The sequence below is a fragment of the Phaeobacter sp. 11ANDIMAR09 genome (assembly GCF_001294455.1).
Taxonomy (GTDB): domain Bacteria; phylum Pseudomonadota; class Alphaproteobacteria; order Rhodobacterales; family Rhodobacteraceae; genus Pseudophaeobacter.
The window spans coordinates 54,586-108,508 of the sequence record NZ_LIKT01000004.1 but is presented as its reverse complement, the minus strand read 5'-3'; the positions used below and the strand labels follow the sequence as shown (position 1 = coordinate 108,508).

The following is a 53,923-nucleotide window of genomic DNA, read 5'->3' as shown; positions in this document are numbered from 1 at the left end:
AGATGGGCAAAGACCACGTTTTCCATCAGCAAAGGATTGGCAGGGTCCCGCACCAGCGCCCGGGTGTAATAGTCCGCCGCGGCGGAAAAATCGCTCTCAAAAGTGGCAGCTCGTCCAGCCAGATAGGACCCGGCCAGACCGTCGGCCGAAGCCTGCTGAGCGGTTACAAAGCTTCCGGATGCTGAAAAGGCAACCAAGGCCAGCGCCGTTAGGCTGCGAAAATGTGAAATCGGCACCTGGAGTTCTCCTTCTGCGTGGGCGGCCTGCTCAAACCGAATCGTAGTGCGGGACCTGGTGACACGCAATGGGGCGACCCGAAGGCCGCCCCAATTTTACGTGATTTCCTGATGAAACCGTCAACACAGACGCAAGTTTGCCCGTTTTGTTGCGGGCCCTGCCAAGCCTGGGCTTACATGTTCGGATAGTTCGGACCGTCGCCGCCCTGGGGTGTGGTCCAGGTGATGTTCTGGCTTGGGTCTTTGATATCGCAGGTTTTGCAATGTACGCAGTTCTGGAAGTTGACCACAAACTCCGGCTTGCCATCCTTTTCCACCACCTCGTAGACGCCGGCCGGGCAGTAGCGCTGCGCCGGTTCGTTGAACTTGGGCAGGTTGGTCGAGATCGGCAGGTTCGGATCAGCCAGACGTAGGTGGCAGGGCTGGCTTTCCTCGTGGTTGGTCGCCGCAAAGCTGACGTTCGTCAGGCGATCAAAGGAGAGCACCCCGTCTGGCTTGGGATAGTCGATCTCTTTGTGCTTGCTGGCTTCTTCGGTCGACTCGGCGTCGTTTTTGCCGTGCTTCAGAGTGCCAAAGAGCGACAGGCCAAAGAGCGTGTTGGTCCACATATCCAGACCACCCAGGGCCAGCGAGGGCAGCATGCCCCATTTGGACCACATCGGCTTGACGTTGCGCACCTTCTTCAGGTCCTTGCCGATCTCGCCATCGCGCACGGCGGCTTCATATTCGGGCAGCTCATCACCGGAGCGATCCGCCTTGATCGCGGCATAGGCGGCTTCGGCTGCGGATTTACCCGACAGCATGGCGTTGTGGTTGCCTTTGATACGCGGCACGTTGACCATGCCAGCAGAGCAGCCCAACAGCGCCACGCCGGGGGCCACCAGTTTGGGCATCGACTGATAGCCGCCCTCGGTGATGGCACGGGCGCCATAAGCGACGCGTTTGCCGCCCTTCAGCAGATCCGCCACCATCGGGTGGTGCTTGAAGCGCTGGAATTCCATATAGGGGTACAGATGCGGGTTTTTGTAGTTCAGGTGAACCACAAAGCCGACGTAGACCTGATTGTTTTCCAGGTGATAGATAAAGGACCCACCACCAGCATTGGAGTTCAGCGGCCAACCCATGGTGTGGGTGACAGTGCCCTCTTTGTGCTTGGCGGGATCGATCTCCCAGATCTCTTTCATGCCAACGCCGTATTTCTGCACGTCCTTACCGGCCTGCAGGTCGTATTTGGCGATAACCTCTTTTGACAGCGAGCCACGCACGCCTTCGGACAGGAAGACATATTTTCCGTGCAGTTCCATGCCTGGCTCGGTGTTGGGACCGTAAGAGCCATCTTCCTCAAGACCAAAGACACCGGCAACCACGCCTTTGACTTCGCCTTTGTCGCCATAGACCAGCTCGGAACAGGACATGCCAGGGAAGATTTCAACGCCCAGCTCTTCGGCCTGTTCGGCCATCCAGCGGCAGACATTGCCCATCGAGACGATGTAGTTACCGTGGTTGTTCATCAGCGGCGGCATGGGGAAGTTGGGGATGCGAACCTCACCAGCTTCACCCAGCATATAGAAGTTGTCTTCCTTGACTTCCGTGTTCAGCGGCGCGCCTTTTTCCTTCCAATCCGGGATCAGGGCATCCAGGCCACAGGGGTCCAGAACCGCGCCGGACAGGATATGAGCGCCCACTTCAGAGCCTTTTTCCAGAACCACGACCTCAAGGTCGGCATCCAGCTGTTTCAGACGGATCGCGGCAGACAGACCGGCGGGGCCAGCCCCAACGATCACTACGTCATATTCCATCGTTTCGCGTTCGATCTCGGCCATAGAGCTGCTCCTTGGCTAGTGTATTCGCTACCGGTCCCATTGCTGGGGCGCGCTAAGAGTAATTTTCTTTCGCGGTTGCTTAGCGTTTGGCAACATGCAAGGTCAATCCAAACTCTGCGTTAGTTGCGCCAGAACCGCGCTTTGCCGCAGGGAAAGGGCCGTTTTCGCCGTTCAAGCCCCCTTTTCCGGCGTGCCGCTTACCTCTGGGCTGTCGCCCATCAGGTATCGCGGCCCCTTTCCTTTTTGCGCAGCCTGATCCTGAGGGTTGTAGAGGGCGCATTTGGGCAAAGACAGGCAGCCACAGCCGATACAGCCGTCCAGATTTTCGCGCATTTTCTGCAGCGTTTCGATTCGCGCATCCAAATGCTGACGAAACCCGGTCGAGATCCGCTCCCAATCTTCCGGCGTTGGCGTGCGCCCGCCGGGCAGCGTTTTGAGAAAGCCGCGAATCTCGGGCAGGGAAAAGCCGAACTGCTGAGCGATCATGATAAAGCTGAGGCGGCGGATATCGGCCCGGTGAAAGCGGCGCTGACCCCCGGCATTGCGCCAGGGCTCCAGTAGCCCCTGTGTCTCGTAGTAGCGAATGGCCGAGACCGCGAGCCCCGTCCGTTCAGACAGATAGCCAATCGCCACTCCTGCGGATTTTGCCATAATGCGTGCCTTTCAAATTTGGGGTGAAAAAACTCTTGAGCTCAAGTTAGCTTTAGAAATTACCGTAAGGCGACTCACAATCAAATGCCACGCAAAAGGAGCAAGCAGATGAGTGCTATTCTGGAACATGCCAATGTGACCGTCACCAACCCCGAGGCCACCGCAAAATGGATGGCCGATGTTTTTGGTTGGCACAAACGTTGGTCAGGGGCCTCGATCCACAATGGGTTCAGCCTGCATGTGGGCGGGGCCGACAGTTATCTGGCGCTTTATGCGCCGCCCACCACGCCAAAATCACCGGGCAACAGCTACACAACCCGGGGCGGGCTCAACCATCTTGCTGTTACGGTCACGGATATAAAGGCCACCGAAGCCGCGGTTTGGGCCGCCGGGTTCACCCCAACCAACCATGCGGATTACGAACCCGGTCAGCGCTTTTACTTCCGCGACGGGGACGGGATCGAATATGAAGTGGTACAATATGATGATTGATTTTCTCTGGCAGGCCGATCTGCCCAATCTGCCGGACCACGGCATTTTTCCGCGCAAGCCGCCACCAAAAACCGCAAAATTTGCCGATTGAGCCGATTTGCCTGTGGAGAGCGTGCTGCGCCCTCTTGAAATTTCTGCCCAGATTGGGTCAGGTAAATGCCAACACAAAAGACGGGCCCCGCTACAGTGCTGTTGCGGGGCTCTGGCTTTGGTAGACCCGACATCCGAATGACCCAACAGCTATTTGTTTAGCCAAACGACCTGGACCCAAGATATGGAAAAGATCCCAATGACTTCTGCGGGTCACACCGCACTCGAAGCAGAGCTCAAGAACCTGAAATCGGTTGAACGCCCCAATATCATCAAGGCCATCGCCGAAGCCCGCGAGCTCGGCGATCTCTCCGAGAACGCCGAATATCACTCTGCGCGCGAGAAACAGTCCTTTATCGAGGGTCGTATCAAGGAGCTCGAGGGCATTCTGAGCCTCGCGGATGTCATCGACCCCAGCAAGCTTTCCGGCTCGATCAAATTTGGCGCCAAGGTCACTCTGGTTGACGAGGACACCGACGAGGAAAAAACCTGGCAGATCGTGGGCGAGCATGAGGCCAATGTCGAGGCAGGTCTGTTGAACATCAAATCCCCCATTGCGCGCGCTCTGATTGGCAAAGAAGAAGGCGACAGCGTCGAGGTCCGCACGCCGGGTGGTGTGCGTGGCTACGAAATTCTGACCATCCTCTACGCATAGGGCCTGCATCCGGGGGCAGAGCAAGGCATCACAATGGTTCCTCTTGCCTCTGCCCCTGAAACCGCTAGCCTAGTAGTAACCCATTACAAACCTGCTCTAGTTTTCGGATTGCGAACCCGCCTATGACCGCCCAGGATGCCTCCAAACGCCCCTCTCCCCTTGCTGGGCGCGGCACCGATCCCGGACAAGCTGACGCTGGAATGGGCAGTGCCGAAGTCGTAGCCATCCTGCTCTCTGCGCTCTGGCTCTTGGTGGTCTTGGCCCTGTTCCTTCTGGCTCCGGCGGATCAGGGTCTGGCCCAGTGGACCCCAACCGTATTGACCGTTCTGGCCATTGTGATGCCGCTGGTGATGATCTGGGTTGGCACCACCGCATTGCGCTCGGCGCGGGTGATGCGCAGCGAAAGCCAACGACTGCAGGCTGCAATCGACAATCTGCGCCACAGCTATCTGTCCCATGTGCAGCAAACCGTAGCCACGGGCGAACCAACCGTGAGCCAAAAACTGGAAGAGATCGCCGAAACCGCCCGCAAGACGGAAACCGCACTGGCCACTTTCCAGAGCAGTCGCCATGGCCCTACCCGCCCAGCCATTCCGGCCGAAGCCACCAAACTGGCCACCGAGGATCAGGGCAGCCTGGCGCTTGGCACCTCCGCCGAGGACATGGCCCCCCCGCTGCCTGCAGAGCAGTTCATCCGAGCGCTGAACTTTCCCGAAACAGCCGAAGACGAAGACGGGTTTTCCGCCCTGCGCGCGGCGCTCAAAGACCGCAAAGCCGCCAAGGTTGTGCAGGCTGCTCAGGATGTGCTGACGCTGCTGAGCCAGGATGGCATCTATATGGATGATCTGCGCCCTGACATGGCCCGCCCCGAGATCTGGCGGCAATTTGCTCAGGGCACACGCGGCCGCGCCGTAGCCGCCCTTGGCGGGGTGCGCGATCGCACCTCTTTGGCGCTGACCTCGGCCCGGATGAAACAGGACCCCATTTTCCGGGATGCGGCGCATCACTTCCTACGTCGCTTCGACCGGATGTTTGCAGAGTTTGAAACCGAGGCCAGTGATGGTGAGATCTCAGCACTGGGCGACACCCGTACCGCCCGCGCCTTTATGCTGCTGGGGCGAGTTGCGGGAACGTTCGACTAGCGCGCAGATCTTTCTCGGCAGGGGGCTTTGCCCCCTCGCGCCACAGGCGCTCACCCCCAGGATATTTTGGGCCAAATGAAATCAGCCCCTCTTCATTTGGCTTTAAATATCCCGGAGCGCGAGGCAGAGCCTCGCATCTGGCCGTTTTACAGGCGGAAACTGTCGTAGGGGATAAAGCGCACAGGGTCGCCTGGATGGATCGCCAGAGCACCATCACCCAACTCTACCAGGCCTTCGGCCCAGCTGAGACCCGAGATACGGCCAGAGCCTTCGGATTTAAACACCTCGACCTGACCATCGCGCACCCGCGCGCGCAGATATTCGCGTCGTCCCGTTTTTTTGCGTTTGGCAAAATCGGCGGGCAGCTCAAACCCCTGCGGCTGCAGCCAATTGGTGCCCGCCATCTGCCCCATGGCCGGGCGGGCAAAGATCAGCGTACAGACCAGGGCTGCCACTGGGTTTCCCGGCAAACCAAAGACTGGCACGCCGTTCCAGACAGCCAATGCCAGTGGGCGGCCTGGTTTCAGGGCGATGCGCCACTCCTGAAGGGCCCCGCTTTCGCGCAGCAACGCCGAGACATGGTCTTCGTCCCCAGCTGAGGCACCCCCACTGGTGAGGATCACATCCACCTCAGTCGCTGCAGCATTCAGCCGGGCGCGCAGGGCGGCCCGGTCGTCGGACACCCTGCCAAGATCCACTGGCAAAAATCCCATTTGCCGGAGCAGCGCCAGAAGCATCGGCCGGTTGGCATCATAGATCTGACCCGGCGCGGCCACTTCACCGACCTCGCAAAGCTCATCTCCGGTAGACAGCACCCCGACCCGCAGTGGCTTGTAGACCTCCACTTCGGACACACCTGCAGCCGCAGCAAGGGCCAGATCGGCTGGGGTCACCACCCGCCTGGCCGTTAAGACAGCCGCGCCCCGGGAAAAATCCTCCCCTGCTCTGCGGGTATTCGCGCCCTGCTTAAGAGGTCCGCGAAAGGCGATTTCGCCACTTCCCAGGGTCACATCCTCTTCCAGAATAACCGTGTCCACTCCCGCTGGCAGCGCGGCCCCAGTCAAAATGCGGATGGCCTGCCCCGCAGGCACAGCCCCCTCATAGGCCAGCCCAGCTGCGGCGCGCCCGGGCACCAGAGGCAGGACATGAGCGCCCTCTGCCACGGCACCAGCAAAGCCGTAGCCATCTACCGCCGTGTTTGGCAGCGCCGGGTTTGAACGTTTGGCGATGACATCCGCTGCCAGCACCCGACCCAGAGCTTTGGTCAGCGGCAGGCTCTCGCTAGGGACCACCCTCCGCACCCGATCCCGCAGCAGCGCCAGGGCTTCATCCACCGGGGTCCAATCGACACCGGCGGGTAGCGAAAAGCAATCATTGCGCAGAGGTGGTGGTGTCAGGGTCATCGGCATCCTGCCTTTACAAAAAGGAGCTAAAGCGTCAGCTCTGCGGCGATAAAATCCGCAATCGCTGTGGTGTCGTCCAGATCAAAAACCTGCTGTTCGCAGTTCAGCGGCACGTCACTGGCCAGGGCGCGAATGCTGGAATCCTGCGGTGCGATCAAGGGCTGGCCGGCAACAGCGCGGTGAGCCTCGATCTTGGGGTGAGCCTCGCGTTTATATCCCTCGACCAGCACCAGATCCACCGGTGACAGCCGCGCCAGCAGCGCTGCCAGCGGCGGCTCTTGGGCCCCGCGCAGCTCCTGCATGATGGCAATGCGATAGGTCGAGGCCAGCACCACCTCCGAGGCCCCGGCCATGCGGTGTCGGTGACTGTCGGTACCGGGCTGGTCCACATCGGTGCTGTGATGCGCATGTTTGATGGTTGAGACCGTCAGGCCACGTTCGGTGAACTCGGAGACCAAACGTTCCATCAGCCCGGTCTTGCCGCAATTCTTCCAGCCGGTGACACCGTAGATTTTCATCTGAGCAGCTCCTCTGCCCGGCGCAGATCTGCGGGCGTGTTGACGTTGAAGAAGGGATCAAAGGGGGTGGCCTCGAACAGGGCTTCGCACCCGCCGTGCTGATCGGTCCAGAGCACCACCTTACGCAGCCCCCCCTTCAGGGCCACGCGCAGATCATCCCGCAGGGCAACCGGCCAGAGGCCAAAGGTGGGATGGCGATTGACCTTGCTGCGGCCGCCGGATTTCAACTCTTCGCCGGTGCGCGGTGTGGTGGCCAGAACCAGCGGATGTTCCTGCCCTGCAGAGGCGGCACCCAGTCGCGCCACCAAGTCCTGCGGAAAGAAAGGCGTATCCGCAGCGGCAGTGACGATTGCCTCTGCGCCCTGCTCGGCGGCCCAATCGAGCCCAGCCAGCACGCCCGCAAGCGGTCCGGCAAAGCCTTCGATTGTGTCGGCGACCACTGGCAAGCCCAGATCAGAGAACCGCGCAGCATCGCCATTGGCGTTGAGCGCCAGGCCTGCGACTTGCGGCGCCAGCCGGTCGCGGACACGGGTCAGCAGGCTCTGGCCGCCGATCTGTAACAGCCCCTTGTCGCCACCGCCCATGCGGGTGGCGAGACCTCCTGCAAGAATTACACCGAGCGGTTTGGTCATAGAATGTAGCCCTCTTGCTTTGGCCAAGGTGGCGTTTTGAAGACGACGAACAACAGAATGCAGAGCGATATGGGCAAGACCCAAACTGTAGTTTTCAGACCCAAGAGAGCCACAGCAAGGAGCGTAACCCATAGGTTCATTCGAATACGCCGAGCCGCAGACCTGGTGGTTTTTTGCATTCCCCCCAATTTGGGCAACCCCCATAAAAAGAAGCGACGGCCCGCAAGGCGATGTGCTGCCTTGTCCGCAGATGAGCTAGCCGACCACTCTAGCGCATGCAGTGGAACCCATTCCACGGCCTCTCTCTGAGTCTTTGGATAGGTTCCAATGGCAGCGTCCACAATTCTCTTGTCCTCGGGTCCATACCAAAGCCCATAACCAAAACCGGCTACAAACACGAAAGACATCAGCGATTCATCAATATGGCTTTCCAAGAAAAGATAAATCTCACTCAAGATGTCAATCATCTCTCCCCCTTCCGCTTATGCTTCTTGCCCTCCTGCGGCACCGATTTGGGATCCATATCGCGCTCCAACCGTTCATCGCCGGACAAGCAGGTAAACCGCTGCCCCTTCATGCGCCCAATCAGGGTGAGGCCGACCTGCTGCGCGATCTCAACACCCCAGGCGGTAAAGCCCGAGCGCGAGGCCAGCACCGGAATCCCCATCATCGCGGTTTTGATCACCATTTCCGAGGTCATCCGCCCCGTGGTATAGAGGATCTTGTCCGAGGCCGAGACGCCTTCTGAGAGCATCCAGCCGGCGATCTTGTCCACCGCGTTGTGGCGGCCCACGTCCTCCATATAGACCAGCGGGCGATCGTGGTGGCACAGCACCGTGCCATGGATCGCGCCGGCCTCAAGGTAGAGCGAGGGGGTGCGGTTGATCTTATGCGCCAGCGCATAGAGCCAGGAGGTTTTGACCGGGGTGGCGGGCAGCTGCACATTCTCCAGCCCCTCCATCATATCGCCAAAGACCGTGCCTACGGCGCAGCCAGAGGTGCGGGTCTTTTTCTGCAGCTTTTCCTCATGGCTGGTCTCCACTGCGGTGCGCACCACCACGGTTTCCAGCTCTTCATCAAAATCCACCCGCGTAACCACGTCATCGGGCAGCAACATGCCCTGATTGCGCAGAAAGCCCAGCGCCAGATATTCGGGGTAGTCGCCAATGGTCATGGCGGTGACAATTTCCTGCCGGTTCAGATAGATGGTCAGCGGGCGTTCCTCGACCACCGACAGATCCACAAGCCTGCCGTGTTCATCTCGGCCCTGCACCGGACGGGTGAGCCCTGCGCGGCTGGGGTCAGGCGCAATCAGATAGTCGGCCATGATTTCTGTGAGGTCAGATTTTATTACCAATTGCAAAACCTCTGTAAGCTGCCTAGCTATTCGGCAGTCAATCTAGGACGCACGCATGGCAAGCACCACACCGAAATCCCTGTTTTTGAAAGGACTGGTCGATAGCCTGCCCTTTCTGCTAGTGGCCAGTCCTTTTGGCCTGCTTTTTGGCGTCTTATCCGCCGAAGCGGGACTAAATGTCCTTGAGGCTCTGGCTTTTTCCCTCGCAGTCTTCGCCGGCGCGGCCCAGTTCACCGCCCTACAACTGCTGCAAGAGAACACGCCTCTGCTGATCGTGCTCACCTCGGCGCTGGCGGTGAACCTGCGCATGGGAATGTATTCTGCGTCTTTGACGCCCTACCTTGGCGCAGCGCCGATGTGGCAGCGCGCCATTGCGGCCTATCTGACCGTGGATCAATCCTATGCCCTGTCGATCGTAAAGTTCGAAGACGAACCTGAGATGAGCTTGCCCCAGCGCATGGCTTATTTCTTTGGCACCACCTCGGTGATTGCGCCCAGTTGGATGGCCGCCACCGTGGTCGGGGCCTGGGTTGGCGCTCAGATCCCGGCAAGCTGGGGGTTGGACTTTGTCCTGCCGCTGGCTTTTCTGGCGATGATCGGGCCGATGCTGCGCACGCCTGCCCATATGGTTGCCTGTTTTGTGGCCATTGTCGCCTCTTTGCCCGCCACGCTGATGCCGCATAATCTGGGTCTGATCGTCGCCGGTCTGGCCGGCATGATGGCGGGTGCGCAGACTGAACTCTGGCTTGAACAGGCCGCCGCCCGCAGCAAAGCCAAGCAGGAGACTGCGCCATGAGCACATTTGACCAAACCAGCCTCTGGATTGTGATCATTGGCATGGCCGTGGGCAGCTTCGCGCTGCGCTTTGCCTTTATCGGATTTATGGGCGGCCGTCAGATGCCGGACTGGCTGATGCGGCATCTGCGCTACACGGCGGTGGCCATTCTGCCCGCATTGGTTACGCCCCTGGTTGTCTGGCCCTCCCCGACAGGCGGAGAGACCAGCCTGCCGCATCTGGCCGTGGCGGCGCTGACCTTTGCTGTGGGCTACCTCACCCGCAATGTGCTCTGGGCGCTGCTCAGCGGTGTTAGTGGGTTTTTGCTGCTGTTCTTGCTCGGCTAAGCAGAAAACAAAACGGCTGAGCCGGTTTCCCAGGCTCAGCCGCTCCAATCTTTGGTCGCCCCCTACGAGCGTTACTCGCTCTGCGTGGTCTCGTAATTCAGGACAACATTGCCCTCTGCCAGGGCTTTTTGCAGATCCGCATCGTCATCCTCAAAGTATTTTGTGGTGACAACACCCGGCAGCGCGGCGAATTGCTCGGACAGTTTCACCGGATAAAAGGTGGTCTGAACCCCCTCCAGCCCCGGAATTTGTTTCAGGATCGAGGAGGTCGAATTGGCGCAATAGGCCCCTGGCACCCGTCCATTTGAGATCGCCAGCTCATAGGCGCGCTGTGCCTGAGCAGGGGTCACTTCGAGCCGCTGCATCACCACATGATGGGTGCTGCGGGCATGTGCACCGCGATAGGCCAGCACCACGCCGGGGGTGATGCCAAACAGCACGTCATTCCGTTCCGGCACAACATCGGCATAAAAAGAGCCCGCTGGATCAAAAATGATCCGCTCAGAGGCGTTGATCATCAGCGATGTATGGCCGCCAGATCCGGTCCGGTTGTTGACCATGGTAAAGAGCGTTAGCGCCGGAGGCCCACTGTGCACGTATCGCGCCGCCGCAAGAGTCGGCGCATCGGCATTAGGCTTCTTCTGGGCCGCACAGCCCGCCAGCGCAATACAGCTCGCAAAAAGAGCCGCACGCAGAGCAATGCGGCCCGGCGTCCGGCGTCCAAACGCTTTACCAAATGTCATGGGCAAGGAATCAGGTCGCAAATACGGCGAGGAACAGCGCCAGGACCACCAGGAAGATGGTGAAACGCGTGGTGAAGGTGATGAAACCTGCATAGGTGTCTTCTTGAACTTTGCAGTCCATGGTGCCGTGTTTATGTTCAGCCATGACGGATCTTTCTATTCGCGAATGTTTTTTGCTGAATACTGGATTTCAAATTGCCTGTCACCACGTCATTGGCGCGCAGGGGGGCAAAAACCCGGAGCTGCGACCAATCCGCCGCCCCTTTTGCCCTGCGCCCGGCAGGCGCAACAGCCCCTGCCCGTAGGATCTGGTTGGCATATCTGGCTTTGTGCCGAATCAAATCCTGCCTGCCCCGCCCCCGGCCAGGACCAGCCGAGGGGCATCAACGAGCCTGAAGAGAAATCAGCTCTCCAGATCGCTGGCCAGACGGAAGCCGATACGATTGGCGGGCACTTCTTGGCGGGGTTTTGGCAGAGCGCGCAGCATCACGTTCATCTGGCTCACATGCTGTACCAGCTGGGTCTTTCCACCCGTGCCATCGGTGCCATAGAAGGTCACGATATCAGGATCGTAATAGCCCATGCCCTCGATCCGCAGCACCCCGGCGTCGCCGCCAACAAAGCCCATGGCAACCTCGTGCTCGCCATCCAGCTGCTTCTCGAAGTTCTGGATGTAAAGGATCAGACGCTCATAGGCCCAGCGCGCCTGGCTCTTTCGCTCATCCGTCTTTTGCAGGGGCTCTGGCACTTCGGTCAGGCCATTTTTGGCCTCGGGGTCCGCGTGGACCTCGTGCACACAGGGCATTGCCGCGGCCTCAACAGCCTCGGCGCTGGTTGAAATCTTGTTGTCCATGGTCTCTCACTCCCCGCCATATTCTGGCCGGGAGCTGCCCCGGCACCTAGTCTTTGCTCTGATACAGCCAGGCCCCGTTGTCGCCTTTGATCCGGCTGACGCGACCTGTGCGGTACAGATGATTGACATGGGCCACCGCCTCGACCAGTGCAAGCCCATATTCACCCTCGCCAATCTTACGCTTGAACAGAGGCGCAAAACAATCGGCAGCGCTGCGGGGTTGATCCAGATGCCCCATCAGCCGCTCCAGCGCGCCGTGGTGATTGTCAATCAGCTGCCGCATCCGCAGCGGCAGACGGGTAAAGGGCAGCTTATGCCCGCCCAGGGCCAGGTGATCCGGGCGCGCCAGGGGCGCCAAACGTTCGCAGGCCTCCAGCCATTCCCCCAAAGGGTCGGCCATGGGTTCGGTGGCATAGACGCCGATATTGGGACTGATCGAGGCCAGAACCTGATCGCCGGTGATCACGAGATTGTCATCGCGACTCCAAAGCGTGACATGTTCGGGCGCATGGCCATTGCCCATATGCACATCCCAGTCGCGCCCGCCCATTCGAAACACATCATCCTGTTTGACGCGGGTAAAGCCCAGCGGCATCGGATAGACTGTATCGGCAAAATTGAAGGGCCGGTCTGCAACGCGTTTGGCATAGATCTCAGAATCCATCCCCGCAGTGCGGTAATAGGCCAGCGTCTCCTCGGGCCATTGCTCCTGCACATCGAGCGTCAGCATCCGGGCAAACAGCCAGGCGGTGCGGCTGGTCACCAGCTCGGCGCCGTGTTGCGACTGGAACCAGCCCGCAAGGCCGATGTGATCGGGGTGATGGTGGGTGCCAACAACCCGCGACACCGGCTTGCCCTTCAGGGGGCCTGCCATCAGCCCCTCCCAAATTTCGCGGCTCTTGCGGGTATTGAAACCGGTGTCGACCACGGTCCAGCTGTCGCCCTCGTCCAGAGCATAGATATTGACGTGGTCCAGCTTCATCGGCAGCGGTTGACGCATCCAGAGGACACCCTCGGCGACCTCTATCGCTTCACCCAGCGCGGGAGGTTCGGTCCAGGGGGTGCGTGGGCCTACTTCGGGAACACTTGCCATGATCAGCCCACCATTTCGTCAAGAGTAAGCGCCATAGTGCCGGCGGCACCTTCCTGCACATGGGTCAGCAGGCCCGCGTGTTCCGGTAGCATCCGTTTGATGTAGAAGCGCGCCAGTTTCTCGCGCGGGCCACCCTTGTCGGCGATGGCCGCCGAAAGGTGGTAATGCCCGCCCAGAACCCGGGCAAAGGCGCGCAGGTAGGGTGCTGCCCCGGCAAAGCGATCCTGCAGATTGTCCTGCTCCACCAGCCATTCGGTGGTTTCGCGCAAAGATTCGCAGGCCTGCCAGACCGCCTCGCCCATATTGGGGTGGGTCGCCCGCGCCCCCTCGGCCTGGGCTTCGATCTCGTCGATGATACGATGGGCCATATCGCCGCCGTCCATCATCTTACGCGCCACCAGGTCCATGGCCTGAATGCCATTGGTGCCCTCGTAGATCGAGGTCACCCGCACATCGCGCAAGAACTGCGCCGCGCCGGTTTCTTCGATAAAGCCCATGCCGCCATGCACCTGCACGCCGAGGTCCGCAATCCGAATACCGGTATCAGTGCCAAAGGCCTTGGCAATCGGGGTGAGGAAGGCCGCGCGGGTCTTCCAATCCCCCTCATCCGTGGCAGTGCCCATATCGATGGCATGGGCACAGGCCAGCATGATGGCGCGCGCGGCATAGGTATCGGCCTTCATCTCCATCAGCATGCGGCGCACATCAGCGTGATCGGCAATCACCCCCGAGGCGCTCTTGCCCTGTTTGCGCTCCAGCGCATAGGCAAGCGCCTGCTGATAGGCCGCCTCGCCGATACCGACGCCCTGGCCGCCAACGCCCAGACGCGCATTGTTCATCATAGTGAACATCGCCGCCATGCCGCCGTGTTCCGCGCCCACAAGCCAGCCCTTGGCGCCGTCATATTGCATCACGCAGGTGGGGCTACCGTGCAGGCCCAGCTTGTGCTCCAGGCTCACCACTTTCAGATCATTTGCCGCCCCCAGGCTGCCATCCGCATTGGGCAGATATTTGGGCACCAGAAACAGCGAAATCCCCTTGGTTCCCGGCGCACCATCCGGCAGACGTGCCAGCACCAGATGACAGATGTTTTCGGCAAAATCATTGTCACCCCAGGTGATATAGATCTTCTGCCCGGTCACCGCATAGGTGCCATCACCATTGGGCACGGCTTTGGAACTCAACGCCCCGACATCCGAACCGGCCTGTGGCTCGGTCAGGTTCATGGTTCCGGTCCATTCGCCGGAAATCAGCTTGGGCAGGAACATCTCCTTCAGCGCATCACTGGCATGGTGTTCCAGCGCCTCGATCTCGCCATGGCTCATCAACGAGGCCAATTGCAGCGCCAGACAGGCGCCCGCCATCATTTCATTCACTGCAGCGGTCACAGTTTGAGGCAGCCCCATGCCACCGTTTTCGGGGGAAGCGCTGATCCCGACCCAGCCGCCTTCCGCAATGGCCTTCCAGGCCTCCGGAAACCCGGGTGAGGTCCGCAGCACACCGTTTTCCAAAACCGCAGGCTGCAGATCCCCGCCCCGGTTCAGCGGCGCCATAACCTCATCACAGAGCTTGCCCGCCTCCGAAAGGATCGCCGCGACCAGGTCGCTGCTGGCCTCGCTAAAGCGATCGGTTTGAGCGACCTGATCAAAGCCAATCACGGTGCTCAGCAGGAATTCGTATTCGGATAGGGGGGCACGGAAGGTCATGGGCGTCCTCTTGGCGGCCTTGGGGATAATCGCGGACGCAGGCTTGGCATTGCCCAAACCGCCCGGTATGTCTGTGGCGCTAACTTTATAGCTGACCGATTACCTAACCTTCGCCCTCTTGCAATCAACCAAAACGCCGCGTCACCGAGAATGCCCCAGGATACCGCCCAAAATGCAACGCAAGTGCTGGACGCTTCGCCCGACGGGATTGCCCGTGCGGCACAGCTGTTGCGCCAGGGCGATCTGGTCTCCTTTCCGACCGAGACGGTCTATGGGCTGGGTGCCGATGCCCGACGTGGCGAGGCCGTGGCCGCGATCTATGCCGCCAAGGGGCGACCCAGCTTCAATCCGCTGATCGCGCATGTGGCCTCGGTTCAGGCGGCCAGGCGCTACGGTATCTGGAATGACTGGGCCGAGTGCCTGGCGCACGCCTTCTGGCCTGGGCCTCTGACGCTGGTGCTGCCGCTGAAGCCGGGGCATGGCATCTCCGAACTGGTGACGGCGGGGCTTGAGACGCTCGCGCTGCGGGTGCCGGCCCATCCCACTGCGCAGAAACTGCTGGCGGCACTGGACGGGCCGGTGGCCGCGCCCTCGGCCAACCCTTCGGGGCGCATCAGCCCCACCACGGCGGACCATGTTCTGGCGGGACTCTCGGGGCGGATCGCTGCCGTGGTTGCCGATGGCGCCTGCGCGGTTGGCGTGGAATCAACGATTTTAGGCCTGGCAGGGGACGCGCCCGTGCTGCTGCGCCCCGGCGGTCTGGCCGCCGAGGAGATCGAGGCGGTGCTGGGACAGCCCCTGGCGGGCCGAGACCTCCATGACCCCCTGACAGCGCCCGGCCAGCTCTTGTCGCATTATGCGCCACAGGCGCGGGTGCGGCTCAATGCAACCCTGCCCCGCGCGGGCGAATGCTACCTGGGATTTGGCCCCTACCGTGGCGCCCGCGCCAACGATCTCAGCCTCTCTGACAGCGGCGATCTGGCGGAAGCGGCTGCCAATCTCTTTGGCCATCTGCACCACCTGGATGCCCAAGCCATGCCCATTGCCGTGGCCCCCATCCCCGAGACCGGCCTTGGGGTCGCCATCAATGACCGGCTGCGCCGCGCCGCTGCGCCCCGCGATGCGGTGTTACCAGAGCAGCGCTAAGCGGTAGGTCGGCATCACGCCGTGCCGGCACTGGCCGAAAGCGACAGGGGATCAATCCCCAGCGAGCCCAGCGCCGCGCCCCATTTTTCGACATCTGGTGTTTCAAAGATCAAGGCATCTGTGCTCTCAGTCGTCAGCCAGCCATTGGCGATGATCTCCGCTTCCAGCTGCCCCGGCCCCCAACCGGCATAGCCAAGCATGATCAACAGCTTCTCCGGCCCCTTGCCCTGGGCGATATCCTCCAGAATATCCAGCGTCGCCGTCATGCTATAGCCCGGTGGCACCTCTAGTGAATTGATGCTGGATTGATAGTCCTTTGAGTGCAGCACAAAGCCCCGCTGGGTCTCCACTGGCCCACCAAAGCGGATCGCCTCTGCCCCTTTGTCCGGGTCGAGTACCGGAATCTCCAACTGCTCCAGCAGGTTGCCCAGCTGCACCTCTGGCGCGATCTTGTTGATGATCAGCCCCATGGCACCTTCGTCGCTATGCGAGCACAAAAAGATAACCGAATGCTCAAACCGAGGATCACCAATGCCCGGCATTGCGATCAATAGCTTCCCGGTTAGATCCATAATCTGCCCTTTCCTGTGGTCACAGCGATGTCCTGTCACCAGCATGACGCGCCGCTTGCCAAGGTGCAAGAGGCGCGCGGTGATGCGGTCACATCACCGCAGTTCAGCATTTAACCAGATCGTGACTTGGCAATTGCCCTGCAAGAGGCCATTTATATTCCCATGAATGAATGTAGCCCCACTCCCCTCTCGGCCAGCCCTGCCGAAAATCCCTCCACGGGCCTGGGCCGCAACCTGTGCACCGGCCTGGGTGCAGGGGTGGCTGCCAGCCTTGCCGCGCTGGCCTTGGCACTGGTCCCGCAGCTGGCCACAGCCCAAAGCGCCCTGCCAACCAGCATGGATGATTTGGTCCAGGTTGAGATCCTGGATGGCGGTCTTGCCTCGGACGGGAGCTATATCGGGGCTCTGCGCCTGACCCTTCAGCAAGGCTGGAAAACCTATTGGCGCGCCCCCGGCGAGGCCGGCATCCCGCCGCGCTTCACCTGGCGCGGCTCGCGCAATGTGGGTGAAATGTCGATGACCTGGCCCGCACCAGAGGTCTTTTCCACCTCTGGCTATCAAACCATCGGCTATCATGACCAGCTGGTGCTCCCCATTCGGATCACTCCCGAAAAGCCGGGCCGCCCGGTACGCCTGAAAGGGCGGATGGAGCTGGGCATCTGCAAGGATGTCTGCGTGCCCTCGGAGCTCTCCTTTGATCACCAGCTTGATTCTGGCGCCACGCGAAACCCGGCGATTGTAGCGGCCCTGGCCAGCCGCCCCTATTCCGCCCGCGAGGCCGGGGTCTCGGCCAGCACCTGCCGCCTGAAACCAACCCAATACGGCATCGAGGTCGAAGCCCGTATCACCATGCCCAGCGCCGGCGGCAAAGAGGTCGCGGTGATCGAATCCGGGTCCCCGCATGTGTTTGCCGGGGCCACCACAACCGCGCGCAGCGGCAAGACCCTGGTGGCCAAATCGGAATTACTGCCTGCGCGGGCAGGCAGCCTGCCTGCGGTGGATCGCTCGCAATTGCGGATCACCATACTGGGTCAGAACCACGCGGTGGATATCTCCGGCTGCACGGCCGGCTAGCAGCGCAATGATCCCAACATGACTGAAATCCTCCCCGCCCGCCCCGTTCTGGGGGCAATCGCCATTGTCTATCACCAGGACCAGGTCATTCTGGTGCAGCGCAAGACCCAGCCCAATGCGGGCTGGTGGGGGTTTCCAGGCGGACATGTGGAGATGGGCGAAACCGCCCTGCAGGCCGCCACGCGGGAGCTCTATGAGGAAACAGGTGTACAGGCCCGAGCAATTGACTATCTGACCAATATCGACGTGATGCTGCGGGATGGCGAGGGCGCGGTGCAAAAGCAATACCTGCTCACCGCAGTGCTTTGCGCCTATGAAAGCGGCTCCCCCGTCCCGGCTGATGATGCGCTGCAGGCTTGTTGGCTGCCCGTCGAAGGTCTGGAGGACAGCGGGCTGGAGCTGATTGATCAGGTCGCAGAGGTTGCCCGGCTTGCGCGCCACACAATGCGCAAGGCCAGTGACAAGGCCTGAGCCCTAGGCCGCCCGGCGTCGCCGCAGCCCGTAGGCCAGCGCCGCGCCAAGATAGGCCAGAAGCGACAATACCGCGATACCCGCCAGTGCCAGCAAAAGCCCCGCCCGCACCGGTTCCATCCCACCAAGACCCGGCAGTGCCGCGGCGAGTGCCGGGTGCAGGGCTCCGGTTGCCATCGCACAGCCCAGGCTGCCCCCGAGCCAGAGCACCTGCGCCACACCACTGCCGATCACCAGCCAACGCAGCGGGTTTGCCCTCCCGCGCAGCGCCCGACGCAACGCCGTCACCGGCCGCGCCATGTCCCGCTGGATCGCCACCAAAGCCGGCACAACCAACAGAACCAGCAACATGCCAAAGCCCAGGCCATAAACCAGGGTGATCACCGTAGGTTTCAGGAACTGCGCCTGTTGCGAGCTTTCATACATCAAAGGCGCCAGCCCTAAGACCGTGGTCAGGGTCGTCAACATCACCGGCCGCAACCGATCCGCCGCTCCGTCAATGATTGATGGAACCAGTCCTCGGGTTTCGGCATATTCATCGATGGTGGTGACCAAAACAATGGAATCATTGATGATGATCCCCGTCATCCCCAAGAGACCAATCACCGTGAACATGCTCAGCGGCACGCCCCAAAGGTAGTGCCCCCAGATGGTGCCCACCAGCCCAAAGGGAATGATCGCCATGACCACAAGGGGCCTGGTCCAGCTGGCAAAAATCCAGGCCAGCACCAGATAGATCCCCGCCAGGCATAGAATCAGCCCGGTGCGCGCATCATTAAGGAACTTATCTTCCTGCTCGCTAAGGCCTGAAAGACGCCATTCCACCTGACGGCGGCTGGCGATATTGGGCAGGATCTCTTCCTCCAGTGCCTTGCCGATATCGGCGGCACGGGCGGGATCATCCTCTGAGATATCCCCGGTGACGCTGATCAGGCGAATGCCGTTTTCCCGCCGCACGGTGGAAAACCCGGTGCGCTGACTGACCGAGACGATATCAGAGAGCGGCACATAGATGCCGCCGGGGCTGCGCATCAGAGTGCGTTCCAGGAAATCCGCCGTGAGCTCATTGCGGGGCAGTTCCACCCGGATTTCGGCGCTGCGCGGCCCATCGGGATAGGTCGCCGCCTCAATTCCATTCAGTCGTGCGCGCAGCGCCCGCCCCAGGGTGTCGATGGTAAAGTTCAGCGATTGCCCCTGTGGAGTCAGCTCCAGCACCACCTCTTCTTTATCATAGGCGAGGTTATCCTCTACCGCAGAAACCTCGGGGTAACGCAGCAGAGCGGTTTTCAGATCCTCCGAGGCGGCTTTCAGGGTCTGCACATCGGCGCCATAAAATTGCACATCCAGCGCGTCGCCACCGGGCCCCGAACGCCAGCTGCGAAAACTGACGGCTTCGGCCAGCGGGTGGTTTTGCACCTCCTCCTGCAGCTCTGCCACAAAGGCAAAGCTGGAGTACTCAGGCCGCAAATCCGCGTCGATCAGTTCGATCGAGATGCCGCCCAGCAGATCCTTATCCTTGGCATCCACCCCAGACATGCCGCGCCCGGCATTGCCGCCGACCTCGGCGATGACAAAATCCACCGGGTTGATGCCACCATAGCGCCCTGCAAAAGAGGCCCCGGTGGCGGCGGTGGCGCGCTGCATCTCCGCCATCATCGCCAGGGTATCGGCGCGGGTGGCGCCTTCGGCCATGGCAAAGTTACCGGTGACAGAGCCACGTTCCGGCGCGTTGAAAAACCGCCACTTCACGTCGCCGCCAATGAACAGCGCCATCTGGCTGGCCAGAATGGTTACGGCGCCGGCCAGCACCACATAGCGCGCCTGTACCACCAGCGACATCAGCGGGCGGAACAGATGGTCCCGGCACCAGCGAAAGCCGCGGTTGACCATGCGGTTGGGCCAGTCATACCAGTGATCCTTTTGCGCATGGGTCAGCGCATGGGCCATGTGATGCGGCAGGATCAAAAAGCACTCCATCAAAGAGGCCGCCAGCACCGCAATCACCGTAAAGGGGATGTCGCGGATCAAATCGCCAAAGCGCCCGCCAATAGCCGTGAGCCCAAAAAAGGCAATGATGGTGGTCAGCGTGGCGGCAAAGACCGGCATTGCCATGCGCCGAGCGGCATTTTCCGCCGCCTGCATCGGGGTCTCACCTAGGCGGCGCACCCGGAAATCGGCGTGCTCGCCCACCACGATGGCATCATCCACCACAATGCCCAGGGTGATGATCAGGCCAAAGAGGCTGATCATATTGATGGTGATGCCAGCGGCATACATCAGCGCTACGGCGGCAAACATCGCCGCCGGAATACCCGCCGCCACCCAAAAGGCAATACGGCTATTGAGGAATAGGAACAACAGGGCCAGCACCAGCCCAAGCCCCATCAAGCCGTTGTCGATCAGGATATTCAACCGGTCGGAAATGGCTTCAGCGCGGGTGCGGATCAGCTCGGCCTTGACACCCTGCGGCAGGGTGGTTTGCAGGGCTGCAACCACCTCCTGCACCTGGGTCTGAATGGCAATGGCATTGCCCTGATCCGAACGGTCCACCCGGATCGACATGGCCGGGTTCTCCCCGACAAAATAGGATCTGTTCCGGTCCACGCCTTCGCGGGTGACCTGCGCCAGATCGCCAATGGTCAGCACCGAGCCATCCGCCTGGGTAAGCAAGACAATGCCTTCGATCTCTTCCGGGCTGCGCTTTTCGCGTCCCGTGCGCACCCGGGTATTGGCCCCGGTGACATCACCAGCCGGATCTGCGTCCACCTCGGCCGCGATGGCGCTGGCGATATCGCTCATGGTGATGTCATGAGTGATCAGGCTGTAAGAGGGCACCTCGACCAGGGTCTGCGGCGCGGCCAGGCCGCGAATGGTGGTGCGGGTAACACCCACCTCAAAGAGGCGCACCACCAGTTCATCAGCAAAGAGCCCCAGCTGCTCGGGGGCCAGTGGTCCCGAAATCACCACATCCGTCACCCGATCGCGCCAGGCGCCGCGTCGCACTGTGGGGTCATCCGCCTCTTCTGGCAGCGTGGTGATGGTATCCACTGCGGATTGCACGTCATCCGCCGCCAGCGCCATATCCCAACCGGGTTCAAAATCCAGTACAATCGAGGCGGTACCTTCACGCGAGGAGGCGCTGCTTTCCTGCACCCCGTCCACAGCCAGAAGCGTCGGCTCCAGCACCTGCACGATGGCCCCGTCCACATCCTCAGGCCCGGCCCCGTCCCAGGTGACATTCACGGTCACAGACTCAACAATGACATCTGGGAAAAACTGCGCCCGCATCTTTGGGATCGCCGCTGTGCCCAGCAGCAAGAGCACCAGCAACAACAGGTTGGCGGCGGTGCGGTGGCGGGTGAAATAGCTCAGCAAACCGCCAGCTGGACGAGACAGATCACGCATGGATTATCCCCCCATCCGGGCTTCGATCCTATTGACCAGCTTGGCCGGAACCTGCGCCTTGGCCAGGGCCGCCAGCATCCGCTCCTTGGCGGCTTCTGGCAGACGGGCACTGCCTTCGATGGCGGCCACCAGTTTGGCGCGACGCTCCTCCGAAAGCTCAATCATTTCAGGCACGGGTACCGCAGCGGCTTCTGCGCCTCGATGCAGGGGACGCACCCGAATACCAGCCCCCAAGAGCGGCGTACGCCCGGTGACCACCTGACGTCCCGCAAGCCCAGCGCCCCGGATCAGCACATCATCGCCCTGTCGGCGCATCAGCTCGACCGGCAAAGCCTCCAGTCGATCCTCCGCGCTTAGTACCAGAACGGTCCCGTCAGAGCCCAGCGCCGAAGAGGGCACCCGCGCCACGGCCCCAAGCGGTGGCTCACTCACCATGACGGTAACAAAATCGCCCGGTTTGAACCCCGGGGTCAGATCCAGACTGGCATAGAGCAGACGTCCGGTCTGCCCATCGCCCACTGCACCACTGGCGCGCGACAGCTGACCGTTTGCCTCGAGCCCGGCACCGGCCGCATCCAGCGTCACCCGCACGGGTGCCTGGGTCAGATGCCCCTCTGCGCCCAGCAAACGCGCATATTGCAGGGTGGAGACACGAAACACCGCCTCCAACTGATCGGCATCGACCAGTTCCGCCAGTTTTTCATTGGCTGAGACCAGGCGTCCCTCTACCAGAGTCACGGCCTGAAGCGTGCCATCAAAGCGGGCGCGCAGGGTGGTATCGGCCAGGTCGCGGGTGGCGGTATCCAAAGCGATCTGGCTGCGTGCAACGCGGGTTGCGGCCTGATCAACCCGGGCTTCGGCCTGGCTGACCGCCTGACGACGTGAAATCACCGATTGGCGGGCCTGCACCGCTGTCAGCTCAGCGGCCTCAACCGCCGCCGTGGTGCCGACGCCACGCGCCTGCAGATCCAGCTGGCGCTGATGCGCGCGGGCGCGCAGCTGCGCCTGATCCTGGGTTGCTTCCAACTCGTCATTGGCAAGAATGAGATCCCGGCCCGCGTCACGTTCTTCGGCGCGGGAATCCAGCATGTCCGCCTCCGCCTCTTCCAAAGCCGCCTGCGCATCTGATGGATCAATCTGCATCAGAATCTCGCCTGCGCGCACCACGCCGCCTTCTTCAAACCGATCCGACAGCTGGGTGATCCGCCCTCCCTGGGCGCTGCGCAACTCCAGCGTGCGGCGGCTTTCAACCCGGCCAAAAGCGATCAGCTCAGGAGTGATCTCTGCCAGCTCAGCGGTGACAAGGTTCACTGCAAAAATGCGTTCGCGCACTGGGGGCTTGCGGGGCTCGGCATTCATCCGCGTCTGCACAGCCCCAATGACCATCTGCCCCGCATAGAGCATCAGCGCAGCCGTAACCGCAGCCAGAAACAAACCCGTCAAACTATGCCGCAAAAAGCGCATGCTCTGTTCCCTTTGGTGGCCGGGGACCTCCCCGTGCTACCTTATCAATTTAGCTCTTGCACCAAAGACGGCACCGCACCGGGAGCGCTCCCGGGGCAGTAACCATTGGCAGATATCACTGAACATAGTGTTCGTCTTGATGTTTTACACGCGCAGCAGCGTCACTTCCGTCGCTGGGTTTCGGTCAAACGTGGCATTATTTCCACAAAATTGCAGGGGCGGTGGCGATAATCGAGCTGAAAGGCCAGGATTTCATCCCAACCATCCTTGCAGGCCCCAGGGCTGCCCGGCAAGGCAAACAGATAGGTGCCGCCCGCTACGCCGCCCGTAGCACGGGACTGCACCGCCGAGGTGCCGATCTTTTTCATCGATACGATGGTGAAGACAGTGCCAAAGGCCTCGATCTCTTTTTCATAAACGTCGCGATGCGCCTCAACCGAGACATCCCGCCCCGTAAGCCCGGTGCCCCCCGTTGAGATCACCACATCCACCTCTGGATCAGCGACCCAGGTCCGCAGTTGATCTGCGATCTCTGCGCGCTCATCCGGCATGATCTTACGATCCGCCAGGACATGCCCCGCCGCCTGCAGCCGATCCACCAGCACCTGGCCCGAGCGATCCTCCTCGAGGCTGCGGCTGTCAGAAACGGTGAGAATGGCGATACGAACCGGAATGAACTCCATGGTTTCATCGATACGTGACATAGCAGACCTCATGTCTTTTGCAAAAGCGCGAGCCTGAGAGCCAGCCCCGCAAATATTCCCGCCGAGATCCGGCCCAGCCAGATGCCCGCGCGCGTGCCCGGTGCCAGAAGCCGCCCGGCTGCACTGCCAAAGACTCCAACCAGCCCATTGATGACAAAGCCGCCCAGTGCCAGCACCAGCCCAAAGATCAGGAATTGCCCCAGCACCGGCCCGGCCTCCGGCACCACAAACTGCGGCACAAAGGCCAGAACAAACAGGATCACCTTTGGATTGGTGAGATTGACCCAGAACCCAGCGCGAAAGCTATGCGCTGCGGGGGGCTGGGGCATATCCGTTGACGGCAAGGGCGCCTTTAACGCGCTCCAGGCCAGATAGAGCAGATAGGCAACGCCAAGCCAGCGAATAACATCAAACAGCGCGGGCTGGCTGTTCACCACCGCCCCGAGCCCCAGCCCGGCCAGCGCCACATGCACCATGCCCCCGGCAGAGATCCCGGCACTGGCCGCCAGCGCTGATCCGCGCCCGCCCCGTAGCCCCTGGCCGAGACAGAACATCATATCGGCGCCGGGTGTCAGGTTCAGGGCCAGCGCCGCCGGGACAAAGGCGAGCAGGGTAATCGGATCAATCATGGTGTGATCTCAAAGAAGCTAGGCTCCGGGCCCAGGTTTGCCGTCACAGTGCGATCAAGCTGACCGCGAAACCCCCAGCTGTCGTGAATATGGCCAAAGAGCGCCAGCTGCGGCTGCAATCGTTCCACCGCCTGCAGGATCGACTGCGCCCCGACGGAGAGTCCGGTCGAAGTTTCATCTCCCTGACCCTTGGGCGGGGAATGGCAGACCAGGAGATCGGCGCGGGTGCAGCGCGACAAAAGCCGCTCGGCTTCTTTTTCAGACAGGTCAAAGGACCAATCGCCAAAGGGCGTTTCAGGCACCCCTCCGCCCAGGCCAAAGATCTGCAGCCCTTCGATATCCAGCGCCTCACCGTGCAGCACATGCATGCCCGGCAGGGCGGCCGCGCGCAGTTCCTCGGCGCTTTCGGCATTGCCCGGCACGGTGATCAGCGGCTTTGTGATACCCGCCAAAAGCGCCATGGCCCGGTCCAGGCCCTTGCGATGGTTGCAGAAATCCCCAGCGCCAATCACCAGATCCGCCTGCGCGCTGGCTGCAACCAGCTCTGCCGCATGGGAGGCACTGAGGTGCAGATCGGAGAAGGCCATAATTTTCATCTGAGAGTAATCCCTAGTTTGCAGAGCCCAGCCGCGCCTTCAGCTCCAGCAGATCCGCCCAGGCGGCGCGTTTTTGCTCGGGCTGACGCAGCAGATAGGCCGGGTGGAACATTGGCAGCACAGGCTTGCCCCAGGCCTCGGCCCAGGTGCCGCGCAGCCGGGTGATACCGCGTTTGCCCAGCACCGCCTGACAGCTGATATTGCCCATCAGCACCAGGACCTCCGGCTGGGCAAGTTCCACATGGCGCTCCAGAAAGGGCAGCATCATGTCGATTTCCTCAGCACTGGGATCGCGGTTTTGCTGCGGCCGCCAGGGCAGCACATTGGTGATATAGACGTTTTTGTCCCGTCCCAGATCAATGGCGTCAAGCATCCGGTCCAGCAATTGCCCCGCCGCGCCAACAAAAGGTTTGCCCTGCTGGTCTTCTTCGCGCCCCGGCGCCTCGCCGATCACCATCACCCGCGCCCCCGCCTGGCCATCACAAAAGACCAGATTGCGCGCACCCATTTTCAGATCGCAATGGCGGTACGCAGCCATGGCCGCCCGCAGCGAGGGCAGCTCGGCGGCGGCGGCGGCGGCTTTGCGCGCCTCGGCCACGGGATCCACCGGTTTTGGCTTGGGCGCAACTGGCGTCGGCATGCCCGGTTGCTGGCCTGGCTGCGAGCCAGAGCCCTGCCCCGGCTTTTGCGCGCCTTTGGAGGCTGGAGCAGGCAGCTCATAGCGGTTCACCGGCGCTTCACACAGAGCCTCGGTGGCGCCAAGCTCCACCTGCCATTCCAACAGCGCTTTTGCGCTCCAATAATCCAATGCCGATTCCATGGCCTAAGCTACCCTGCCGCGCGACCAAGCGAAACACCCCTCATGCAGGCCCTTTTGACGCCCCTTGCACGCCTTGCCCGCCGGGACCAAGCTGCCTATAAGATGCGCCAAACAGAGCGGAGCCCGCCCCATGTCTTTCGACCACCGTCACCTGCTTGGCATCGAGACCCTCAAGCCGCATGAAATCACTGCAATTCTGGACCTGGCCGACAGTTATGTCGACCTGAACCGCCGTCCGGAAAAGCATGCGGATGCGCTGGCCGGGCTCACCCAGATCAATATGTTCTTTGAAAACTCCACCCGGACCCAGGCAAGTTTCGAGATCGCCGGCAAGCGCCTGGGCGCTGATGTGATGAATATGGCGATGCAGGCCTCTTCGATCAAAAAGGGCGAGACCCTGATTGATACCGCCATGACCCTGAACGCCATGCATCCGGATCTTTTGGTGGTGCGACACCCTCATTCCGGCGCGGTGGATCTCTTGGCACAAAAGGTCAACTGCGCGGTGCTGAATGCAGGCGATGGCAAGCACGAACACCCAACCCAAGCGCTGCTGGACGCGCTGACCATCCGCAGGGCCAAGGGCCGCCTGCACCGGCTCAATATTGCCATTTGTGGCGACGTGGCCCATTCCCGCGTGGCGCGCTCAAACCTGATCTTGCTGGGAAAAATGGAAAACCGCATTCGCCTGATTGGGCCGCCCACCCTGGTGCCCGGCCAGTTCGCCGAATTTGGCGCCGAGATCTATGACGACATGCGCGAAGGCCTGAAAGACGTCGATGTGGTGATGATGTTGAGGCTCCAGAAGGAACGCATGGACGGCGGCTTCATCCCCTCTGAGCGCGAGTATTTCCACCGCTATGGGCTGGATGCCGACAAGCTTTCATACGCCAAACCCGATGCCATAGTCATGCACCCCGGCCCGATGAATCGCGGGGTTGAGATCGACGGCACCCTCGCCGATGACATCAACCGGTCGGTCATTCAGGAGCAGGTGGAAATGGGCGTGGCCGTGCGTATGGCGGCGATGGATCTTTTGGCGCAGAACCTGCGCAAAAGCCGCCTGGCAGAGGCCAGCTGATCGCATGGCAGGCGTCATCAAAATCCCAGCGGGCGAACGCGGCGTGATCCGGATCTTTGATCTGGACATGGCCCCCGAACAGGCCCGGTTTCTGCGCGAACCCGGTGCCCTGGCACAGGTGCTGGGAATTGACGAGATCGATCTGGATCATGTCGAGATCTTTCCGATTTCCGATCTCGAAGAGCTGGGGCTGGCGGGCTATCTCACCCAGGGCTGCGGCCTGGCCGAGGCCGAGATCGCCGCAGATCGCAAAGCACTCACCGCGCTGGAGGGGCATATTCTGCTGCTGCGCTCGCGCGCCTTTGGGGGGAAGGCCACGCACCTGACCCCGGCCAGCCAGATCCGCCCAATTGCCAGCTATGGCGAAACCCCCGTCAACTGGAGCGCCCCGCCCATGTCCACGCCCGAAAGCAGCAAGCCCTATTCAGCGCCCAAAACCTCGCCGCGCGACGCTCGCAATGCCGCACGACGGATCGGCGCGACCCTGTTTGCCATCGTGATGAGCCTCGTTTTTCTCATCCTGTATCTATTGGTGTTCTGAGATGGATGTAATCGAGTTTACCCCCAACCGCAGCGCTTATATCACCGCCCATGCCTGGATGGCCGCGATTGCCATGGTGGCGGGGATGGTTATCCTTTGGGCCCTGGACAATCCACATGTCTGGACTGGTGCCATTGGCGGGCTGGCGGCGATTGTTTTGCGTGGCTGGTACATGATGAGCGAAGAGCTGGCCGTGGTCTGGCGCATTGAGAACGGTGTGCTGACCGGCCCCGCCGAGCGCCGGGTGGCGCTGAACCAGATCGAAGCGGTCAAGACCATGGGCTCCTACGTGCAGGTGATCACCAAGGGCGGCGACAAGCATCTGATCAAGTATCAGGCCAGCCCTGCCTTTACTGCCAGCACCATCGAAGGGGCGCGGTGATGAAAATCAAACCGCCAAAACGATCCGACGTTGAACGTGAAAGAAGAAATCCGCGATGACCCTATTGTTCACCAATGCCCGCCTGATCGACCCGGAAGCCGGCACCGATAGCCTGGGGGTTTTGCTGGTTCAGGACGGCAAGATTGCCGAGATCCTGCCCGCGGGTACGGAGCCTGCGCAACTGTTTCGTGCGCGAAACATTGACGCCAGTACTGCCGAAATCATCGACTGTGAGGGCAAATGCCTGGCGCCCGGCATTGTCGATATCGGCGTCAAGGTCTGCGAGCCGGGCGAGCGCCACAAGGAAAGCTATAAGACCGCAGGTCTGGCAGCAGCGGCCGGGGGCGTCACCACCATCGTCACCCGCCCCGATACCACGCCGAGCATCGACAGTCCGGAAACGCTGGAATTTGTCACCCGCCGCGCCCAAGAGGATGCGCCGGTGCATGTGCTGCCCATGGCGGCGCTGACCAAGGGGCGCGACGGGCGCGAGATGACCGAGATCGGCTTTTTGATGGATGCCGGCGCCGTGGCCTTTTCCGATTGCGATCATGTGGTCAGCAATACCAAGGTGTTTTCCCGGGCGCTGACCTATGCGCGCTCATGCGGGGCATTGGTCATAGCCCACCCGCAGGAGCCGCTCTTGAGTGCTGGGGCTGCGGCGACTTCGGGCAAGTTTGCCGCCCTGCGGGGCCTGCCAGCGGTTTCGCCCATGGCGGAGCGCATGGGGCTGGACCGTGACATTGCCTTGCTCGAGATGACTGGCGCCAAGTATCACGCTGATCAGATCACCACCGCCCGCGCCCTGCCCGCGCTGGAACGCGCCAAGGCCAACGGGTTGGACATCACCGCCGGCACTTCGATCCATCACCTGACCCTGAACGAGCTGGATGTGGCCGACTACCGCACCTTCTTTAAGGTGAAGCCACCGCTGCGCTCAGAAGAGGATCGCCTGGCCGTGGCCGAAGCGGTGCGCTCGGGGCTGATCGACACGATCTCCTCCATGCACACGCCGCAGGATGAGGAAAGCAAGCGTCTGCCCTTTGAGGAAGCAGCGGCAGGCGCCGTAGCGCTGGAAACCCTGCTGCCGGCGGCGATGCGGCTTTATCATGGTGAGCTCATGGATCTGCCAACCCTGTTCCGCGCCATGGCACTGAACCCGGCAAGACGGCTGGGACTGGCTTCGGGTCGGCTCAGCGCCGAAGCACCGGCCGATCTGGTACTGTTTGACCCCGACATGCCCTTTGTGATGGATCGTTTCCAGCTAAAATCAAAATCGCAAAATACGCCCTATGACGGACAGCGTATGCAGGGCAGAGTGCTGGCAACCTATGTCACCGGTACGCCGGTATACCGGAGAGACTGATGCCCCTGATTGAAAGCGCCGCTGCCATCCTGCTGCTTTGGGCCGTGATTGGCTATATGTTGGGTTCGATCCCCTTTGGGCTGGTGCTGACCCGCGCCCTGGGGCTGGGTAACCTGCGCGAAATAGGCTCGGGCAATATCGGCACCACCAATGTGCTGCGCACCGGCAGCAAAGCCGCCGCGGCAGCGACGCTGATCTTGGATGGCGGCAAAGGCGCGGCGGCGGTGCTATTGGCGCGTTCTCTGGCCGGCGAAGACGCCGCGCAGCTGGCTGGACTGGCTGCTTTCCTGGGCCACTGCTTCCCCATCTGGCTGAAGTTCAAGGGCGGCAAGGGCGTTGCCACTTTCCTTGGGTTAATGCTGGCGCTGGCTTGGCCAGTTGGCATTGCCTGCTGCCTGACATGGGTGGCCACCGCCGCCGTCAGCCGGATCTCATCGCTGAGCGCCCTGGTTGCCGCGCTGGCCGCGCCGCTCTGGGCCTATGTGTTGGGCTATCCAGCCGCGATCTTGCTGGCCCTCCTGCTGGCGGCGATTGTGTTCTGGCGCCATGGCGCCAATATCAGCCGCCTGCTGGCAGGCACCGAGCCGCGCATTGGCCAAAAATGAAGACAGGGGGCAGCTCCTGCCCCTTCCCCCCTCATCCGGGCTGCGTCACTAGGGAATGAGTCGCTCCAATCCTCGGCCATTGGCCCAGGTCCCGTGCAGCTCTCCGCTGGGCATGCGCACATAGACAACCGGATAGGTATCGCCCCAATCCACCCAGATCACATCACCACTGCGGGTGCCCTTGCCCGCGTAGCTTTGACTGCCGACCTGCCAGTTGATCTGGACCCCGCCCCCGTTTTCGCGGATCTGCACTGTCCCACTGTAGCTGCTGCCATCCGGATTGCGCCCTTCAGCCCGGTAAAGCCCGGCAACAGTTTGCGCAGCAGCACCAGTGGCAGCCAGCATTGCGGAGGCCACAAGCCCGGCAATCAAGCGTCGTCGGCAAAAACTATTCTGCATAAAAACCCCTCCTGTTTAATGGCTTCATTGTGCCCTGTGGTATCAGATATGTCAGTAAAATAAGGACCTCTTGATATTGTGATCCCCCAGATCTGCGCATCAACGCACATCTATTCTGAGCATTTGCGCAATCAAAAACAGTTTGATTGAACGTGATCGAGCCCCTCTCCACATGGGTTCCATGACAGCCAGACAGGCCATCATACAAATCGCAAATGTGCCGGTCAGCCCGCGAAAGCAGCCCCTGACCGGACAGGAAAAGGAACGATCCGATGAACGCATTTAAATCCCTGCTGAGCGGCGTGGCACTTTCGGTTGCATTGGTAACCTCGGCAATGGCCGCTGGCGTTGAGCTCAACGCATCCTCCACCGGTCTTGCCATGCAGGGCTACGACCCCGTCGCCTATTTCACCGACGGTGCCCCCGCCAAGGGCAGCTATAAAATCACAACTGTTTTTAATGACGCGACCTACCGCTTTGCTTCCGAAGAGCACAAAGCGCAGTTTGAGGCCAACCCTGAAGCATATCTGCCCGCCTACGGCGGCTACTGCGCCTTTGGCACCGCCATGGGATTTAAATTCGACGGCGACCCAGAATACTGGAAGATCGTTGACAACAAACTCTATCTGAACCTGTCCAAGGACATCCAGACCCGCTGGGAAGGTAACATCCCTGGCTTCGTTCAGGACGCCAACGGCCACTGGGAAAACATCGCAGATGTTGAGCCAGCTGCCCTGCAGCAGTAAGCCTACCTCAGCATTTTCCTGAATGGCAAAAACAAAGAACCGGCGGAGCCAACAGGCTTCGCCGGTTTTTTCTGTTGGCTGAGCTAGCGCCGGGCCAATTCCTCGATGGCCTCCGCCGTGCGCTTGGTATTGTGATAGACGCCCAGAAACAAGTACATCATCCCGCCCATTAAAATGGCATAGATCGAGCCGATGACAAAGACTGCCAGAGCTGGCAGCAGACCACCGTTTGGAGCAGGCGCCAAAAAGGCCCCCGCCGTACCGGCCAACACCCCAATGCAGAGCAGGATCACAAAAACACCCACCAACTTATCAAAAAGACCTATAAACAGATCGCGCATTTCAAACTCCCTGACTGTAAATACCAGACACCTTGCAACCCCTGGCAATTCTGGATCAAGGAAAATTCTTGACCGGGTGCAATTTTCGTGTATTTCTGTCTTTACAGAAATTTCAGGATATTCAGATGAGACTGACCCCCGCCATGCAGAATTTCATCCTCCACTGGGGCGAGATGGGCTCCAAATGGGGGGTCAACCGCTCCGTGGCGCAGATCCACGCGCTGCTGCATATCTCCACTGATCCGATGACAGCGGATGAGATCTGCGAGACGCTCAATCTGGCACGGTCCAATGTCTCCAACGGGTTGAAAGAGCTACAATCCCAGGGGCTGGTCAAAGCCTCGCGTCAGCTCGGCGATCGGCGCGATCACTTCACCTCGATCCGCGACATGTTCGACCTGGTGGATGCAGTGATCAAGACCCGGCGCGAGCGGGAGTTTGCCCCCACCCTGCGTGCCTTGGAGGAGGTGATGAAAGAGGCCGAAGGCGATGACACCCCCAAACGCACCAAGGACCGTATGGGCGAGACCCTGCGGGTGATGCGGATGTTTGATGAGTGGTATGTTGATTTCTCTCGCCTGCCCCGCTCGGTACATCTGGCGGTGCTGAAGCTGGGCGCCAAGGTCGCCCGCTTTCTGCCGGGCAAACCAGCCGACTAAACAAGAGACATCTCGTGGGAGCCACTGCTAGGGCTCTCACAAGTAATAGAAAAAATTTTGTGAGGTAATTTCTCAAATGACAGAAAAAACTGCAAACTCAAGAAACCTCCTCTTCCCCGCCGCCAAGGCCAAACGTCACCTGGTTGATCCCGTTGCCTTTGGACTTGCCATGGTTGGCGGCCCCCTGCTCACCGGAATTCTGGGCGCACCCGCTCTTCTCATCCCCACCATAGCTACTGTTTTTGGAGGGCCGATCTATTTGCTGGTTGGAGTTCCGGTCATGCTGGTTGCTTTGCGCCGTCAGCCGTTGGCTCCCGGCGGCTGGGCTCTGCTTGCGCTTGCAACTCACCTCTCTCTTTTCACTCCACTCTTTCTGCCCGCGTGGCTCACTCGTGGAAGCCTAGACGGCCCTGGCCTGTTTCTGGTTTTTGGCAGCGCCTTTGCCCCCCTCTGGGGTGCAGTGAGCGGTCTGATCTACCACCGCCTGGAACGCAGATTTTTCAAACAAACCATCTGAACTGGAAAGGACCTCACCATGCTTTTTTACATCAGCCTCTATGTCGGCCTTGGCTTGGTCATGGTGGGATTGGGGGGTGTCGTCCTGATCGGCGCCGTTATCCCTATACTGGAAGGTGGTCTTCTTTCCCTGCTCCCGGCCCTTGGCCTGGTGGCGATTTGCCTAGGTCTAGGGTTTTCCCATGCTGTAGCGACCCTGCGCGCGGTTGTGCGCGAGGCGGTGCAAGGCGCTCAATCCGCCCGAGCCGCAGAAAAGCCTAAATCTGCGCCCCCCGCAGAAATGGCGCACCCTGCCTGAAACCACTCTGGAAAGGAGCAAAACATGTGCCTGCCCCGCGTCAAGGAAGAGGCTCCCCGCAAGGTGGACTGGCAGGATCTCCTGCCCATCTCCCGCCGCCAACGCTGGGCGGAGCTGACCCTGCCGCTGCCCTGGCTGGTGCTCTCCTGGGCGCTCTATGCCTCACCGTTTTGGCCCGCGGGGGCGCTCGCCAGCTTCATGTTCTTCCTCTGCGCTCTGCGACTGAACCATGAGGCCATCCATGGCAATCTTGGCCTGCCCCGGCGCGCCGACATCGCTCTGTTGCACCTGCTCAGTGCGCTGATGATTGGCTGCAATTCCTCCATCGCCTGGAGCCATATGCAGCACCATCGTCACGCCATGGGGCCCAATGATTTGGAAGGACACTGTGGCCACATGAGCGCGGGGGAGGTTCTGCTCTACGGGCCGCGCTTCCCGCTGGATCTGATCCAGCATTGCTGGCAAGGGGGCGGGCGCAAATGGCGGCGGCGGGTGCTCTGCGATGGTTTGGCCGTGGCAATGGCAATCGGCCTGATCCTGTGCAGCCATCAGGGTTTCCTGGTGCTGCATCTGGCCGCTATGGGCGCCGCGCAATGTCTCACCGCTTTCTTTGCAGTCTGGATCACCCATCAGGGCACCGCGCAGTCCGGCCTGGCCGGGCGCAGCCAGCGCGGGGTTTTGGCGCGGCTCGCCTATCTGATGTTCTATCACCGCGAACACCACCTGTTTCCCAAGGTTCCGGTCAGCCGCTTGCCGGATTTGGCCGCCCGGTTGGACGATCAGGTGCCCGGATATGCCAAAAGCCGCCAGCCCGTGGTGCCCTGGTTTGATCGCACGACCTGAGAAGGGCTGGTTCCGCACCACCCGCGCTACGGCAATGGGCGCCGCCAGAGCATCAGCGCAAGAAAAAGGGGCACCTAAGCGGCGCCCCTTTTCCTGGTGCTAACTGGTGTCAAATCAGTAGCTGTAGTCGGCGTAGATCCGGGTCAGATCGCCCTCCCAATCGCCATGATAGCGCTCCAGCAGTTCATCGGCTGGCACCTTGCCACTGTCCAGACTGTCTTTCAGCGCATTGAGGAAATGGGTTTCATCCGGCACCAGCCCACCTGCCCCGGGGCGGGCCCGGTTTTTCAGGCCAGAATCCGAAATTGCCACCACTTCGCGGGCCAGGTCCTGCATCTTGATGCCATTGACCTGTGCCTGCAAACCATCGCGCGAAGCGGCCACACGCAGCCCTTCGCGGGTCTCGGCGTCCCAGCCCTTGACCAGATCCCAGGCCGCATCCAGCGCGCTTTGATCATAGGTCAGTCCCACCCAGAAGGCCGGCAGCGCACAAAGGCGCCGCCAGGGGCCACCATCGGCGCCGCGCATCTCCATGTATTTCTTGATCCGCGCCTCGGGGAAGGCGGTGGTCAAATGATCCGCCCAGTCCGACATGGTCGGCGTTTCACCGGGCAGGGCTGGCAATTTCCCCTGCAGGAAGTCGCGGAAGGACATGCCCAGCGCATTGATATATTCGCCATTCCGATAGACAAAATACATCGGCACATCGAGCGCATATTGCACATAAGATTCAAAGCCAAAGCCCTCGTCAAAGACAAAGGGCAACATCCCGGTGCGGCTGTCATCCAGATGCCGCCAGATCTTGCTGCGCCAGCTCTTATGGCCGTTGGGCTTGCCCTCAAAGAAGGGCGAATTGGCAAAAAGCGCTGTCGCCACCGGCTGCAGCGCCAGCGCCACACGCAGCTTCTGCACCATGTCGGCCTCGGAGCCAAAGTCGATATTGACCTGAACGGTGGTGGTGCGGCGCATCATGTCGCGGCCCATGGTGCCGACTTTGGTCATGTAGTCGTTCATCAGGCGATACCGCCCCTTGGGCATCAGCGGCATCTCGTCGTGGGACCAGATGGGGGCCGCTCCCAGACCGATAAAACCAACGCCAATCTTGTCAGAGATATCCTTAACCTCGCGCAGGTGATTGTTCACCTCGTCGCAGGTCTCGTGAATGGTCTCCAAAGGCGCCCCAGAGAGTTCCAGCGCACCGCCTGGCTCCAGGCTGACATTGGCACCGTCTTTTTCAAGGCCGATCAGATTGCCGCCTTCGGTGACCGGCGACCAGCCATAGCTGTCGCGCAACCCCTGCAGCACCGCCACGATCGAGCGCTCGCCCTCAAAGGGCAGCGGCTTTAGCGTATCCTTACAATAGCCGAACTTTTCGTGCTCGGTGCCGATGCGCCAGGCATCGCGTGGCTTGCAGCCACTGGCCAGATACTCAGCCAGATCTTCGTGGCGCTCAATGGGTCCGCCGCCGGACTGGGGAATGGACATGCCGGGCACTCCGTCCTGTAGGGTTGTCTTGGGGGGTCAGTGGTGAGCGGAATCGTTCCCAGTGTCAATGCAACCTGTGCAGCGGAGGGCGACTTGGACTGCGTTCCCAAATCACGACCTGGTGAGGTCCCTGGCGTCGTAGCTCGCTCAGCATCCGCTCGGTCTTGAGCCCTGGCAGGGCGGCAAAGACATCAAACAGCGCCTCGTTCCCGGCCGCATTGACCGGAATGGCCAGGGCAGGCTGACCGTCCTGCTCAAGAACCCAGTGCGGCGGCTTGGCAGTGTGATCCAGCCGCAGGCATTGCAACTCAGACGCCGCCACCGCGCCGCCGGTGAGCGGGCCAAAATAGGCAATCTGCCCCTCATCCACCTGTACCACGCCGGGACCACCCGCTCCGAGGCGAAAGCGCAGTCGCTGGGCGCCAATCACGGCGATGACCAGCCCCACCACCACCAGAGCCCAGCCGGTGGCCGCCGTCACGCCAAAAGAGGTAAAAGCCCATTTCAGCCCCACCAGCAGCATGAGCGCCGCAACAATCAGCTCGCGCCAACGCCAGATGGCAACACGGGCCTCGGGACGAATGAAGCTCATGATCTTTCTCCCAGTTCGCTCTTTCCCAGTTTGGCCCCTCCCATTGTTAAGGGCGGGCCAAAATTCAAGGTCGAGCCTTTGTCACGCCCTCATAGGGTGCTTGGATCGGCTCAAACTCCATGTCGGAACAGTCAAGCAACAGTTCAAGGCCCTTGGCCGTTTTACGATAGAGTTTCGCTCCGTCGCAGTGATAGCATTCCAAAAGATCCGGTATTTTGCCGCGTTTGACTTGAACAGAGGCGCGCTGGGAAACTCCGTCTTCATAGGAAATACCCGCTGCTCTATTGTTCATGCTATGCCACCAGTTTTTACGAGCACTGTTCACGCTCAGACCACAGCTCAGTCTGCTGTGCCGCTCTTCATTGATTGTGTGCTTAAATGTTACCGTTCCTTTATCGAGGAAGTACCCGCCAACGGAAGCGATAGTTAGGTCACCGTGAAACTCAAGCGCTGTGAAGTAAGGAACGCGGCTTAGGGCAGTATAGTGAAAAGAAGACCCCCTGAGCTTTGCCCCATAGACAAAAAACTCGCCGTCTGGTGAAAGACCGCAGCTTGTCTCGTATACCCCCGTCTTTAGCCACTGCCCTGGTTCAAAATGATCCCCTATCGTGCGCCAGGAAATCAACCGGTAAAGGCTGGAGTTGGCCCGATACAGGATTACGGCCCTGTCGTTCTCAGCCGCAAAGAACAGGTGTAATTCCCGGCGCGGAGCCTGCATTACCAATCCCCGAGTGTTTGCTGCCAAAGGGTCATGGCCGCCACAGCCGCCGTATCGGCACGCAGAATACGCGGGCCCAGGCTGACCACATGGGCCTGCGCCATGGCGTGCAGGCGTTTGCGCTCCTTGTCGGAAAAACCGCCTTCAGGGCCGATGAGGATTGCCCAAGGCTGCAATGATAGCTTGCCGACCGGTTCGCCTGCGGACCGATCAGCGCCGGTCCCGCCCCCCAGGGCGGGCGTTTCACGCCCTCCCTCGGGACCGGCGCTTCCCTGTGCGATGTCCAGAAATAACCGCTGGCCCACTTCTGCTTCGTCGCAAAACATCAACTGGCGCTCGGCGGGCCAGTGATCCAAGAGCTGCGAGAGTTTTTGCAAATCACAGACCTCGGGCACATAGGTGCCACCGCATTGCTCAGCCGCCTCGACGGCATGGGCCTGCAGCCGGTCCTGCCGGATGCGTTCGGAATTGGTGTACTCGGTGCCGACGGGCAGAATGCGGGCGGCGCCCATCTCGGCGGCTTTCTCCACGATGAAATCCGTGCGGGCCTTTTTGATCGGCGCAAAGATCAGCCACAAATCCGGCGGCATCTGCAAGGGCTTGCTTTGCGTGACACAGGTCAGGGTGCCGCCGCGCTTGCCTGCCTCGGTCACTTCGGCCTGCCATTCGCCGTCGCGCCCGTTGAACAGCGCTACCGCACCGCCCAGACGCTGCCGCATCACCCCAAAGAGGTAATGCGCCTGCTCCTTCTCCAGAGGAATGGATTGCCCTGCACCCAAGGGGTGATCTACATACAGTCTGATTTTTGCACTCATGAGGCCCTACATATGCAAGGTGACGCGCCAAAACCAGATGGGCAGGTCGCAGATGCGGTCAAAGACAACTGGGTTGATCAATATGCACCAGAATGGAGTCGCCCCTATCTGCGCCTCAGCCGGGCGGACCGTCCCATTGGCACCTGGCTGCTGTTGATCCCCTGTTGGTGGGGGCTGGCGCTGGCGGTGCTCTGGGATGGAAGCCCACGCTGGGAAGACGCCTGGATTGCCATTGCCTGCGCCCTGGGCGCCTGGTTGATGCGCGGCGCGGGCTGTACCTGGAACGACATTACCGACCGCAACTTTGATGGCGCCGTTGAGCGCACCCGCTCACGCCCCATTCCATCAGGACAGGTCACAGTCAAAGGCGCGGTCATCTGGATGGTGCTGCAGGCGCTGATTTCCTTTGGCATCCTGCTGACCTTTAACCCCATGGCGATCTCGATGGGGATTCTGGCGCTGTTTCCGGTGGCCATCTACCCCTTTGCCAAGCGGTTCACCTGGTGGCCGCAGGTGTTTCTAGGGCTCGCCTTTAACTGGGGGGCACTGTGGGCCTGGACGGCCCATGCCGGCGCCCTGCACTGGCCTGCGGTGTTCCTGTATTTTGCCGGCATCAGCTGGACGCTGTTTTATGACACCATCTATGCCCACCAGGACACCGAAGATGACGCCCTGATCGGGGTGAAATCCACCGCCCGGCTGTTTGGCAGCAATACCCCGACCTGGCTGCGTCGCTTTATCGTCGGCACTGTCAGCCTGATGGCCTTTGCCATTATTCTGGCGCTCGATCTCAATGACAACTACTGGGCCCTGGGCCTGGCGCTGGTTGGTCCCTGGGCCATGGGATGGCATATGACCTGGCAATTGCGGATTTTTGACGCCGAGAACAATCAGCGCCTGTTGCAGCTGTTTCGACTCAACCGGGATACCGGCTTGATTCCGCTTATTTTCTTCGTTTTGGCCGCCTTCCTTTGATTGAAACACCGCGCCGGGATCTATACACAAGACGCAGTTTTTCCAAGGAATAGCCCCTTTATGCGCCTGTCATCGCTTTTGATCCCTACCCTGACCTTTGCAGCGGCAGCCGGCATCAGCCTGGTTGCGGCCAGCTTTGCTGTGACAGCGGTAGAGCAAAACAGCGAGAGCGCCCTGCGCCGGGCCCTGGACGAGGGCGGCATGGGCTGGGCCGAAGTAACCTCTGACGGGCTGCAAGTGACGCTGGAGGGCACCGCCCCGGATGAGGCCACCCGCTTTGCCGCTCTGTCGCTGGCCGGGGGGGTGGTGGATGCAACCCGGGTGATTGACGCAATGACGGTGCCGCCGTCCAAGGGCATCGCGCCGCCCCGCTTCTCCGCCGAAATCCTGCGCAACCACAGTGGCATCTCGATCATTGGCCTGATCCCGGACAGCTCTTCGCGTGCAGACCTCGTCAAGCAGCTCAACAATATGAGCGAGGCGGGACAGGTGGCTGATCTGCTGGAAACCGCGCGCTATCCAGAGCCACAGGGCTGGTCCACGGCGCTGCGCTATGCCATCTCGGCACTGGAGCTGTTGCCCCGGGCCAAGATTTCGGTGGATGCCGATACCGTCAAGATCACCACGATGGCGGATTCGGCGGTCGCCAAGAGCCAGTTGCAAAGTCAGCTGACCCGCATGGCGCCGCCTGAGCTGCATCTGGTCCTGGACATTACCGCGGCGCGACCGGTGATCAGCCCCTTCACTCTGCGCTTTTTGATTGGCGAAGGCGGAGCCCGATTTGATGCCTGTTCGGCCGAAAGCGCTGAAAGCCGCGCTACGATCCTGGGGGCCGCCCGTGCTGCCGGTCTCGAAGGTCAGGTGGACTGTGTCATCGGCATGGGCGTTCCCTCACCCAATTGGTCGCGGGCCAGCGCGCTCAGCATTGCCAGCCTTGCGGCGCTGGGTCAGGGCACTGTGACCATCGCCAATGCCGATATCACGCTGGTTGCCGCCGAAGACACGCCGCCCGATTTGTTCGACAAGGTTGTGGGTGAGCTGGAAAACGCCCTGCCCGAGGTCTTTGCTCTGCATGCAGTGCTGCCTATGCCCAGCAGTGACAGCGTCGCAGGCCCGCCCGAATTCACCGCCACGCTTAGCCCCGAAGGTCAGGTTCAGCTGCGCGGCCGGATCAATGATGCAATGTCGCGCGATATCGCCAGCAGCTATGCCAAGGCGCGGTTTGGCGCCGATCAGGTGCATACGGCCACTCGCGTGGTCGCAGACCTGCCCGCCGATTGGCCGGTGCGGGTTCTGGCCGGTCTCGAGGCCCTGTCGCATCTGAACCGTGGATCGGTCACCGTGACGCCAGACAACCTGCAACTGCGGGGAATGAGCCACCAGGAAGACACCCTGGCGCAGGTCTCCGGCTTTCTCGCCGCCAAGCTGGGCGAGGCGGAAAGCTATGAGCTGGCTGTAACCTATGAGGAGCCTCCAGCCCCCAAGGATCAGCCGCTGAGCGCTGAGCTCTGTGCCGCCCAATTGGCCAGCGCCCAGGCGAATTCCGGCAAGATCAGCTTTGAGCCCGGCTCTGCCACTGTTGCAGGTGGCAGCCGCGCCGTGCTGGATCACATTGCCGGAATTCTGGAGAAATGCGGCCCCATCCGGCTGGAAATTCAAGGCCATACCGACAGTCAGGGGCGCGAAGGCATGAACCAGGCTCTCAGCCAGTCACGGGCGCAGTCCATCCTGAACGAGCTGCGTGCCCGCCGCATTCGCACCGCCGCCTTTATCGCCATAGGCTATGGTGAAAGCCAGCCGATTGCCTCCAATGACAGCGAAGAAGGCCGCGAGGCCAACAGGCGGATCGAGTTCCGCCTGATCCTGCCCGAAACCACCTCTGAGGGGGAAAGCACCCTTGATGCCGCTGCCACCGCCCCAACCGAGGAGGCGGCGCAGGCAGAGGCCCCCAACAGCACCGAACAGGAGACATCCGGACAATGAACAGAACCGAGTTCATCCTCACCACCGCCATCATCCTGTTTGCGGCCTTTGCCATGGGATGGTTTGCCAACTGGCTGGTGCATCGCTTTACCCGTGTCCGGCAAAGCGATGTGGCCGATCTGGACCGCATGAGCCAAGAGTTGCACGAGGCGGAAGAGACCCGGGATCAGGCCATCACCTATCTTCAGCAACGCGAGGCAGAGCTGAGCAATCAGCTGACCCAGACCGAAGCCGAACTGCGCGCCGCCATGGACGGGCTGCGCGATGCTCGCCGCGAGGCAGAAGAGCTGCGCAGCCATCTTCATCAGGAATAGACCCGCCCCGCCTGGACCCTTGAACGCGATCAAAGGGGGGCTCCCGCGCCCTCAGTATGGCAGAGCCATCCCGACAGGCCTTGGGCCCGGCAGCGCGCTGCGCGCGCTGCTGCACCGCCTTACAGCCACGTTGCAGTTTCAGGCAAGCTCTGGCCTGCACAGGTTCCGCAGAGGCGCAATAAACCGCTCGGGATGAGGGATCCGGTCAAAACGCATGTTTCGCGGGGACCAGTTAAAATAGCTCCGCCCCTCTGCTCCCTCCACCATAAGAAGGCCGTGGAAGTACCAACCGGAGTTGTCCTTGTATCCAGAGTCCCGAGTGTAAAGGGAAAAACCGCGCAGGTCCCAAAACCCTTCAACACGTCGCGAAGGCCCGTGTTGGGTAATGCAATAGGGCGCTCCTGCCGCTGCCCGCTCTGCTTGGATCAGTACCACAGGAACACAAAGCAGGGACCAAAGCGCCAGAAGGCTCGCCAGTACTAGTCCGGAGACAACTGGCCAGGTACGCCTTCCCCCCGGTGCCTCCGGCGCAAGGCTCAGCAGGCTGGCACTGACAGCCAGCGTCAAACCACAGCCCTGCACAGCCGAAATGAGCGCCGACCCTGGCGGCGCAAAAGCGCTCCCTAACAGGGTGAGGCAAAGCCCAATGCAAAGGGCCGCGACTGTCAAGATCAAGGCCCAAACCTGCGAAAGTGGGGATGTCATCATGGCCCGCAGGGAAAAACAGATCAAGGGGACTGCGGGGGCAAGCCAAACTGCAAAGACGATGACACTGATCACATCGAACCTGTCCGGGCCATAAAGCGGTTGAAGAAACCCGGCGAGTATCAGAACGGCAGATGCAAGCAAGAGAGCTTTTAGCCTGTCTGACAGTAACAATACCGGATCCAGCAGTCTTACCGGTTTGATCCGCATTTCTTTCCCGCCTAGTCTCTATCCGTACGGAACAGCATCGCCGCTCCCGAGGCGATAGGCAAGTCTGCCCCATCCCCCCTGTTCGCCGCACTGCTCGAGCAGAGGAAATCTCCTCCCCCGCCCCGCAGAACGCAAGCGGGGCCCTGGTCAGTTCCCGGGCGGCGCGACACCCGAGGCTCAGCGCAAGGCGCTGAGCCGGGCCCAACTATGCAGGCACATTCTTTGAATGTCGCCGGAACAGGCGGGAGCCCCCCCTGTTGCCGGATGTCAGGTCGGGATAAAATCCCGTACCTGCCGCCATCTACCAGCGGCTCAAGGCGTCCTCGTCATCTGCCTTGGCATCCACCCATCCGGCGCGGCCATCAGTGAGGATTTCTTTCTTCCAGAAAGGCGCACGTGATTTCAGGTAGTCCATCAGATATTCCGCCGCCTCAAAGGCATGTTTGCGGTGACGCGCGGCAGTGGCCACCATCATGATCCGCTCGCCCGGCGCCAGACGCCCATATCGGTGGATCACCAGCGCATCCGCCAGCGACCAGCGCGCCCGGGCCTCTGCGGCGATCGCCTCCAGCGCCTTTTGTGTCATCGCCGGATAGTGTTCGATCTCCATTGCCACCAGCCCGCCTGCATCGGCATCGCGCACCACACCGGTAAAGGTCACAATCGCGCCGACGCCTGAGACCCTGGCGGCGAAGCCATCGCTTTCAGCCCCCAGATCAAAGCCCTCTTGCTGCACCCGCACCTGCATCGGTTCAGCCCCCGGTCATCGGCGGGAAAAACGCCACTTCGCGCACGCCTGCCAGCGGTGCTTCAAAATCTGACAACTCCTGATCCAGCGCCACCCGCAGAGACGACAGATCGGAAAAGGCTGCCGCATAGCGCTCTTCACGCGCCGAGAGCTCCGCGACCAGATCCGTCACCGTCGCGGCCTCGCTCTCAACCTGTTCGCGTGGCACACCGATGCGTTCGCGCACCCAGGCAAAATAGACGACATCCATCAGTTGTTCTCCTTCAGGTGCGGCAGCGCCTTGCGCATATAATCCGCCCCGGTGATCAGGGTCAGCGCAGCGGCGATCCACAACAGCACCAAACCGATCCGACCCGACCAGATCATGCCTGCCTCTTTCCAACGCAGACCAAAGAGATCCTCCATCTCCCCGGCGATGATCTGAGTATAGATCTGATCATCCATGCCAAAAGAAGACATCACCAGGAAGTGTTCAAAGATCCCCTGGGAAAACAACGTGGCAATGGCCACCATCTGCGCCGTGGTCTTCCATTTGGCCAGATTAGTCACTTTCAGCGTGCCCGCCGTATCGCCCAGAAATTCACGCAGACCCGAGACAAAAACCTCGCGGAGCAGGATCATCGTCGCCGGCAGCACCAGCCAGGGCGTCCAATGTTCCGCAGCATAGCCCACCAGGATCATCAGCGCGATCACCACCATGGCCTTGTCGGCAATGGGATCCAGCATGGCGCCCATCTTGGTTTCCTGCTTCCAGGCCCGCGCCAGATAGCCATCAAACCAATCGGTGATTGCGGCGCCGACAAACAGGATCAGCGCATACCAATCCGCCAGAGGGCGCGGAAAATACAGAAACATAACGGCGAGACCCGGTGCCGCCAGCAGGCGCACCACAGTCAGGATATTGGGCAAAGTCCACTTCATAGGCCGGACCCTACAATGCACCCCGCGAACATAAAAGCCGCATTAGGCACTTTCCTTTTCCCATTTCCGTCAGGGCTCTGGGTTTTCCAGGATCTGAATGGCCATCCGCAATAAAAACAACGGCGCAGCGCTGTCGGAGCAGCGCCCTTCCATCTCCGCCTGCCCGGCAGCCCTGCCAGCAGCGGGCTCACCCCTTGTCGTGGAAGAAATCGTAAATGGTCTCTGCCAGGGCGCTTGAAATCCCATCCACTGCCTTCAGGTCCAGCAAATCCGCACGGCTCACCGCCTTGGCGCTGCCAAAATGCCTGAGCAGAGCGCGTTTGCGCCCAGCCCCGACGCCCGGAACATCATCCAAAGGTGTTGCCCCCACCGCCTTGGCGCGTTTGGCGCGATGGGTGCCGATGGCAAAACGGTGTGCTTCATCCCGCAGGCGCTGCACAAAATACAGCACCGGATCATTGCGCTGCAGGGCAAAGGCCTTTTCCCCAAGCCGGTGGAACTCTTCCTTGCCGTGATCGCGGTCCACCCCCTTGGCCACGCCCACCATGGGAATGTCCTCCACGCCATGCTCCGCCATGATTTCCGCTACCGCCGAGACCTGGCCGGCGCCGCCGTCAATCAACAGCAAATCAGGCCAATGCCCTTTGTCGCGATCCGGGTCTTCCTTTTTCAGCCGGGAAAAGCGTCGGTTCAGCACCTCTTTCATCATGCCAAAGTCATCGCCTGGCACCAGGTCATCGCCCTTGATGTTGAACTTGCGATAGGCATTCTTCATGAACCCGTCGGGGCCGGCCACGATCATGCCACCCACCGCATTGGTGCCCTGGATATGCGAGTTGTCGTAGACCTCAATCCGCTGGGGCGGGCCGTTGAGGCCAAAGGCCTCGGCCAGACCTTTGAGCAGCTTATTCTGTGTCGCGCTTTCCGCCATGCGCCGCGCCAGGCTTTCCCGGGCATTGCGCACCGCCCCTGCAACCAGCTCGGTCTTTTCGCCGCGCAGCGGCACCAGAATTTCCACCTTGCGCTCGGCCTTGCTGCTCAGCGCCTCTTCCATCAGATCGGTGTTTTCAATCGCATCCGACAGGATCAACTGCCGGGGCGGTTCCTTATTGTCGTAGAATTGGCCCAGAAAGGCTTCCATCACCTCGGCGGGACTCATATCTGCATCCACGCGGGGGTAGAAATCCTGATTGCCCCAGTTCTGATTGGCGCGGATAAAGAAGACCTGAACGCAGGCCTGACCGCTCTCCATATGAAGCCCGATGATATCGGCCTCAGCCACACCGCGCGGGTTGATGCCCTGAACCGATTGCACCTGGGTCAGCGCCTTGATCCGGTCACGCAGGGCTGCAGCCCGTTCAAACTCCATCGCCTCTGAGGCCTTCATCATCTCGGCCGCCAGCTCCTCTTGGATCTTGGTGGAGCGCCCGGCCAGAAAACGTTCGGCATCCCGCACCGAAAGATTGTAGTCCGCTTCCGAGATCTCACCGGTGCAGGGCGCCGAACAGCGTTTGATCTGATACTGCAGGCAGGGGCGGGTGCGGCTTTCAAACATGGCATTGGAACAGTCCCGCAACAAAAATGCCTTTTGCAGCTGGTTCAAGGTCCGGTTCACCGCCCCGGCCCCGGCAAAGGGGCCAAAATAGCTGCCCTTTTGCTTGCGTGCGCCGCGGTGTTTTTTCAGCTGGGCAAAGGCATGATCCTTGGCCACCAGAATGCTCGGAAAGCTTTTGTCATCGCGCAGCAGCACATTGTATTTGGGTTTCAGCTGCTTGATCAGGTTTTGCTCCAGCAGCAACGCCTCGGTTTCGGTCCGGGTGGTGAGGAACATCATCCGCGTGGTCAGCGCAATCATCCGCTCTATCCGGGGCGAATTGCCGGGCCGGGTGTAGTTCGACACGCGCGCCCGCAGATTGCGCGCCTTGCCGACATAGAGCACCCGGCTTTCGCTATCGAGCATCCGATAGACTCCCGGCGAGGCATCCAGCGTTTTCATATAGCCCTGGATCACCCCGTATCCGCGGCCTGGCGCTTCTGGGTCGGCGGGCGCAGCCGTAGGCTGGTCAGGTGCCGCGTGAGCAACCTGATCTGGCGCATGGTCTGAGCTGTGGTCTGGCGTCTGATCTGTCATGCAACAGTGATATGATTCCCCGCGCCCGGCTGCAATGACTGAGCCACCTGTGCAAGCCCTGAACAAATCCACCACCCCTGTGGATAAACCTGAAGATATCTTCGGGCTATCCGCGTTTTTCCCTTATTTCACGCGGAAAATTTACGATTGCTTAAATTTTAAGCACATATGTAAGTCATTGAAAATAGGGGTAATATTTTTCAAAGCTGTCAAGTTTTTGAAAACAAAGACTCTTTTGTAACGGATCTGTGACCCTCGCGAAAAAGGTGCAAAACTTTCCCTTGGGTCACTCGGCCAGGGATCAATCCTGGTCCAAAGCCTCTTGGGAAGTCCAGCCAAGATGCTCACCGCTATCAACGCAGATTAACTGCCCGGTGACGGCCCGCGCGGTCAAAAGGTAGCCCAGTGCCGCCGTGATATCCGAGGGATTCACACCGCGCTGCAAAATGGTAGCGGCCCGCTGTCGGGCGAATTCATCCCGGCTTTGATGAGCATTGGCCAGCGTTGGTCCCGGCCCGATCGCATTGACGCGAATTTTCGGAGCCAAGGCCTGAGCTGCGGTCTGCGTCAATGTCCAGAGCGCTGATTTGGCCAGGGTATAGCTCATGAAGTCCGGGCTCAGATTGCGGACACGCTGATCAATCATATTGACCACCACCCCCCAGGCCTCTGGCTCCCCCGCCCGATCCTGCGTCAGCGCAACCTGTTGCGCTGCCATGGCTTGCGTCAGCAGAAATGGAGCTCGAAGATTGCTGTCAAATGCCCGATCCCAGCTTGTCGTGGTGGCGCTGTCCAGCTGGTCCGACTCAAAGATGGACGCATTGTTCACCAGGCAAGTGATGACGCCGCCCAGACCAGCCACCGCCCGTGGCAGCAGGTCACGGCATGCTTTGGGCGAAAGCAGATCCGCCTGCAGGGTGATGGCCTGCCGCCCTAGGGCACGGATCTCCTGTGCGACCTCTTCGGCGGCGGCGCTGGATTGGTCGTAGTGCACCGCAACATCATAGCCGTCAGCCGCCAGTTTGAGCGCCATGGCCCGGCCAAGCCGCTTGCCTGCCCCTGTTACCAATGCTCGCATCAAATGGCTCCTTTATCCCTGTCGCAGCGCAGCGGCTGTGGTCAAAAGAGCACCAGCAGATATCCGATGTAAAGCCCTGCCAGCCCCAGCCCCCAGAGCCGGGTGATGTCCTTTTTCAGGAACACAAATGGGAAGATCAACAGCGAAGCCCCCAGCATCACCCAGAGATCAAAGCGCAGGAATTCGGGGTCAACGGTGATTGGACCGATCAGGGTCGCAATGCCCATGATGGCCAGCAGGTTGAACATATTGGAGCCGATGACATTGCCCAGGGCCACATCTGCCTGTTTGCGCAGGGTCGCCATCACCGTGGTGGCCAATTCCGGCAGCGAGGTGCCGATGGCCACCAGTGTCAGGCCAATGATCGGCTCGCTAACGTCATACATCCGGGCAATGATGGTGGCATTATCCACCAACAAATCCGCCCCCAAGGGCAGGCCAATCAGGCCAAGCCCCAGATAGATACCAATCTTCCAGACCGGCATGCTGGGATCGGCCTCTTCCAACCCCTCCAGCACCTCGTCCTCTTCTTCATCGCCACAGCAGTTTTTGCGGTGGGTCCGTGCATCGCGAAAGGCATCTGCCAAAAACAGCGCCAGGGCGGTCAGCAGGATCAGGCCAGACCAGATCGTCAGGGTGCCACACATGGCCAGCCCAATAAACAGCACTGTGGCCATCAACATCAGCACATAGCTTTTGCGGCTGTTGCAATGGCTGGTGTGCAGCGTTGCAATGATCGCCGGAATGCCCAGCACCATCAGAATATTGGCGGTGTTTGACCCCACCACGTTGCCCAGGGCAATGCCGTCGGCATTGTCGGCCACTGCATTGACCGCAATCAGCAGCTCAGGCGCCGAGGTGCCAAAGGCCACGATGGTCAGGCTGACAATAAGCGCAGGCACGCCAAGACGCAGCGACAGGTTCACAGCGCCACGCACCAGCGCGTCGCCGGCCAAAAGCAGGATCACCAGACCCAAACCACAAAGCAGCCACGGCATCATTTGCGCGGTCCTTTTAACTTGCACCCGCAGGGGCTTTTGCCAATCTTGAACCGCCCACAAGAGGGGCAGCGCGCGGATTGCAGGCGTTTTTGTCCGGGAAAGGTAAACTTTCCAAACATAGCCAGCACCGCTATGACCACCAGAAATAGGGTGACGATCTTAAAAATCACTTCAGAGCCCAAAACGCGCAAAGGCAGCGCGCTCCTCGATGCCAGACGCGACATCCCTGGCCAGTTCCACTCCAAACCGGCTGAGGAAGGGTTTCTTGATGCCGTAGCGGCGCAGCTTTACCTTGTCGCCAAAGCGGGCCTGCAAAATTGGCTTGATATGGCCGATGCCATCGATCAGCCCCAGCTCAATCGCCCGTTTGGCCAGCCAGATTTCGCCAGTGAACAGCTTGTGACTGCCATCGAGCTTATCACCGCGCCGCTCGGTCACGTGGGTAATGAAATTCTCGTGGATATCGCCGAGCAGGCCTTTCAGCCGCGTGACATCCTCGGGATCTTCGGCCTGAAACGGGTCCAGCATGGATTTGCTTTCCCCGGCCGTATAGACCCGGCGCTCAACCCCATGACGGCTGAGCAGGTCCTGGGCGCCAAAGCCCGCCGAGATCACGCCGATAGAGCCCACAATGGAGCTGGCATCGGCCCAGATCTCATCCGCCGACACCGCCAGCCAATAGCCCCCCGAAGCCGCGACATCCTCGACAAAGGCAATCACAGGAATGTCCTTTTCCTGGGCCAGGCGCTGGATACGGGCGCCAATTAGCGAGCTTTGCACCGGCGATCCCCCCGGAGAGTTGATCTCCAGCGCAACCGCATCGGGTTTGCCCTTGCGAAAAGCAGCCTCTAGCACCGGGGCCAGAGTGGCATCATTCAGAGCACCACGCCCGGACATGCCAATGGCTCCCGAAAGGCGCACAACAGAAACGAGGGGCGGTTTTTTCACAAAGGGTAAGCGCAGCATCATGGCGCCGATGTAGATGGCCGTGAGGGGTGAAACAAGGGAAGGGCCACTACAAATTCCGTTGAGGCCAAAAACCAAAGGTCAACGTGTATATTTGCAACGCTCCCAGCGCCCGCCGGGAGGTTTTGAGCGCATATCGGCCTGAGCGGAGGATTGTGCGCTCCGCTCAGATCAGCCGGGCTGTGAGCTCACGAGCGGATGCGCCAGCCGGTTTTGAAGATCCACCAGATCACCGCAAGACAAAGCGCCGTAAAGAAACCAATCGCCATGAGGCTGGTGGCCACCGGCACATCCGAGGCGCCAAAGAAGGACCAACGGAAGCCGGATATCAGATAGACTACCGGGTTGAACAGGGTGATCTTCTGCCAGATCGGTGGCAGCATGGAGATCGAGTAGAACGAGCCGCCCAGGAACACCAGCGGTGTCACGATCAGCAACGGAACCAGTTGCAACTGCTCAAAATTCTTGGCCCAAATGCCGATGATAAACCCCATCAGCGCAAAGCTGAGACAGGTCAGCACCAGGAACAGAACCATGGCAAAAGGATGGGCTATGGTGATGTCCACAAACAGGGTTGAGGTGCCCAGGATGACAACGCCGATAAACAGGGCCTTGGTCGCCGCGGCCCCGACATAGCCCAATACGATCTCGAGAAAGTTTACCGGAGCCGACAAGAGCTCGTAGATGGTGCCGATGAATTTGGGGAAGTAGATCCCAAAGGAGGCATTGGAAATACTCTGCGTCATCACGCTGAGCATGATCAGCCCCGGCACAATAAAGGCGCCGTAGTCGATGCCATCCACCTGATCAATGCGGCTGCCAATGGCAGCGCCAAAGACCACAAAATACAGCGAGGTCGACAAGACAGGTGACAGGAAGCTTTGAAACAGGGTGCGAAAGAACCGCGCCATTTCAAAACGATAGATTGACCAGATCGCAGTCCAGTTCATGAGCTCTCTCCTGAAACAAGGCCAACAAAAATATCTTCCAGGCTGGATTGCCGCGTGGAGACATCTGCCAGGACCAATCCGGCAGCCGCAACATCGTTCAGCAGCGCAGTAATGCCGGTGCGCTCGGCCTTGGTGTCATAGGTATAGATCAAAGCATCTCCCGGCTCGTTCAGCTCCAGATTATGGGCAGCTAGACCGACAGGCACCTCTGCAATGGGCGCTGATAGATGCACGCATAGCTGCTTTTGCCCCAGCTGCGCCATCAGGTCGTCTTTGTCTTTGACCAACAGGATCTGCCCATCGGCAATCACCCCAACACGATCGGCAATGGCCTCGGCCTCTTCGATGTAATGGGTGGTCAAAATGATGGTGACGCCGCCGTCTTTCAGCTCCTGAACCACATCCCACATATCCTTGCGTAGCTCGACATCCACACCTGCGGTGGGCTCATCCAGAAACAGCACCCGTGGCTCATGCGCCAGCGCCTTGGCGATCAGCACCCGGCGCTTCATACCGCCCGAAAGCTCCTTGATCTGGCTGTTGCGCTTATCCCAGAGCGACAGCTTCCGCAGGATCTCTTCGATCAGCGGCTCGTTGCGGGGTTTGCCAAACAGCCCACGCGAAAACCGGACCGAGTTGATCACCTTTTCAAAAGGTTCCAGGTTGATCTCCTGCGGCACCAGCCCAATCAGCGAACGGGCCGCGCGAAAATCCTCCAGGATACAGTGGCCGCCAACCTTCACCGAACCCGATGTCGGGGTGATGATACCGCAAACCGTTGAAATCAGAGTGGTCTTTCCGGCCCCATTGGGTCCAAGCAACGCCAGGATCTCACCTTCATCGATATCCAGCGACACACCTTTGAGAGCCTCAAAGCCGCCCTCATAGGATTTGCGCAGATCGGAAATGGATAGGATCGCCGCCATGGGACCTCCGTTGATCTAAAAACATTATTTCCCGCACCCTAACCAGCGCTGATCTCAGCCACCAGTAGGAGACAGGCAGATGGCATGCGCAGAGGCATGTGCATCTGCGCAGAGTTGATACGAAAACCGTTCGCCAGCACCGTCAGGCCAGGACCGCCACGGGAGCACGGCCTGGGACGGAGAGCCTGGGACAGGGATCAGTTGCCGGTGATCTTCTTGAACCAGCCTGTTTTCTCGCCCGCCTCCGCATGCGCCTCTTCGTCATCGGCATTTTGCTCTTCAGGGGCCAGATGGGTTTGCAGATTGACAAAGAACTGATCCGCCATCTTCTTTGCAAAGCCATCAATGATCCGGCTGCCCAGTTGTGCCAGCTTGCCGCCGACTTTGGCTTCGACATCATAGGACAGCAAAGTGCCGATCTCGGAGGCCGCCAGAGTGACAACGGCGCCGCCCTTGGCAAAACCGGCGGCGCCGCCCTTGCCCTCGCCGGTAATGGTGAGTTTTTCACCTTCGATCAGATCGGACAGGGTGACCTGCCCCTTAAAGGTGGCTTTGACCGGGCCAACCTTTTGCGTCACAGAGGCTTCAAAGCCTTCATCAACACTGCCGGTGACGTCCTGCGCGCCAGGCACACAGGCCTTCAATACATCTGGGTTTAGCAATGCGGCATAGACCTCACCCGGGGGGGCGGCAATTTCTTTGCTGTCACTCATCTTCATGGCGGGGCCTCCTTTGGGCTGGTGAGCGGCCGGGCGGGGATACCTTGCGGTGCGCCGCGGCCTCTCTTCCAGGTGGATTTAACAAATTCCCCTAGACCTAGCCGGCCCATGCCCCTCCTGCCAAGGTGCAAGCCAACGACACCAGCTCCCCTGCCATGACCTAACGCAGCGTTGGACGGCCAAAATGGGCAACCACCGCTGCGATCACGCTGTCATCGCGCAGCAGTCGGTTGTGGCCCAGCCCTTCGGTGATCTCCAGCCGCGCCGAGGCCCAGGACTGTGCCAGTTCTTCGGCTTCCTGCACAGGAATGATGCGATCCTGTCTGTCGTGCAGGATCAGCGCGGGCAGCGGCAACTGGTCGGTCATGGTGCTGGCCTTGAGCGCCGAGAAGGGCAGATCATAGCGCGCCTCGACCCGCTGCTGTGCCCGGGCGGTCACATCCTGTGAGAAGCCGAGCTGGTCCGCCAACCGACCAATGTAGGTTTCAAGATCCGGCATCGGCGCCAAAAGTGCCACCCGATCTGCCCGCATCCCCTGTGTGAGCGCCGCAATCAGCGCTGCCGCCCCGTTGGAATGCGCCACCACCCCGGCCAGAGGGCCAAGTCTGCTCGCCATTTCCAGGGTAACTTCCATCATTTCCGGCAATGAGCTGCGGTTTCCAGCTGCGGCCCCATGTGCCGGAGCATCAAAGGCAACAACCCGATATCCCGCCTGAACTAGCGGCGCGGCAAAGCCCCCCAACTGGCCGGCCCGCCCGCCAAAACCATGCACCAGCAGGATCGTTGGCAGGGGCGCTTCATCCCGCACGCCAAACGGGGGCTGCGCCCCGCGCCATTCATATAGCGGCACCTCTTCTCCCGTGCTCAGCCGCACGGGCTGGGCGGTGGCCTGCAGCAACCAGTCGCGCTCATGACGGGGCAGTTTCTGCCGCAGGGGGCGGGTAAAGAAATAGGCAAACAACCGCGAAGCCAGCGACGGGCTGACCCGGCTCAGCAGCGTCGTCACCAGCTGGAACCATTTGGGGCTGCGTCTGGGTTTGGGCTGCGGCGCGCTGGGTCGACCAGCCGGAGAACCGGCAACCGGGCGCGCGGGGGATGTCATGACCATTGTGTGGCCTCCTGATCTGCTGCGCCAAACCAAGGGATCCGACGCTGTGATATCCGCATTCCTGCGAATCAAATTTGTTAGTTCTATTTTGGAACTCATTATCAGTTCCATTTGAGAACTCTGTCAATCCATGTTAAGAATCAGCCTATGAAATGGCATGATCTCAATGGCGACACCTGCCCACTCGCCCGCGCCATGGGGGTGATCGGGGATCGCTGGACGCTGCTCATCCTACGGGAGTGCTTCCTAGGGGTGCGCCGCTTTGATGGGTTTCAGAAACGTCTGGGCGTGACCCGGCATTTGCTGGCGGAACGGCTGAAACGGCTGGAAACCATGGGCGTTCTGGAACGCCGCCCCTATCAGGAGCGCCCTCTCAGACATGAATATCGTCTGACCACTGCCGGCAAAGAGTTTGCTCCGGTGCTGCTCGCGATGCAGGACTGGGCCCAACACAATCTGCCCAGCGCAGAGCCCGCCCCCTTTACCTTTGTCACCCGCGACAGCGGCGCCAAGGTCTGCCCGGTGCTGACCGATAGGGACTCCGGACAGGAGCTGAACCACAGAACGGTTCTCATGGTCCCCGCAACCACCGCCGCCTCCAAGGTAATAGAGGCGCACCGTCGAGCACCCAGCACAAATTCAGACCTAGGCCCGGAAACGGACAGCAGCACCATTTCCGATACCGGCTAACCCGCCAACTCTGCGAGCACGGAGACCAAAAAAGGGGCGCATCCCTGCGCCCCTTTGTTCATATTGAAACTGCCAGGATCAGGGCCTAGCGGTTTCCCTTTGGGATCTCTTCGTAGGTGGTCCAGTCAAAAGTGCCCTCATCCCGCTCGTGCACAGCCTGTTTCCAGCCCATTTCCTCGGACCGGGCCTTGAAATTCATCCCTTCCGGTGAATGTCGGGTGATGCCGTCAAAGATTGTTGCCAAGCGCTGCGTCTGCATCAATCCGGTCTGTTCGATCGCCTGATTGATCACCATTTTCTGCATCGCAAGTTGATTGATCGGCACTGTCGACATCCGCGCTGCCATGGCTTCAACCGCATCATCCAGATCGGCCAGCGGCACCGCCTGCATAACCAGCCCCATATCTGCAGCCTCGCGGCCCGAAATCTTGTCGCCCGTGAACAACATCCGCTTGGCCCGCTCTGCCCCCAGGCGGTAGACCCACATGGCGGTGGTTGGGCAGCCCCAGACCCGCGTCGGCATATAGCCGATCTGCGCCTCTTCGGCCATGATGGTCATATCGGCGCAGAGCGCGATATCCGACCCTCCGGCAACAGCCGCGCCATGCACCTTGCACAACACCGGCTTTACGGCCCGCCACATCGACATAAAATGCTGGGTGTTTTCCCACATGAAGCGGTAGTCTTTAATCGGATCCCAAGGCATCTCCTGGGTTGCCGCGCCAGATCCGTTGCCCTCGGCGTAATAGGTGAGGTCATAGCCCGCGCAAAAGGCCTCGCCCGCACCGGAGAGCACCATGACATGCACGCCGGGATCGGCATCCGCTTGCGCCACAGCGGATGCCAGTTCGCGAGGCAATTCATCATTGATAGCATTCATGACATCTGGCCGATTGAGCGTAATTCGCGCAATTCGACCCGTCTTTTCATAGGCAACTGTTGGCATGTCTCTCTCCCTCGTTTGCGGGAAGGAAACCACGGGTTTGCAGATGCCGCCAGCCCCTGCAGGCCGGGGATGAGCTGGCCTACGTGGCGTCAGATTGCCTAGTAGGGCAATCCCACATAGTTTTCCGCCATGGAGGCCTGCGCTGCATCAGAGGAAAACAGATAGTCCAGATCAGCACATTGCAGCCGCAGGTCGGCCTCAGACATCTCGGGGAAACGATGCAGCAGGTTGGTCATCCACCAGCTAAAGCGCTCCGCCTTCCAGACCCGCGCCAGGGCTTTCTCTGAATAGCCCTCCAGCCCAGCGCTGTCGCCGCGTTTGTAGTGGTCCAGGAAACCGTGATAAAGATAGTAGATATCGGACGCCGCCGAGTTCAACCCCTTGGCCCCGGTGGGCGGCACGATATGGGCCGCATCCCCTGCCAGAAACAGTTGGCCATAGCGCATTGGCTCGGCCACAAAGCTGCGCAGCGGTGCGATGGATTTCTCAATCGAGGTACCAGTCTGCAGCCCCTTGGCCACCTCTTGTGGCAGGCGCGCCTTCAGCTCAGACCAAAAGGCCTCATCTGACCAATCTTCGACCTTATCGGTCAGCGGCACCTGAATGTAGTAGCGGCTCAGCACCTGGCTGCGCATGGAACACAGCGCAAAGCCGCGGTCATGGCGGGCATAGATCAGTTCAGGAGAGGCGGGTTTGGTTTCGGATAACACGCCAAGCCAGCCAAAAGGGTAGACCTTTTCGTACTCGCGCAGCACATCCGCCGGGATC

Annotated in this window: 61 protein-coding genes (2 of these 61 running past the window's edge); 22 read left to right on the top strand and 39 right to left on the bottom strand. The window is 60.6% G+C overall.

Translation table 11 applies throughout. The annotated features are described in order from the left end of the window. From AN476_RS04805 to soxR, 3 genes are all read right to left on the bottom strand, one after another. A protein-coding gene (locus AN476_RS04805; RefSeq protein ID WP_054459846.1) for a tetratricopeptide repeat protein crosses the window boundary here: on the bottom strand, nt 1–236 show its 5' end (the start). Its footprint begins 1,507 nt before the window's first position; the window shows 236 of its 1,743 coding nt (coding positions 1–236); its start codon is at nt 234–236; its stop codon lies beyond the left edge, outside the window. A gap of 173 nt (nt 237–409) precedes the next feature. After that, the gene (locus AN476_RS04800; RefSeq protein WP_054459845.1) at nt 410–2,059 is read right to left on the bottom strand and encodes an electron transfer flavoprotein-ubiquinone oxidoreductase; all 1,650 of its coding nucleotides are present in this window, start codon (nt 2,057–2,059) and stop codon (nt 410–412) included. A 171-nt stretch (nt 2,060–2,230) separates the two neighbouring features. Next, entirely contained in the window at nt 2,231–2,710 is a 480-nt protein-coding gene (soxR, locus tag AN476_RS04795; RefSeq protein ID WP_054459844.1) for a redox-sensitive transcriptional activator SoxR, read from the bottom strand. A 108-nt stretch (nt 2,711–2,818) separates the two neighbouring features. On the opposite strand from soxR, the gene AN476_RS04790 reads away from it, so the two are divergent. From AN476_RS04790 to AN476_RS04780, 3 genes are all read left to right on the top strand, one after another. Then, nucleotides 2,819–3,202: a VOC family protein gene (locus AN476_RS04790; RefSeq protein ID WP_054459843.1), complete on the top strand. Its 384-nt coding sequence runs from the start codon at nt 2,819–2,821 to the stop codon at nt 3,200–3,202. Nucleotides 3,203–3,476: 274 nt separating this feature from the next. After that, the gene (greA, locus tag AN476_RS04785; protein WP_054459842.1) at nt 3,477–3,947 is read left to right on the top strand and encodes a transcription elongation factor GreA; all 471 of its coding nucleotides are present in this window, start codon (nt 3,477–3,479) and stop codon (nt 3,945–3,947) included. 122 nt (nt 3,948–4,069) lie between these two features. Beyond that, on the top strand, nt 4,070–5,089 hold the full coding sequence (locus AN476_RS04780; RefSeq protein ID WP_054459841.1) for a hypothetical protein: 1,020 nt from the start codon (nt 4,070–4,072) through the stop codon (nt 5,087–5,089). Nucleotides 5,090–5,235: 146 nt separating this feature from the next. Here the strand turns inward: AN476_RS04780 and glp are convergent, their stop codons facing one another. Genes glp through fdhD form a run of 5 tightly spaced genes read right to left on the bottom strand, consistent with a single transcriptional unit; the run spans nt 5,236 to nt 8,969 of the window. Beyond that, nucleotides 5,236–6,492, bottom strand: a complete 1,257-nt coding sequence (gene glp, locus AN476_RS04775) for a gephyrin-like molybdotransferase Glp (protein WP_054459840.1) — start codon at nt 6,490–6,492, stop codon at nt 5,236–5,238. 26 nt (nt 6,493–6,518) lie between these two features. Next, nucleotides 6,519–7,010 carry a molybdopterin-guanine dinucleotide biosynthesis protein B gene (gene mobB / locus AN476_RS04770; RefSeq protein WP_054459839.1) on the bottom strand — a complete coding sequence of 164 codons (492 nt, stop codon included), beginning with the start codon at nt 7,008–7,010 and terminating at the stop codon, nt 6,519–6,521. Then, the gene (gene mobA, locus AN476_RS04765; RefSeq protein ID WP_054459838.1) at nt 7,007–7,642 is read right to left on the bottom strand and encodes a molybdenum cofactor guanylyltransferase MobA; all 636 of its coding nucleotides are present in this window, start codon (nt 7,640–7,642) and stop codon (nt 7,007–7,009) included. The genes mobB and mobA overlap by 4 nt, the downstream gene beginning before the upstream one ends. Beyond that, the gene (locus AN476_RS04760) at nt 7,639–8,109 is read right to left on the bottom strand and encodes a hypothetical protein (RefSeq protein ID WP_054459837.1); all 471 of its coding nucleotides are present in this window, start codon (nt 8,107–8,109) and stop codon (nt 7,639–7,641) included. Before AN476_RS04760 ends, mobA begins: the two co-directional genes overlap by 4 nt. Then, complete coding sequence (fdhD, locus tag AN476_RS04755) at nt 8,106–8,969, bottom strand: formate dehydrogenase accessory sulfurtransferase FdhD (RefSeq protein WP_054459836.1); 864 nt, start codon at nt 8,967–8,969, stop codon at nt 8,106–8,108. The genes AN476_RS04760 and fdhD overlap by 4 nt, the downstream gene beginning before the upstream one ends. Nucleotides 8,970–9,054: 85 nt before the next feature. Here fdhD and AN476_RS04750 point away from each other — a divergent pair, with 85 nt between their 5' ends. Both AN476_RS04750 and AN476_RS04745 read left to right on the top strand, forming a co-directional pair. Beyond that, nucleotides 9,055–9,795, top strand: coding sequence for an AzlC family ABC transporter permease (locus AN476_RS04750; protein ID WP_054459835.1), 741 nt, complete (start codon nt 9,055–9,057; stop codon nt 9,793–9,795). Further along, nucleotides 9,792–10,121 carry an AzlD domain-containing protein gene (locus AN476_RS04745; RefSeq protein WP_054459834.1) on the top strand — a complete coding sequence of 110 codons (330 nt, stop codon included), beginning with the start codon at nt 9,792–9,794 and terminating at the stop codon, nt 10,119–10,121. The genes AN476_RS04750 and AN476_RS04745 overlap by 4 nt, the downstream gene beginning before the upstream one ends. 71 nt (nt 10,122–10,192) lie before the next feature. Here the strand turns inward: AN476_RS04745 and AN476_RS04740 are convergent, their stop codons facing one another. The 5 genes from AN476_RS04740 to AN476_RS04715 form a co-directional block, all read right to left on the bottom strand. Further along, a complete protein-coding gene (locus tag AN476_RS04740) occupies nt 10,193–10,864 on the bottom strand; it encodes a hypothetical protein (RefSeq protein WP_054459833.1) in 672 nt (223 codons plus the stop codon). 10 nt (nt 10,865–10,874) lie between these two features. Further along, a complete protein-coding gene (locus AN476_RS04735) occupies nt 10,875–11,009 on the bottom strand; it encodes an aa3-type cytochrome c oxidase subunit IV (protein ID WP_054459832.1) in 135 nt (44 codons plus the stop codon). Between the two features lie 258 nt (nt 11,010–11,267). After that, nucleotides 11,268–11,717, bottom strand: a complete 450-nt coding sequence (locus tag AN476_RS04725) for a DUF6173 family protein (RefSeq protein ID WP_054459830.1) — start codon at nt 11,715–11,717, stop codon at nt 11,268–11,270. A 46-nt stretch (nt 11,718–11,763) separates the two neighbouring features. After that, the gene (locus tag AN476_RS04720) at nt 11,764–12,810 is read right to left on the bottom strand and encodes an MBL fold metallo-hydrolase (RefSeq protein WP_054459829.1); all 1,047 of its coding nucleotides are present in this window, start codon (nt 12,808–12,810) and stop codon (nt 11,764–11,766) included. 2 nt (nt 12,811–12,812) lie between these two features. Then, entirely contained in the window at nt 12,813–14,516 is a 1,704-nt protein-coding gene (locus tag AN476_RS04715) for an acyl-CoA dehydrogenase (RefSeq protein ID WP_054459828.1), read from the bottom strand. 150 nt (nt 14,517–14,666) lie between these two features. Between AN476_RS04715 and AN476_RS04710 the strand changes: the two genes are divergently transcribed. After that, nucleotides 14,667–15,662, top strand: a complete 996-nt coding sequence (locus tag AN476_RS04710) for an L-threonylcarbamoyladenylate synthase (protein ID WP_054459827.1) — start codon at nt 14,667–14,669, stop codon at nt 15,660–15,662. 14 nt (nt 15,663–15,676) lie between these two features. Here the strand turns inward: AN476_RS04710 and AN476_RS04705 are convergent, their stop codons facing one another. After that, nucleotides 15,677–16,234, bottom strand: a complete 558-nt coding sequence (locus AN476_RS04705) for a YqgE/AlgH family protein (RefSeq protein WP_054459826.1) — start codon at nt 16,232–16,234, stop codon at nt 15,677–15,679. Nucleotides 16,235–16,396: 162 nt separating this feature from the next. Between AN476_RS04705 and AN476_RS04700 the strand changes: the two genes are divergently transcribed. Together AN476_RS04700 and AN476_RS04695 are read left to right on the top strand one after the other, a co-directional pair. After that, a complete protein-coding gene (locus AN476_RS04700; RefSeq protein ID WP_083464243.1) occupies nt 16,397–17,308 on the top strand; it encodes a protein-disulfide reductase DsbD domain-containing protein in 912 nt (303 codons plus the stop codon). Between the two features lie 18 nt (nt 17,309–17,326). Further along, entirely contained in the window at nt 17,327–17,779 is a 453-nt protein-coding gene (locus tag AN476_RS04695) for an NUDIX hydrolase (protein WP_054459825.1), read from the top strand. Nucleotides 17,780–17,782: 3 nt separating this feature from the next. Here AN476_RS04695 and AN476_RS04690 read toward each other — a convergent pair whose 3' ends face one another. From AN476_RS04690 to AN476_RS04665, 6 genes are all read right to left on the bottom strand, one after another. Continuing rightward, the gene (locus AN476_RS04690) at nt 17,783–21,184 is read right to left on the bottom strand and encodes an efflux RND transporter permease subunit (RefSeq protein WP_054459824.1); all 3,402 of its coding nucleotides are present in this window, start codon (nt 21,182–21,184) and stop codon (nt 17,783–17,785) included. A 3-nt stretch (nt 21,185–21,187) separates the two neighbouring features. Further along, nucleotides 21,188–22,648, bottom strand: a complete 1,461-nt coding sequence (locus tag AN476_RS04685) for an efflux RND transporter periplasmic adaptor subunit (protein ID WP_054459823.1) — start codon at nt 22,646–22,648, stop codon at nt 21,188–21,190. A 161-nt stretch (nt 22,649–22,809) separates the two neighbouring features. Then, nucleotides 22,810–23,352, bottom strand: coding sequence for a molybdenum cofactor biosynthesis protein B (gene moaB / locus AN476_RS04680; protein WP_054459822.1), 543 nt, complete (start codon nt 23,350–23,352; stop codon nt 22,810–22,812). 8 nt (nt 23,353–23,360) lie between these two features. Then, complete coding sequence (locus AN476_RS04675) at nt 23,361–23,981, bottom strand: LysE family translocator (protein ID WP_054459821.1); 621 nt, start codon at nt 23,979–23,981, stop codon at nt 23,361–23,363. Then, nucleotides 23,978–24,577: a metallophosphoesterase gene (locus tag AN476_RS04670; protein WP_054459820.1), complete on the bottom strand. Its 600-nt coding sequence runs from the start codon at nt 24,575–24,577 to the stop codon at nt 23,978–23,980. The genes AN476_RS04675 and AN476_RS04670 overlap by 4 nt, the downstream gene beginning before the upstream one ends. Before the next feature lie 13 nt (nt 24,578–24,590). Further along, nucleotides 24,591–25,397, bottom strand: a complete 807-nt coding sequence (locus AN476_RS04665) for a uracil-DNA glycosylase family protein (RefSeq protein WP_054459819.1) — start codon at nt 25,395–25,397, stop codon at nt 24,591–24,593. Nucleotides 25,398–25,527: 130 nt separating this feature from the next. Here AN476_RS04665 and AN476_RS04660 point away from each other — a divergent pair, with 130 nt between their 5' ends. From AN476_RS04660 to plsY, 5 genes are read left to right on the top strand one after another with little or no spacing between them, the layout of a single operon-like run. Continuing rightward, complete coding sequence (locus tag AN476_RS04660; protein ID WP_054459818.1) at nt 25,528–26,478, top strand: aspartate carbamoyltransferase catalytic subunit; 951 nt, start codon at nt 25,528–25,530, stop codon at nt 26,476–26,478. A 4-nt stretch (nt 26,479–26,482) separates the two neighbouring features. Then, nucleotides 26,483–27,019, top strand: a complete 537-nt coding sequence (locus AN476_RS04655; RefSeq protein ID WP_054459817.1) for a hypothetical protein — start codon at nt 26,483–26,485, stop codon at nt 27,017–27,019. Nucleotide 27,020: 1 nt separating this feature from the next. Beyond that, entirely contained in the window at nt 27,021–27,401 is a 381-nt protein-coding gene (locus tag AN476_RS04650; RefSeq protein WP_054459816.1) for a hypothetical protein, read from the top strand. A gap of 55 nt (nt 27,402–27,456) precedes the next feature. Then, the gene (pyrC, locus tag AN476_RS04645) at nt 27,457–28,767 is read left to right on the top strand and encodes a dihydroorotase (RefSeq protein ID WP_054459815.1); all 1,311 of its coding nucleotides are present in this window, start codon (nt 27,457–27,459) and stop codon (nt 28,765–28,767) included. After that, the gene (gene plsY / locus AN476_RS04640) at nt 28,767–29,372 is read left to right on the top strand and encodes a glycerol-3-phosphate 1-O-acyltransferase PlsY (protein WP_054459814.1); all 606 of its coding nucleotides are present in this window, start codon (nt 28,767–28,769) and stop codon (nt 29,370–29,372) included. Before pyrC ends, plsY begins: the two co-directional genes overlap by 1 nt. Before the next feature lie 48 nt (nt 29,373–29,420). On the opposite strand, the gene AN476_RS04635 is transcribed toward plsY, so the two are convergent. After that, complete coding sequence (locus tag AN476_RS04635) at nt 29,421–29,771, bottom strand: hypothetical protein (RefSeq protein ID WP_054459813.1); 351 nt, start codon at nt 29,769–29,771, stop codon at nt 29,421–29,423. 272 nt (nt 29,772–30,043) lie between these two features. Here AN476_RS04635 and AN476_RS04630 point away from each other — a divergent pair, with 272 nt between their 5' ends. Further along, complete coding sequence (locus tag AN476_RS04630; RefSeq protein WP_054459812.1) at nt 30,044–30,517, top strand: YHS domain-containing (seleno)protein; 474 nt, start codon at nt 30,044–30,046, stop codon at nt 30,515–30,517. An 83-nt stretch (nt 30,518–30,600) separates the two neighbouring features. Here the strand turns inward: AN476_RS04630 and AN476_RS04625 are convergent, their stop codons facing one another. After that, a complete protein-coding gene (locus tag AN476_RS04625; RefSeq protein WP_054459811.1) occupies nt 30,601–30,858 on the bottom strand; it encodes a hypothetical protein in 258 nt (85 codons plus the stop codon). A 125-nt stretch (nt 30,859–30,983) separates the two neighbouring features. Here AN476_RS04625 and AN476_RS04620 point away from each other — a divergent pair, with 125 nt between their 5' ends. The 4 genes from AN476_RS04620 (at nt 30,984) to AN476_RS04605 (ending at nt 33,174) form a co-directional block, all read left to right on the top strand. Continuing rightward, nucleotides 30,984–31,517, top strand: a complete 534-nt coding sequence (locus AN476_RS04620; RefSeq protein ID WP_054459974.1) for a GbsR/MarR family transcriptional regulator — start codon at nt 30,984–30,986, stop codon at nt 31,515–31,517. Between the two features lie 76 nt (nt 31,518–31,593). After that, entirely contained in the window at nt 31,594–32,034 is a 441-nt protein-coding gene (locus AN476_RS04615; RefSeq protein ID WP_054459810.1) for a hypothetical protein, read from the top strand. Nucleotides 32,035–32,052: 18 nt separating this feature from the next. Continuing rightward, entirely contained in the window at nt 32,053–32,331 is a 279-nt protein-coding gene (locus AN476_RS04610; RefSeq protein ID WP_054459809.1) for a hypothetical protein, read from the top strand. A gap of 24 nt (nt 32,332–32,355) precedes the next feature. After that, nucleotides 32,356–33,174, top strand: a complete 819-nt coding sequence (locus tag AN476_RS04605; protein ID WP_054459808.1) for a fatty acid desaturase — start codon at nt 32,356–32,358, stop codon at nt 33,172–33,174. 114 nt (nt 33,175–33,288) lie between these two features. On the opposite strand, the gene AN476_RS04600 is transcribed toward AN476_RS04605, so the two are convergent. The 4 genes from AN476_RS04600 to AN476_RS04585 all read right to left on the bottom strand — a co-directional run bounded on the left by AN476_RS04600 (nt 33,289) and on the right by AN476_RS04585 (nt 36,784). Further along, nucleotides 33,289–34,659 carry a glutamate--cysteine ligase gene (locus AN476_RS04600; RefSeq protein ID WP_054459807.1) on the bottom strand — a complete coding sequence of 457 codons (1,371 nt, stop codon included), beginning with the start codon at nt 34,657–34,659 and terminating at the stop codon, nt 33,289–33,291. A gap of 64 nt (nt 34,660–34,723) precedes the next feature. After that, the gene (locus AN476_RS04595) at nt 34,724–35,251 is read right to left on the bottom strand and encodes a hypothetical protein (protein ID WP_009809703.1); all 528 of its coding nucleotides are present in this window, start codon (nt 35,249–35,251) and stop codon (nt 34,724–34,726) included. 64 nt (nt 35,252–35,315) lie between these two features. Then, nucleotides 35,316–35,969 carry a hypothetical protein gene (locus AN476_RS04590; RefSeq protein ID WP_054459806.1) on the bottom strand — a complete coding sequence of 218 codons (654 nt, stop codon included), beginning with the start codon at nt 35,967–35,969 and terminating at the stop codon, nt 35,316–35,318. After that, a complete protein-coding gene (locus tag AN476_RS04585; protein WP_054459805.1) occupies nt 35,969–36,784 on the bottom strand; it encodes a 16S rRNA (uracil(1498)-N(3))-methyltransferase in 816 nt (271 codons plus the stop codon). Before AN476_RS04585 ends, AN476_RS04590 begins: the two co-directional genes overlap by 1 nt. 12 nt (nt 36,785–36,796) lie before the next feature. Here AN476_RS04585 and ubiA point away from each other — a divergent pair, with 12 nt between their 5' ends. The 3 genes from ubiA to AN476_RS04570 are packed head-to-tail and all read left to right on the top strand — an operon-like array spanning nt 36,797 to nt 40,056. After that, nucleotides 36,797–37,759 (top strand): 4-hydroxybenzoate octaprenyltransferase, encoded by a 963-nt coding sequence (ubiA, locus tag AN476_RS04580; RefSeq protein ID WP_054459804.1) that lies wholly within the window; start codon nt 36,797–36,799, stop codon nt 37,757–37,759. 60 nt (nt 37,760–37,819) lie between these two features. Further along, nucleotides 37,820–39,742 carry an OmpA family protein gene (locus AN476_RS04575; protein WP_054459803.1) on the top strand — a complete coding sequence of 641 codons (1,923 nt, stop codon included), beginning with the start codon at nt 37,820–37,822 and terminating at the stop codon, nt 39,740–39,742. Continuing rightward, a complete protein-coding gene (locus tag AN476_RS04570; protein ID WP_054459802.1) occupies nt 39,739–40,056 on the top strand; it encodes a hypothetical protein in 318 nt (105 codons plus the stop codon). Before AN476_RS04575 ends, AN476_RS04570 begins: the two co-directional genes overlap by 4 nt. 1,216 nt (nt 40,057–41,272) lie before the next feature. On the opposite strand, the gene AN476_RS04560 is transcribed toward AN476_RS04570, so the two are convergent. The 11 genes from AN476_RS04560 to AN476_RS04500 all read right to left on the bottom strand — a co-directional run bounded on the left by AN476_RS04560 (nt 41,273) and on the right by AN476_RS04500 (nt 51,519). Beyond that, on the bottom strand, nt 41,273–41,719 hold the full coding sequence (locus tag AN476_RS04560; protein WP_054459800.1) for a molybdenum cofactor biosynthesis protein MoaE: 447 nt from the start codon (nt 41,717–41,719) through the stop codon (nt 41,273–41,275). A 4-nt stretch (nt 41,720–41,723) separates the two neighbouring features. Continuing rightward, nucleotides 41,724–41,969, bottom strand: coding sequence for a molybdopterin converting factor subunit 1 (gene moaD, locus AN476_RS04555; RefSeq protein WP_054459799.1), 246 nt, complete (start codon nt 41,967–41,969; stop codon nt 41,724–41,726). Next, nucleotides 41,969–42,640 carry a CDP-diacylglycerol--glycerol-3-phosphate 3-phosphatidyltransferase gene (pgsA, locus tag AN476_RS04550; protein WP_054459798.1) on the bottom strand — a complete coding sequence of 224 codons (672 nt, stop codon included), beginning with the start codon at nt 42,638–42,640 and terminating at the stop codon, nt 41,969–41,971. The genes moaD and pgsA overlap by 1 nt, the downstream gene beginning before the upstream one ends. Nucleotides 42,641–42,827: 187 nt before the next feature. Further along, entirely contained in the window at nt 42,828–44,636 is a 1,809-nt protein-coding gene (uvrC, locus tag AN476_RS04545) for an excinuclease ABC subunit UvrC (protein ID WP_054459973.1), read from the bottom strand. Nucleotides 44,637–45,072: 436 nt separating this feature from the next. Then, entirely contained in the window at nt 45,073–45,849 is a 777-nt protein-coding gene (locus AN476_RS04535; protein WP_054459796.1) for an SDR family oxidoreductase, read from the bottom strand. Between the two features lie 41 nt (nt 45,850–45,890). Then, the gene (locus tag AN476_RS04530) at nt 45,891–46,850 is read right to left on the bottom strand and encodes a calcium/sodium antiporter (RefSeq protein ID WP_054459795.1); all 960 of its coding nucleotides are present in this window, start codon (nt 46,848–46,850) and stop codon (nt 45,891–45,893) included. Between the two features lie 171 nt (nt 46,851–47,021). Continuing rightward, nucleotides 47,022–47,819, bottom strand: a complete 798-nt coding sequence (locus AN476_RS04520; RefSeq protein ID WP_054459972.1) for a S49 family peptidase — start codon at nt 47,817–47,819, stop codon at nt 47,022–47,024. Between the two features lie 185 nt (nt 47,820–48,004). After that, nucleotides 48,005–48,766 carry an ABC transporter permease gene (locus AN476_RS04515; RefSeq protein ID WP_054459794.1) on the bottom strand — a complete coding sequence of 254 codons (762 nt, stop codon included), beginning with the start codon at nt 48,764–48,766 and terminating at the stop codon, nt 48,005–48,007. Beyond that, nucleotides 48,763–49,692, bottom strand: a complete 930-nt coding sequence (locus AN476_RS04510) for an ABC transporter ATP-binding protein (protein ID WP_054459793.1) — start codon at nt 49,690–49,692, stop codon at nt 48,763–48,765. The genes AN476_RS04515 and AN476_RS04510 overlap by 4 nt, the downstream gene beginning before the upstream one ends. A gap of 197 nt (nt 49,693–49,889) precedes the next feature. Then, nucleotides 49,890–50,411, bottom strand: coding sequence for a CoxG family protein (locus AN476_RS04505; RefSeq protein ID WP_054459792.1), 522 nt, complete (start codon nt 50,409–50,411; stop codon nt 49,890–49,892). A 160-nt stretch (nt 50,412–50,571) separates the two neighbouring features. Further along, complete coding sequence (locus AN476_RS04500) at nt 50,572–51,519, bottom strand: alpha/beta hydrolase (protein ID WP_054459791.1); 948 nt, start codon at nt 51,517–51,519, stop codon at nt 50,572–50,574. A 147-nt stretch (nt 51,520–51,666) separates the two neighbouring features. Here AN476_RS04500 and AN476_RS04495 point away from each other — a divergent pair, with 147 nt between their 5' ends. Beyond that, nucleotides 51,667–52,209 (top strand): helix-turn-helix domain-containing protein, encoded by a 543-nt coding sequence (locus AN476_RS04495; RefSeq protein ID WP_054459790.1) that lies wholly within the window; start codon nt 51,667–51,669, stop codon nt 52,207–52,209. 85 nt (nt 52,210–52,294) lie between these two features. Here AN476_RS04495 and AN476_RS04490 read toward each other — a convergent pair whose 3' ends face one another. Together AN476_RS04490 and pobA are read right to left on the bottom strand one after the other, a co-directional pair. Beyond that, complete coding sequence (locus AN476_RS04490) at nt 52,295–53,155, bottom strand: crotonase/enoyl-CoA hydratase family protein (RefSeq protein WP_054459789.1); 861 nt, start codon at nt 53,153–53,155, stop codon at nt 52,295–52,297. Nucleotides 53,156–53,253: 98 nt separating this feature from the next. Then, nucleotides 53,254–53,923 carry the 3' portion of a 4-hydroxybenzoate 3-monooxygenase gene (gene pobA / locus AN476_RS04485; RefSeq protein WP_054459788.1) on the bottom strand. Its footprint extends 512 nt past the window's final position, so only the last 670 of its 1,182 coding nucleotides appear in the window; its start codon lies beyond the right edge, outside the window; it ends in the stop codon at nt 53,254–53,256.

Excerpts from the sequence above, each read along its gene's own strand:
- AN476_RS04610 (WP_054459809.1), top strand. The coding sequence starts at position 32,053 with ATGCTTTTTTACATCAGCCTCTATGTCGGCCTTGGCTTGGTCATGGTG.
- AN476_RS04725 (WP_054459830.1), bottom strand. The coding sequence starts at position 11,717 with ATGGACAACAAGATTTCAACCAGCGCCGAGGCTGTTGAGGCCGCGGCA.
- pyrC (WP_054459815.1), top strand. The coding sequence starts at position 27,457 with ATGACCCTATTGTTCACCAATGCCCGCCTGATCGACCCGGAAGCCGGC.
- AN476_RS04790 (WP_054459843.1), top strand. The coding sequence starts at position 2,819 with ATGAGTGCTATTCTGGAACATGCCAATGTGACCGTCACCAACCCCGAG.
- AN476_RS04615 (WP_054459810.1), top strand. The coding sequence starts at position 31,594 with ATGACAGAAAAAACTGCAAACTCAAGAAACCTCCTCTTCCCCGCCGCC.
- AN476_RS04700 (WP_083464243.1), top strand. The coding sequence starts at position 16,397 with ATGAATGAATGTAGCCCCACTCCCCTCTCGGCCAGCCCTGCCGAAAAT.
- fdhD (WP_054459836.1), bottom strand. The coding sequence starts at position 8,969 with ATGGCCGACTATCTGATTGCGCCTGACCCCAGCCGCGCAGGGCTCACC.
- AN476_RS04740 (WP_054459833.1), bottom strand. The coding sequence starts at position 10,864 with ATGACATTTGGTAAAGCGTTTGGACGCCGGACGCCGGGCCGCATTGCT.
- mobB (WP_054459839.1), bottom strand. The coding sequence starts at position 7,010 with ATGAAAATCTACGGTGTCACCGGCTGGAAGAATTGCGGCAAGACCGGG.
- AN476_RS04690 (WP_054459824.1), bottom strand. The coding sequence starts at position 21,184 with ATGCGTGATCTGTCTCGTCCAGCTGGCGGTTTGCTGAGCTATTTCACC.
- AN476_RS04600 (WP_054459807.1), bottom strand. The coding sequence starts at position 34,659 with ATGTCCATTCCCCAGTCCGGCGGCGGACCCATTGAGCGCCACGAAGAT.
- AN476_RS04660 (WP_054459818.1), top strand. The coding sequence starts at position 25,528 with ATGTCTTTCGACCACCGTCACCTGCTTGGCATCGAGACCCTCAAGCCG.
- AN476_RS04735 (WP_054459832.1), bottom strand. The coding sequence starts at position 11,009 with ATGGCTGAACATAAACACGGCACCATGGACTGCAAAGTTCAAGAAGAC.
- AN476_RS04695 (WP_054459825.1), top strand. The coding sequence starts at position 17,327 with ATGACTGAAATCCTCCCCGCCCGCCCCGTTCTGGGGGCAATCGCCATT.
- AN476_RS04670 (WP_054459820.1), bottom strand. The coding sequence starts at position 24,577 with ATGAAAATTATGGCCTTCTCCGATCTGCACCTCAGTGCCTCCCATGCG.
- moaB (WP_054459822.1), bottom strand. The coding sequence starts at position 23,352 with ATGTCACGTATCGATGAAACCATGGAGTTCATTCCGGTTCGTATCGCC.
- AN476_RS04620 (WP_054459974.1), top strand. The coding sequence starts at position 30,984 with ATGAGACTGACCCCCGCCATGCAGAATTTCATCCTCCACTGGGGCGAG.
- AN476_RS04650 (WP_054459816.1), top strand. The coding sequence starts at position 27,021 with ATGGATGTAATCGAGTTTACCCCCAACCGCAGCGCTTATATCACCGCC.
- AN476_RS04780 (WP_054459841.1), top strand. The coding sequence starts at position 4,070 with ATGACCGCCCAGGATGCCTCCAAACGCCCCTCTCCCCTTGCTGGGCGC.
- AN476_RS04500 (WP_054459791.1), bottom strand. The coding sequence starts at position 51,519 with ATGGTCATGACATCCCCCGCGCGCCCGGTTGCCGGTTCTCCGGCTGGT.
- AN476_RS04635 (WP_054459813.1), bottom strand. The coding sequence starts at position 29,771 with ATGCAGAATAGTTTTTGCCGACGACGCTTGATTGCCGGGCTTGTGGCC.
- ubiA (WP_054459804.1), top strand. The coding sequence starts at position 36,797 with ATGCAAGGTGACGCGCCAAAACCAGATGGGCAGGTCGCAGATGCGGTC.
- AN476_RS04530 (WP_054459795.1), bottom strand. The coding sequence starts at position 46,850 with ATGATGCCGTGGCTGCTTTGTGGTTTGGGTCTGGTGATCCTGCTTTTG.
- moaD (WP_054459799.1), bottom strand. The coding sequence starts at position 41,969 with ATGGATGTCGTCTATTTTGCCTGGGTGCGCGAACGCATCGGTGTGCCA.
- AN476_RS04595 (WP_009809703.1), bottom strand. The coding sequence starts at position 35,251 with ATGAGCTTCATTCGTCCCGAGGCCCGTGTTGCCATCTGGCGTTGGCGC.
- greA (WP_054459842.1), top strand. The coding sequence starts at position 3,477 with ATGGAAAAGATCCCAATGACTTCTGCGGGTCACACCGCACTCGAAGCA.
- AN476_RS04675 (WP_054459821.1), bottom strand. The coding sequence starts at position 23,981 with ATGATTGATCCGATTACCCTGCTCGCCTTTGTCCCGGCGGCGCTGGCC.
- AN476_RS04505 (WP_054459792.1), bottom strand. The coding sequence starts at position 50,411 with ATGAAGATGAGTGACAGCAAAGAAATTGCCGCCCCCCCGGGTGAGGTC.
- AN476_RS04490 (WP_054459789.1), bottom strand. The coding sequence starts at position 53,155 with ATGCCAACAGTTGCCTATGAAAAGACGGGTCGAATTGCGCGAATTACG.
- AN476_RS04655 (WP_054459817.1), top strand. The coding sequence starts at position 26,483 with ATGGCAGGCGTCATCAAAATCCCAGCGGGCGAACGCGGCGTGATCCGG.
- soxR (WP_054459844.1), bottom strand. The coding sequence starts at position 2,710 with ATGGCAAAATCCGCAGGAGTGGCGATTGGCTATCTGTCTGAACGGACG.
- mobA (WP_054459838.1), bottom strand. The coding sequence starts at position 7,642 with ATGACCAAACCGCTCGGTGTAATTCTTGCAGGAGGTCTCGCCACCCGC.
- AN476_RS04710 (WP_054459827.1), top strand. The coding sequence starts at position 14,667 with ATGCCCCAGGATACCGCCCAAAATGCAACGCAAGTGCTGGACGCTTCG.
- AN476_RS04800 (WP_054459845.1), bottom strand. The coding sequence starts at position 2,059 with ATGGCCGAGATCGAACGCGAAACGATGGAATATGACGTAGTGATCGTT.
- AN476_RS04705 (WP_054459826.1), bottom strand. The coding sequence starts at position 16,234 with ATGGATCTAACCGGGAAGCTATTGATCGCAATGCCGGGCATTGGTGAT.
- uvrC (WP_054459973.1), bottom strand. The coding sequence starts at position 44,636 with ATGAAAACGCTGGATGCCTCGCCGGGAGTCTATCGGATGCTCGATAGC.
- AN476_RS04515 (WP_054459794.1), bottom strand. The coding sequence starts at position 48,766 with ATGAACTGGACTGCGATCTGGTCAATCTATCGTTTTGAAATGGCGCGG.
- AN476_RS04560 (WP_054459800.1), bottom strand. The coding sequence starts at position 41,719 with ATGCAGGTGCGGGTGCAGCAAGAGGGCTTTGATCTGGGGGCTGAAAGC.
- AN476_RS04745 (WP_054459834.1), top strand. The coding sequence starts at position 9,792 with ATGAGCACATTTGACCAAACCAGCCTCTGGATTGTGATCATTGGCATG.
- AN476_RS04585 (WP_054459805.1), bottom strand. The coding sequence starts at position 36,784 with ATGAGTGCAAAAATCAGACTGTATGTAGATCACCCCTTGGGTGCAGGG.
- AN476_RS04630 (WP_054459812.1), top strand. The coding sequence starts at position 30,044 with ATGAACGCATTTAAATCCCTGCTGAGCGGCGTGGCACTTTCGGTTGCA.
- AN476_RS04590 (WP_054459806.1), bottom strand. The coding sequence starts at position 35,969 with ATGCAGGCTCCGCGCCGGGAATTACACCTGTTCTTTGCGGCTGAGAAC.
- AN476_RS04720 (WP_054459829.1), bottom strand. The coding sequence starts at position 12,810 with ATGGCAAGTGTTCCCGAAGTAGGCCCACGCACCCCCTGGACCGAACCT.
- AN476_RS04750 (WP_054459835.1), top strand. The coding sequence starts at position 9,055 with ATGGCAAGCACCACACCGAAATCCCTGTTTTTGAAAGGACTGGTCGAT.
- AN476_RS04760 (WP_054459837.1), bottom strand. The coding sequence starts at position 8,109 with ATGATTGACATCTTGAGTGAGATTTATCTTTTCTTGGAAAGCCATATT.
- AN476_RS04605 (WP_054459808.1), top strand. The coding sequence starts at position 32,356 with ATGTGCCTGCCCCGCGTCAAGGAAGAGGCTCCCCGCAAGGTGGACTGG.
- AN476_RS04575 (WP_054459803.1), top strand. The coding sequence starts at position 37,820 with ATGCGCCTGTCATCGCTTTTGATCCCTACCCTGACCTTTGCAGCGGCA.
- glp (WP_054459840.1), bottom strand. The coding sequence starts at position 6,492 with ATGACCCTGACACCACCACCTCTGCGCAATGATTGCTTTTCGCTACCC.
- AN476_RS04570 (WP_054459802.1), top strand. The coding sequence starts at position 39,739 with ATGAACAGAACCGAGTTCATCCTCACCACCGCCATCATCCTGTTTGCG.
- pgsA (WP_054459798.1), bottom strand. The coding sequence starts at position 42,640 with ATGAAGTGGACTTTGCCCAATATCCTGACTGTGGTGCGCCTGCTGGCG.
- AN476_RS04685 (WP_054459823.1), bottom strand. The coding sequence starts at position 22,648 with ATGCGCTTTTTGCGGCATAGTTTGACGGGTTTGTTTCTGGCTGCGGTT.
- plsY (WP_054459814.1), top strand. The coding sequence starts at position 28,767 with ATGCCCCTGATTGAAAGCGCCGCTGCCATCCTGCTGCTTTGGGCCGTG.
- AN476_RS04665 (WP_054459819.1), bottom strand. The coding sequence starts at position 25,397 with ATGGAATCGGCATTGGATTATTGGAGCGCAAAAGCGCTGTTGGAATGG.
- AN476_RS04715 (WP_054459828.1), bottom strand. The coding sequence starts at position 14,516 with ATGACCTTCCGTGCCCCCCTATCCGAATACGAATTCCTGCTGAGCACC.
- AN476_RS04495 (WP_054459790.1), top strand. The coding sequence starts at position 51,667 with ATGAAATGGCATGATCTCAATGGCGACACCTGCCCACTCGCCCGCGCC.
- AN476_RS04625 (WP_054459811.1), bottom strand. The coding sequence starts at position 30,858 with ATGCGCGATCTGTTTATAGGTCTTTTTGATAAGTTGGTGGGTGTTTTT.
- AN476_RS04535 (WP_054459796.1), bottom strand. The coding sequence starts at position 45,849 with ATGCGAGCATTGGTAACAGGGGCAGGCAAGCGGCTTGGCCGGGCCATG.
- AN476_RS04510 (WP_054459793.1), bottom strand. The coding sequence starts at position 49,692 with ATGGCGGCGATCCTATCCATTTCCGATCTGCGCAAATCCTATGAGGGC.
- AN476_RS04520 (WP_054459972.1), bottom strand. The coding sequence starts at position 47,819 with ATGATGCTGCGCTTACCCTTTGTGAAAAAACCGCCCCTCGTTTCTGTT.